Genomic DNA, 51,910 nt, shown 5'->3' with positions numbered 1-51,910 from the left:
GAGCATGCCGGTGCGGGCGTCGGTGGACTCCGAACCGAGGATCACCAGGTCGAAGCCCGGGAGCGAGCTCCCGGGGCCTCACCGCACTTCGAAGATCAGGACGTGCGGCCGTGACGCCGGGACGGACCCGGCGTGGTCGTCAGCGCCTTCACGGCGGCGAGCACGGCTCTCACGTGCCCGAGTGTACTACGCGAGCGGGTGCGCGGCGGTGGCCTTGATCACGCTGCGGACGGGCCGGGGCGGCGCGACGGGGTCTGGAGTTTGTCCATGTCCTCCAGCTCCCTGCCCTTGGTCTCCGGGACGCTGCGCCAGACGAAGACGAACGCGAGCGCGGCGAACAGCGTGTAGAGGCCGTAGGCCAGGCCGAGCGACAGCCCCGACAGCCACGGGAACGTGACGGTGATCAGCCAGTTGGCGAGCCACTGGGCGGCCGCGGCGACCGCGAGCGCCGAGGCCCGGATGAAGTTGGTGAACATCTCCCCGAGCATCACCCAGACGACCGGCCCCCAGGTGGAGGCGAAGCCGAACACGTACAGGTTGGCGGCGACCAGCGCGACGGGCCCGGCGATGTCGCCCAGCCTGGGGTTGCCGTTGACGACCGGCGCGGTGGCGAAGCAGACCGCCATCACGCCCAGGGTGACCGCCATCAGCGCGGCGCCGAACAGCAGCAGCGGGCGGCGGCCGAGCTTGTCCACCAGCGCGATCGCGACCAGCGTGGACCCGACGTTCACCATCGAGTTGATCACCGAGGTGAGCATCGCGTCGTTCTCGCCGAACCCGGCGGCCTGCCACAGCGTGGTGCCGTAGTAGAAGATCACGTTGATGCCGACGAACTGCTGGAACACCGACAGCAGGATCCCGACCCAGACGATCGGCATCAGCCCGAACCGGCCGTCGCGCAGGTCGCGCAGATGGACCGGCCGGTCCGAGGCGATCGACCGGACGATCTCGCCGACCTTGACGTCCACGTCGCCGCGTCCGGTGACCTTCCGCAGCACCTGCTGGGCCCGCGCGAGGTCGTGCTTCTTCACCAGGTAGCGGGGGGACTCGGGGATGACCAGCGAGACCACCCCGTACAGCACGGCGGGCAGCGTCGCGGCGGCGAACATCCAGCGCCAGGCCGAGCCGCCCCAGGGGACACGGCCGGTCGCGCCGCCCTCCGAGACCCGGGCGATGACGTAGTTCACCACCAGCGCGGAGAAGATGCCGAGGACGATCGCCATCTGCTGGAGCGATCCGAGCCGTCCGCGCAGGTTCGCGGGGGCGATCTCGGCGATGTAGGCGGGCGCGATCACCGAGGCGGTGCCGATGGCCAGGCCGCCCATGACCCGCCAGAACGTCAGGTCCTCGGCGTTGAAGGCCAGCGCCGAGCCCACCGCGCTCACCACGAACAGGACCGCGGCGCCGACCATGACCTTGACCCGGCCGATCCGGTCGGCGAGCGGGCCGGCGAACCAGGCGCCGACGGCGCAGCCGAGCAGGGCCGAGGAGACCACGAACCCGATCCAGAACGAGTTCAGGTGGAACTGCTCCTTGAGCGCGGACACCGTCCCGTTGATCACCGAGGAGTCGTAGCCGAACAGGAAGCCGCCCAGCGCGGCGGCCCCGGCGAGCATGACGGCGACGGCGGCCGAGTGCCCCCGCGCGGCGGTGCTGGTCGACGTCACGTCGTCGCTACCGTCCGTGGTCATGTCCGGGACCTTCCCCGGAAACGATCAGTCATTCGCGCCGGTGGGCCAAGGTTCGGCCGGGTCCGACCCGGGGAGGACGGCGTCCGATACCCGAGGTGGCGGCGGTGATCTCACTCTCCGGGGGCAGGCGGGTGTGGGCTCGGGCGGATTAGTCTCCTGGGCAAATGAGCGACCAGCCTTCCTCCCCCGGCCCCGCCTCCGGGCCCTCCGCCGCATCGTCCGGCGCCTCGTCCTCCTCCTCGTTCCCCGCCGCGTCGGGCTCGTCGCCGGGCTCGTCGCCGGGCGCCGACTTCGTGCGGGCGGCGCTGCGCCGCGCGGTGATGCCCGGCGTCGCGACCGGGCCGGACGCGCTGCGTCCCTCGCTGCCCCGCACGACATGGGCGCGCGTGCCGCTGTTCGTGCTCACGACGCTCTTCGCGATCGGGTTCAGCGCCGGGTCCATCGCCATCCCGATGACGACGATGGGACGGTCGGCGGACGAGACCGTGCCGATCGCCCTGCTCCAGGCGGCCCCGCTGGTGGCGGCGCTGTTCCGGCCGCTGCTCTCGTGGCGGATCATGGCGTCCGGGCTGCTGATCGGCGCACTGGTGATCCGGGGGGACGCCAGCTTCTGGCCGTGGACGCCGACCGCGTGGCTGGCGTTCATGATCGTGCTGTTCTGCGTCGGGGCGTCCGGGAACCGGACGGCCACGGCCGGCGTCGCCCTGGTCAGCGTGGTCGGGGTGATCGGCCCGGCCTCGCTGGTGACGATGCCGCTCTGGTTCGGGATGATCCTGTCCGCGCTGGTGCTGCTGGCGCTGGTCTTCGGGGACGCCGTGGGCGGGCGCCGGATCGCCGAGCGGGCCCTGCGCGAGCAGGAGGAACTGCACCGCCGCGACCTGGCCCGGCAGGCGGTGCTGGAGGAGCGCGCCCGGATCGCCCGGGAGCTGCACGACGTGGTCGCGCACCACATGTCGGTGATCGCGATGCAGGCCGAGGCGGCCCCGTTCAAGATCCCGGACCTGCCGGACCAGGCCCGCGCCACCTTCGTGGTGGTGCGCGACGCGGCCCGCGACGCGCTGGCCGAGACCCGGCGGGTCGTCGGGCTGCTGCGCGCCGAGGACGAGGCGGCCGAGCGCGCCCCGCAGCCCGGCCTCGCCCGGCTGGACGAGCTGCTGGAGGCGGCGCGGCGGTCCGGGCTGACGGTGACCAGCTCGGTGACCGGGATGCCGCGTCCGCTCGCGACGGGCGTGGACCTGTCGGCGTTCCGGATCGTCCAGGAGTCGCTGAGCAACGCGTCCCGGTACGCGCCGCGCGGGACGGCGCGGGTGGAGATCGGCTACGGGGACGAGGTGCTCGGCGTGGCCGTCCGCGACGAGGGGCCCGGACCGGGCGCCGAACCCGAGTCGTCCGGCGGCGGGCACGGCCTGGTCGGCATGCGGGAGCGCGTCACGATGCTGGGCGGGTCCCTGACGACCGGCCCCCGCCCGGACGGCCGTCCAGGCTGGGCGGTCACGGCCGAACTCCCCTACGGCGCCCCGGACTGAGCCCGCCCGCGCCCGCCTGGACCGGGCTGCCCGAACCCTGGTGATCACGGTGGCGGGACGCCATAGGGTGATCTCGTGACGATTCGGGTGCTGATCGCCGACGACCAGGTGATGATCCGCGACGGGCTGGCGGCGCTGCTGTCGTCGGATCCGGAGATCGAGGTGGTGGGGCAGGCCGGGAACGGCCGGGAGGCCGTCGACCTGGCCCGGGAGCTCGCCCCCGACGTGGTCGTCATGGACATCCGGATGCCCGAGATGGACGGCCTGGCCGCCACCGCCGAGCTGGCCGGCGACCCGGACGAGGACTCCAAGGCGCCGAAGGTGCTGGTGCTGACCACCTTCGACCTGGACGAGTACGTCTACGAGGCGCTCGGCGCGGGCGCCAGCGGGTTCCTGCTGAAGGACGCCCCGGCCGCCGACCTGGTGCAGGGCGTGCGGGTCGTGGCGTCCGGGGACGCGCTGCTCGCGCCGTCCATCACGCGGCGGCTGATCTCCGACTTCGCGCGCCGCCGCCGGCACGAGCGGCCGAGACCGGCGGCGACGGCCGCGCTCACCCCGCGCGAGCGGGACGTGCTGCGGCTCATCGCGCGCGGCATGTCCAACGCCGAGATCGCCGCCGAGCTGGTGCTGGCCGAGCAGACCGTCAAGACGCACGTCGGGCACGTCCTGACCAAGCTGGGCCTGCGCGACCGCACCCAGGCCGTGGTGTTCGCCTACGAGAACGGCCTCGTCGGGGACTGAGCCCTGCCGCCCGCCTGCCCGCCTGCCCGGCCGCCCGGCCGCCTCGGGACTAGCGGGACGGATCGAGGACGAGTTTGCCGGTCGTCCGGCGGGAGCGCAGGTCCTCGTGTGCCCGCCGGACCTCGGACAGGCCGTACTCGCCGCCCGCGACGACCTTGAGCCGTCCGGCCGCGACGAGCCCGAACAGCTCGTCCAGCGCGGCGGCCATGACGTTGCCGGGCAGCTGGAACACGTGTGCCAGCCACATGCCCGCGACGGTCGTGGAGTGCGACATCAGGGTGGCGGGCTGGACGGGCTTGGGCAGCTCGCGGGACGCCATGCCGTAGAAGGCGAGGCGGCCGAACGGGGCGAGCGCGGTGAGGCTCTGGTCGGTGACGCGCCCGCCGGTCATCTCCAGCACCACGTCCACCCGGCGGCCGTGGTTGGCCTCCATCAGCGCGGCCTTGAGGTCGGGCTCCTTGGGGTCCACGGCGATGTCGGCGCCGAGGTCGAGCGCGAGGGCGCGCTTCTCCGGGGACGAGGCGGTCGCGATGACGCGTCCCGCGCCCCACGCCTTGGCCAGCTGGACGGCGAGGGTGCCGACCCCACCCGCCGCCGCGTGCACGACGACCGACTCGCCCGGTGCGAGGTGGGTGCTGCGGCGCAGCAGCAGCCAGGCGCTGACGCCCTGGACGACCATGCCGAGCGCGGTGACGTCGTCGATGCCGTCCGGGACGTCCCAGGTGGTCGCGGACGGCGCGACGGCCTTCTCGGCGTAGCCGCCGTTGCCGAGCAGGGCGACGACGCGGCGGCCGTCCGGGGTGCGGCCGACGGCCTCGCCGCCGGGCACCAGCGGCAGCGCCTGCTTGGACAGGTAGCTGTTCTCGGTCTGGTGGGTGTCGGCGTAGTTGATGCCGGCCCGGTCGACCTCGATGAGCGTCTGCCCGTCGCCGGGCACCGGGTCGGGCAGCTCGACCGGTGTGAGGACCTCGGGACCGCCGAACTCGGTGATCTGGATGGCGCGCATCTGCTTCTCCTTCTCGGCGGGCTCAGCGGGGCCCGGGGACGCCACGGAACCGGAACGGCTCGGACGGGCGGCCGGGCACCACGTACCAGGCTTCACCGGCGCCGTCCCCGTCCAAGATTGCCATGAACGCCTCGACGACGTCCGCGAGGGGCAGGATGGGGAAGCCCGTGCGCACCAGATCGTCCTTGAACGGGAGGATGATGTCGGTCTCGGCGAACGACGGGCACAGCGCGTTCACCCGGATGCCCTCGGGCAGGTGCGCGGGCCCCAGCGCCCGGACGAGCCCGACCACCGCCGCCTTGTTCGCGCCGTAGACCGGGTCGAACGGCGTCGCCGTGAGCGCGGCCATGCTGGCGGTCGCGACGATGTCGCCGCCGCCCCGGGCGCGCAGGGCGGGCAGCGCCGCGTGGACGCCGTGGACGACCCCGTCCACGTTGATGGACATCGCGCGGCGGTAGCGCTCGGGGTCGAAGTCGTCGCCGAGGCCGAAGCCGCTGGCCACGCCCGCGTTCAGGAACGCCAGGTCCAGGCCGCCGAAGGTGTCGACGGCGGTCTGGACGGCCCGTGCGTTCTCAGCGGGCTCGCGCACGTCGCAGCGGACGAACGCGCCGTCCAGCTCGCCTGCGAGCGTCCGGCCGCCGTCCTCGTCCACGTCGGCCAGGACGACGTGGACGCCCTCGCCGGTCAGCCGCCGGGCGACCGCCGCGCCGATGCCGTTCGCGCCGCCGGTGATGAGCGCGACCTTCCCGGCGCGCCCGCCCGCGCCACGATCCTTCGGTTCCCGAAACGCCGTCATGGCACCCGTCCTCGTAAGTAACTGACCCGTCAGTTACTATAGCTCCATGGACTTCGGTTTGAGCCCCCGCGCCGAGGAGTACCTCGGCCGCCTGCAGGACTTCATGGACTCCCACGTCTACCCCGCCGAGCCGGTGTACGCCGAGCAGCGCCGGGAGCTGATCGCCGCCGGGCGCGCGCACGACCTGCCGCCCGTCGTCGAGGAGCTGAAGGCCGAGGCGCGCAGGCGCGGCCTGTGGAACCTGTTCCTGCCCGACAGCGCCGACCCGGCGCACGGCCTCACCAACACCGACTACGCCAGCCTCGCCGAGGTGACCGGACGGTCCCCGCAGCTCGGGCCCGAGGCGCTCAACTGCGCCGCGCCCGACACCGGCAACATGGAGGTGCTGCACCTGTTCGGCACCCCCGAGCAGAAGGAGCGGTGGCTGAAGCCGCTGCTGAACGGCGAGATCAGGTCCGCGTTCGCGATGACCGAGCCGGACGTGGCCAGCTCCGACGCCACCAACATCTCCACCCGGATCGAGCGCGACGGCGACCACTACGTGATCAACGGCCGCAAGTGGTGGATCACCGGCTCGGCCGACCCGCGCTGCAAGATCATGATCGTGATGGGCAAGACCGACCCGGAGGGCCACCCGTACCTCCAGCAGTCCATGATCCTGGTGCCGACGGACACGCCCGGTGTCGAGATCGTCCGGTCGCTGCCCGTCTTCGGGTACCACGACCAGGAGGGCCACTGCGAGATCCGGTTCACCGACGTGCGCGTCCCGGTGGAGAACCTGATCGGCGAGGAGGGCGGCGGCTTCGCCATCGCGCAGGCGCGGCTCGGGCCCGGCCGCATCCACCACTGCATGCGGGCGCTCGGCCTCGCCGAGCGGGCGCTGGAGCTGATGTGCCGCCGCGCGATCGACCGGGTCGCGTTCGGCAAGCCGCTCGCCGCGCAGGGCGTCGTCCGGCAGCAGATCGCCGAGTCCCGGATGGCGATCGAGCAGGCCCGGCTGCTGACCCTCAAGACCGCGTGGCTGATCGACAGGCACGGCGTGAAGGCAGCGCGCTCCGAGGTCGCCGCGATCAAGGTCATCGCGCCGCGGGTCGCCCTGGAGGTCGTGGACCGCGCCATCCAGGTGCACGGCGGCGCGGGCGTCTCCGACGACACCCCGCTCGCCGCGATGTGGGCCGGGCTGCGCACCCTCCGGCTCGCGGACGGTCCCGACGAGGTGCACGTCCGGTCCGTCGCGCGCGCGGAGTTGGGTAAGTTCACCGCACAATGAACAACACCACGGGGGGAACGGGGACGCGGCGGCGGATGCCGCAGGCGCAGCGGCGGGAGCAGCTGCTCGGGCTGGCGCTGCGCGAGTTCGGGCGGCGCGGGTACCACCTGACCCAGATGGAGCACGTGGCGGCCGCGGCGGACGTCTCCAAGGCGCTGCTGTACCAGCACTTCGCGTCCAAGGAGGAGCTGTTCGCCGAGGTCGTCGGGTCGGTCGTCGCGGAGCTGACCGGACGGCTCGGGGCCGCGGTGCGCGCCGAGGACGACTCGGTCGACCGGATCCGCGCGATGGTGCGGGTGCTGTTCGACTACGCCACCGACGAGCCGGACGCCTGGACGCTGGTCATCCGTCACCTGGACAAGCCGGAGGTCGGGCCGGGCCTGCGCGAGCTGCGCGACCGGCTGGGCGCGTCGTTCGCCGACCTGCTGCTGATCCGCCGGCGTGTCGACCCCGCCCTGTCCCCCGCCGCGCTCGCGGTGAACGAGCACCGCGCGCGGCTGCTCGTCCCGCTGATGTACGGGTCGATGCTGTCGATGGTGTCGTGGTGGCTGGAGCACCCCGACACCCCGCGCGACCGGGCGGAGGCGATGGCGGTCGAGTTCATCTGGCTCGGCCTGGACCGCCTCCGCACCGGTGAGCGCCTGCGTTCGTCCGACGAGGTGTCGGACGAACCGCCGGACGATCAGTAGTCGGCGACCGGACCCTGCCGGACGGTCGGGACGGTCAGGTTCACCTTCGACGCGTCCAGCCACCCCAGCGCCTTCTGCGAGGTGAACAGGGCGGTGCCCGGGGTGATCTGGAGCGCCAGCCGGTGGCCGGGGCCGATCTTCCAGGACACGGCCTCCAGGTCGCGGTCGACGGTGTGGCGGCGGCCGTCCAGCGTGATCGGGACCGGGGTGGCCTGGTTGCCGACGACCAGGCCGGTGTCGACGTCCACGATCTGGGCGTAGACGGCCGTCCTCGGGTGCAGCGCGCGGCCCTGGTAGGTGAGCTTCAGGTGCGGGACGCCGACCGCCTGGCCGTCGGCCTTCGGCGACGGGATCTGGACGGTCAGGGCGTTCTTGGCGGGCTGCGCGACCGTCTGGGTGCCCGAGGTGTCCAGCGGGCTGATGTTCAGGTGGCCCTTGCCGGACGCGCGCAGCGGCGCCTTCGCCGGGGCGGGGTAGGACGAGGCGGTCCGGTAGACGCCGTCCTGGTCGATGTACTCGAAGCCGGCGCCGGTGTTCACCGAGGTGTCCCGCTTGAGGTACCGGGCGAACCAGGCGAGCGTGGCCTTGGCCAGGTGGTCGGCCGTCCCCGGCTTGGTCGAGCAGGTGCCGTGGCCACCGCAGAACCAGATCAGCTTCACCGGCGCGCCGTGCGCCTTGATCGGCCGGTAGAACGACAGGCCCTCGCGCAGCGTGAACAGCGTGTCGACGGTGCCCTGCATGGACAGCGTGGGGATCCTGATGCGGTCGACCAGGCCGCCCGCGCCCGCCTGCATGAACCACTTCTGGACGGACGGCGACAGCGTCCCGTTCAGCATCCCGGACGCGCAGCCCTCCAGGACCTTCCCGGCGACCCGGTTCCCGTTGGCGACGCCGCCGAGGCACAGCAGGGAGCCCCAGCCCGCGCGGAAGATCTCGTCCCGGTAGAGGCTGCGCTCGACGCTCTGGAACGCGATGGTCGGGGTGATCGCGTCCACCCGGCGGTCCATCCCGGCGACGACGAGCTGGATGCCGCCGCCGTAGCTGCCGCCCGCCATGCCGAGCCGCGGGTCGCCGGGCCGGTCGAGCTGGACCTCGGGCTGGTCCGCCGTCCAGTCGATGATCTTCACGACGTCGCGGCCCTCGACGGCCGGGGTGTCCACGTTGGCCTCGCCCTCGGAGCCGAAGCCGCGCGCGTCCCAGGTCACGACGTTGTACCCGGCGCCGGTGAGCAGGGCGAGCTGGCCCTTGGCGGGGTCGGTCTCGGCGCGTCCGCCCCAGCCGTGGCCGAGCAGGACGGTCGGGGCCTTGGCCCCGGCGGCCAGGCCCGTGGCCGGGAAGAAGTTGGTCGTGATGTGGACGCCGTCGAAGGAGGCGAGCTTCACCGTGCGCGGCGCGGGCGCGTCGTCGGCGTGCGCGGGCACGGCCGTCACGAGGGGCAGGGCCGCGGTCAGCGCGGTCGCCGCGACGGCGGCGGACCGGCGGGGTCCACGCGGCAGGGAGGGACGTGGCATGGAGGAACTCCGGTGGTCCATGGGGTAATCGGTCACTGATTCGAGATCTCAGTAGCTACACCACCGCCGACGCGCCCGGCAATACCGGATCCCGCCGCCGGGGAGGCCGCGCGGCGGCTCCGCGGCCCGGTCGCCGATCATGCGCGGGCAAAGAGTCGGTCGCTCCCCCGCGTCCCGGCGCCGCCGGCGCGGCCCGGCGGCTTAGCGTCGCCGCAGGTCGCAGCGGGGTCCGGAGGGTCAGTGGACGACGAGGAGTACGGCGAGGCCGACGGCCCCGCCGAAGCCGGCGCGGCCTCGGCCGGCGACGGCGAGCCGCCCTGGACCGACCCGTCCGAGACCGGCGGGTCCGCCACGACGCGGACCGGGGAGAACCCGCTGGCCGCGATGGAGGCGGCGCTGCGCGGCACGCGTGAGCCGGGCGTCGGGGCGGACGCGTACGCGACGCTCGACCTGGCGCTGCGGGTCGGCGAGCTGATGCTCGCGGGCGGCGACACCGCCGAGTCGGTGGACCTGGCCATGGCCCGCATCGCGCGCGCGTACGGGCTGCCGCACACCGAGAACAACGTGACGCTCGCCGCCGTCGGGATGTCCTATCTGCCGCGCGGGGACCGTCCTCCGGTGACGGCGGAGCGGCGCGTCCGGCGGCGGACGCCGAACTACAACCGGCTCATCGCCATCCACCGGATGGTCCGCGAGGCCGCGACCGGGCTGCTCGGCTTCCAGCAGGCCAAGTTCCGGCTCAGCGACATCATCGGGCAGCCGACCGCCTATCCGCCGTGGGCGCAGACGGTGGCGCTGTCGGTGCTGGGCGCGGCGGGCGCGGTGCTGGTCGGCGGGGGTCCGTACGCGACGCTCGCGGCGTTCGTGGCGACGCTGCTCGGCGACCGGACGGGCGCGTGGCTCGGCCGCCGCGGCATCGCCGACTTCTTCCAGATGGCGCTGGCCGCCGCGATCGGGACGCTGGTCACGGTGCTGCTCGTCGCGTCGGAGGCGCCGGTGCGGTCCGGGACGGTCATCATCGGCGTGGTCATCGCGCTGATCCCGGGACGGGCGCTGGTGGTCTCCATGCAGGACGGCATCGCCGGGGACCTGGTCACCGGCACCACGCGGCTGGTGGAGGTGCTGTTCGTGATCGTCGCGATCCTGAGCGGCATCGGCGCCGTCACCTACCTCGGGGCCCGCAGCGGAGTGCCGATCTCGCTGGAGCACCTGCCGTCCGCGCCGACCCTCATCGCCGCGCCCCAGACGCTCGGCGCGGGCGCGATCGCGGTGTCGTTCGCCGTCTACCACCTGGTGTCGTGGCGGTTCCTGCCACCGGTCGCGGTCGGCGGGATGCTCGCCTGGGCCGTCCTGGTCGAGATGCGCGGGATCCACCTGCCCGCCGCGCCCGCCACCGCGATCGCCGCCACGGTCGTCGGGCTGCTCGGCACCGTGTACGCGCGGCTCACGCGCGTCCCGGCCCTGATCTGCGTGACCCCGTGCATCGCGCCGCTGATGCCCGGGACGCTGATGTACCGGGGGATGCTCGAGCTGACCACCGGACGGACCGGGCCCGCGGCGATCGTGCTCGCCGAGGCGCTCGCGACGGCGCTCGCGATCGGCGCGGGCGTCTACATCGGCGGGGAGCTGCTCCGGGTGGCCCGTCCGGCGCGCCGCGTGCTGCGTCCGCCCCGGCGCGTCCGCTGACGCCAGAGGCACGGGTGCGCTGATGCAAGGGGCACGTGCCCGCTGACGCCACAGGCGCCCCATAGACCGCGTTCTCGCACGTGGCCGGGGCACTTTGTAGCCGTCTGGGCGTAACGATTTCGACTCGGGCGGTTCCCCTCGGCGTCGCGGCGGCGGGACGATGCGTGCGTGGCAGCCAACGGAAGTGGCGCGACGGCGACGGCGGACACCGGCGGCCGTCTGCTGGCCCAGGTGAGGTCCTGGCCCGACGTGGCGGTGGTGCGGGCCGACTGCGGGCTCGGCACGGCGCTGGCGGCGGGCGGACGGCAGGTGCTGCACCTGCACGGCGGGGACGAGGTCGAGTTCCGGCTGACCCGTCCGGTGCTGGACCGGCTGGGCGAGGCGCTCGCCGGGTCCGGCCGGGTGCGGGTGCGGCCGGGCGGCGAGTGGGTCGCCGTCCGCCTCGACACCGACTCCGACTTCGCGCTGGCGTTGTCGCTGACCAGCGTGGCCATCAAGGCGACCGGGACGGTCCGGGACCCCGCTCCGTGCGGCGCGGAGTCCCGGAGCGGCTGAGCCGGACCCGGCTCAGGTGAGCTTCGCCAGCGCCTCGGCGGCGCGGTGGCAGTCGTGGAAGGTGCAGTAGAGCGGGACGGGCGCGAGCCGGACGATGTCGGGCTCGCGGGCGTCGGCGATGACGCCCGCCTCGTCCGCGAGGGCCTTCACCAGGGCGCCCGCGTCCGCGACGCGCAGCGAGAGCTGCGTGCCGCGCCGCTCCGGGTCGTCCGGGGTGATGATCTGGACGCCGCCGACCGGGGCGAGCCGTTCGGCGAGGTAGGCCGTGAGGCGCTCGCTCTTGGCGCGCAGCGCGGGCATGCCGACCCGGTCGAAGATCTCCAGCGAGACCAGCACGGGCGCGAGCGCCATGATCGGCGGGTTGGACAGGGCCCAGGCGTCGGCGGTGGGCGGGTGGTCGACGTCCGGGTCCATGCGGAAGCGGATGTCGGCGCGGGTGCTCCACCAGCCGGAAAGGCGCGGGAGCGAGGTGTCCCGGACGTGCCGTTCGTGGACGAACGCGCCCGCGACCGAGCCCGGACCGCTGTTGAGGTACTTGTAGGTGCACCAGGCGGCGAAGTCGACGTCCCAGTCGTGCAGGCTCAGCGGGACGTTCCCGGCGGCGTGCGCGAGGTCCCAGCCGACGACCGCGCCCGCCTCGTGGCCCGCGCGGGTGAGCGTGGCCATGTCCATGAGCTGGCCGGTCAGGTAGTTCACGCCGCCGAGCATCAGCAGCGCGACGCGGTGGCCCTCGCGGCGCAGGTAGTCGGCGACGTCCTCGGTGCGCAGGGTGTCCTCGCCGGGACGCGGCTTGAGCCGGACGACCGTCTCCGCGGGGTCCAGCCCGTGGTGGACGGCCTGGCTCGCGACCGCGTAGGAGTCGGACGGGAACGCCGAGTCCTCGATGACGATGCGGGTCCGCTCCCCCGCCGGGCGGTAGAAGCTGGCCATCAGCAGGTGCAGGTTGACCGTCAGCGAGTTCATCGCGACGACCTCGTGCGGGAGCGCGCCGACCAGCCGCGCGGCGGGCCCGGTCAGCAGCTCGTGGTACGACACCCACGGACGGCGCGCCTGCGTGTGCCCCTCGACGCCGAGCCGGGACCAGTCGGTCAGCTCCTCGGCGAGCCGCGCGGCGGTCGCCTTCGGCTGGAGGCCGAGCGAGTTGCCCGCGAAGTACGCGGCCTCCCCGTAGGCGCCGCCGGGCGCGGGCGGGATGAGGAACTCGGCGCGCAGCGTCGGCAGCGGGTCGGTTTCGTCCAGGCCGAGGGCGCGCGCTTCTTCGGTCACTTCTTCTTTCCTTCGATCAGGTCGAGGGCGACGTCCACGATCATGTCCTCCTGGCCGCCGACCATGCCGCGGCGGCCCACCTCCACCAGGATCTCCCGGGTGTCGAGGCCGTAGCGGCGGGCGGCGTCCTCGGCGTGGCGGAGGAAGGACGAGTACACGCCCGCGTAGCCGAGCGTCAGCGTCTCCCGGTCCACCTGGACGGGACGGTCCTGCAGGGGCCGGACGATGTCGTCGGCGGCGTCCATCAACTGGAACACGTCGCAGCGGTGCTTCCAGCCCATGAGGTCGGCGACCGCGACGAATGCCTCCAGCGGGCAGTTCCCGGCGCCCGCGCCCATCCCGGCCAGCGACGCGTCCACGCGGCGGACGCCGTTCTCGACGGCGACGACCGAGTTGGCGACGCCGAGGCCGAGGTTGTGGTGGGCGTGGATGCCGATCTCGGTCTCATCGGAAAGGATGTCCCGGTACGCCCGGACGCGGTCGCGGACGCCGTCCATGGTGAGCCGTCCGCCGGAGTCGGTCACGTAGACGCAGTGCGCGCCGTAGGACTCCATGAGCTTCGCCTGACCGGCGAGGGTCTCGGCGTCGGCCATGTGCGACATCATCAGGAACCCGGCGACGTCCATGCCCAGCTCGCGGGCGGTCGCGATGTGCTGGGCGGAGATGTCGGCCTCGGTGCAGTGCGTCGCGACGCGGACGGACCGGACGCCCAGCTCGTGCGCGCGCTTCAGCTCGGCGATCGTGCCGATGCCGGGCAGCAGCAGCGTGGTGAGCTTCGCGTTCGGCATGACCTCGGCGGCCGCCGCGATCCACTCCTCGTCCAGGTGCGCGCCGGGGCCGTAGTTGACGCTCGAGCCCGCGAGGCCGTCGCCGTGCGCGACCTCGATGGCGTCCACGCCCGCCGCGTCCAGCGCGGCGGCGATCTCGCGGACCTGGTCGACGGTGTAGCGGTGCCGGATGGCGTGCATGCCGTCCCGCAGGGTCACGTCCTGGACGTACAGGTCGACGCTCATCGGGCCGCCAGCCTCTCTGCCACGCGCAGCGCGGCGGACGTCATGATGTCGAGGTTCCCCGCGTAGGCGGGCAGGTAGTGCGCGGCGCCCTCGACCTCGAGGAACACCGACACCAGGTTCCCGGGCCCTCCCCCGGCGAGCGCGGCGAGGGGGTCGGCGGCGTCCAGCGGGCGGATCTGCACCTTCTGCTTCAGCCGGTAGCCCGGAACGTACGCGGCGACCTCGTCGATCATCTTCTCGATCGACGCGGTGACCTGCTCGGGGTCGCAGTCGCCGGTCACGCAGTACACCGTGTCCCGCATGATCAGCGGTGGCTCGGCCGGGTTCAGCACGATGATCGCCTTGCCCCTGGCCGCGCCGCCGACCTCCTCCAGCGCCCGCGAGGTGGTCTCGGTGAACTCGTCGATGTTCGCCCGGGTGCCGGGCCCGGCCGACCTCGAGGCGATGGACGCGACGATCTCGGCGTACCGGACGGGCGTCACCCGCGACACGGCCGCGACGATCGGCACGGTCGCCTGGCCGCCGCAGGTGACCATGTTGACGTTGGGGGCGTCGAGGTGCTCGTCCAGGTTGACCGGCGGGACGACGTAGGGGCCGATCGCCGCCGGGGTCAGGTCGACGATCCTCCTCCCGTACGGCGCGAGGACCTCGGCGTTGTGCCGGTGGGCCTTGGCGGACGTGGCGTCCAGCACGACCGTGACGTCGGCGAACTCCGGCATCGCGACCAGGCCCTCGACGCCCTCGTGCGTCGTGGCGACGCCGAGCCGGCGCGCCCGGGCGAGCCCGTCGGAGTCCGGGTCGATGCCCGCGAGCACCGCGACGTCGAGCAGGTCCGACGTCCGGAGCACCTTGATCATCAGATCGGTGCCGATGTTGCCCGATCCGATGATCGCTACGCGCTGCGCGTCCGGCATGGCACGGTCTCCCTTCCGTGGGGGGCGGCATGGCTGAGGTCTGCGTGGCTGAGGTCGGCATGGCCGAAGTCGGCGCGGCCGGGGTCCGCGTGGCAGAAGCGGGCGAAGGCCGCGATGGTCTCCGCGCCGAGGGCGGCGACGTCCGGGCCGGTCCCGGTGAGCGGGGCCAGCCTCCGGTCGCGCAGGGTGCCGAGGTGGAACGGGACGTCCACCAGGTGCGCCGAGCCGAGCCGCACGCCGTTGTGGACGTGCGGCGAGGGGTGCGTGAACGTGGCGCGGTGGACCTCGCCGCCGTGCGCGGCGTGCCAGCGGGCCAGCTCGTCCGCCGGTCGCCGCCACACCAGCTCGGTGCGGGCGTCCGCGGCCGACAGCGTCGACGGGTCGATCGCGGCGAACAGCCGCATCTCCTCGGCGGTGGTCGTGACCAGCAGCGGGACGCCTGGGACCGCACCGGACCGGACGGCGTCCATCGGGTGCCGGGGCAGGAACGAGCCGTCCACCACGGGCGCGACGGGCAGCACGCCCTCGACGGCCGGCAGCGACCGCACCGCCTCCCCCTCGGCCGCCAGGACGGCCCGCAGCGGCGCCGACCTGGGCTGCGCTCGTCCGAGCGCCCGCCGGAACGCGGTCGTGAGCGCGCGGGCGCGCGTCTCGGTGGCGAAGCCGTAGGGCAGGGCGCTCATCACCGCCGCCCGGTGGAACAGGCCCCGCGCGCTGGGCGCGGCCATCAGCGCGAGCACGCTCATCCCGCCCGCCGAATGCCCGGCGAGGGTGATCCGGCCCGGGTCGCCGCCGAACGCCGCGATGTTGGCGCGGACCCATTCCAGCGCGGCGACCTGGTCGCGCAATCCGAGGTTCGCCGGGATCTCGTCGTCGTACCCGAAACCGAGGACGCCGAGCCGGTAGTTGACCGTGACGACGACCAGGCCGTGGTCGCGGGCGAGGACCGTCCCGCGGTACATCGGCTGCGAGCCGGACCCGAACACGAACGCGCCGCCGTGCAGGAACACCAGGACCGGCCGCCCACCGGACGCGGCGGGCCCGGCGGGCGTCCAGACGTTCAGGGTGAGGCGGTTCTCGCGGCCGGTCTCCGGGTCGATCTCCAGGCCCGGCACCCACGCCATCCGGCCGGGACGCTGCGCGGCGGGCGGGCCGAACGTCCGGGCCTCGCGCACGCCGTCCCACGGGACGGGCGGCTCCGGCGGCGCGAACCTGCGGACCGGGGCGGCGTACGGGACGCCCGCGAACAGGGTCGTCCCGTCGTCCGGGCCGCCGCGCACGATCCCGCCGGCGGTCGCGACCGCCGTCACGAGGCGAGTCCCGCCGCGGGCCGGCGGGCGCCCGACCGGGCGAAGAACCGCTCGGCGTTCCCGCCGAGGATCGCGGCGCGGTCGGCGTCGGTCAGGCCCGCGCAGGCGCGGATGGCCCCGCCCGGCTCCTTCTCCCCCAGCGGGAACGGGTAGTCGGTGCCGAGCATGACGCGCTCGACGCCCATGACGTCCACGAGCAGCCGCAGCGCGCGCGGGTCGAACACGGCTGAGTCCACGTGGAACCGGTCGGTGTACTCCGACGGCGGACGCGGCGAGTCGGCGCGGACGATGTCGCGGTTCCGCCAGGCGTTGTCGGCGCGTCCGAGCAGGAACGCGAAGCTGCCGCCGCCGTGGCAGAAGCACATCCGCAGCGTCCCCGGCAGCCGCTCGAACGTGCCGCCGAGCATCATGCCGAGGATGCTGAGCTGCGTCTCGGCGGGCATCCCGACCAGCCACGGCAGCATGTGCCCGCGCATCCGGTCGGTCGCCATCATGTCCCACGGGTGGACGAGCACGGGCAGCCCGAGCCCGGCGCAGTGCGCCAGGAACTCGGCGATCGCGCCGTCGTCCAGGTTCCGTTCGCCCACATGGTTGCCGATGTGGACGCCCCGGTGCCCCGCGGCGGCCGCGCGCGTCGCGACGTCGCAGGCCGTCGGGGTGTGCTGGAGCGGCACCTGGCAGAGCGGCAGCAGCCGCTCGGGGTCGGCGGCGCAATACGCCATGATGCGGTCGTTGACCAGGTCGCACCACGCGGCGGCGCGGGACGGGTCGGCCTCGTACCCGAACATCAGCGGCGTGGACGAGACGGCCTGGACGTCCACCCCCGACGCGTCCATGTCGGCGAGGCGGCGGGCGGGCTCCCACAGGCCCTCCTCGACCGGGCGGTACTCGGCGCCGCCGCACATCATCATGCCGGTGCCGTCGCCGTCGTCGCGCAACCACGGCTCGTCCGCGTCGCTCAGCAGCCGTCCCTCCGCGCGGGTGATGCGCGGGAAGACGTGCGCGTGGACATCGAAGACGCTCACGGGGACCTCCGTTTCCGGGCGTGCTCGCGCCCGCTCCCGGCGGGGCGGGCCGCCGGGAGGGACGCTCTCGTCGGGCTCAGGCGCGGGGCGCCGTCGCGTCGGGTCAGGCGCGGGGCACCGTCGTGGGGACCATCGCCTCGGGCCACTGCTCGCCCGGGTGCGTGGCGCCGCAGTTCGGGCACCCGCGGTCGCCGTCGTAGAAGGACTGGAACACCGGCGGCAGGTCGTCCACGATCGAGCGGACCTGCAGTTCGGCCCGGTGCACCAGGTGGTGGCACTCGGTGCAGTACCACTCGAAGGACTCCAGCTCGCCCTCCGGACGCGGGATCTCCACGACCAGGCCGACCGAACCGGGCTCGGGCCGCTGCGGCGAGTGCCGGACGTGCGGGGACAGCAGGAACACGTCGCCCTCGTTGATCTGCACGTCGACCGGCGGCTTGCCCTCCTCCTCCATCACGCGCAGCACCATGTTGCCCTTGAGCTGGTAGAAGAACTCCTCGCGCGGGTCGTCGTGGAAGTCGGTGCGCTGGTTCGGGCCCCCGACCACCATGACGATCAACCCGGCGTCCTCGAACACCTGCTTGTTGCCGACCGGCGGCTTCAGCAGGTGCTCGTGCTCGGCGATCCACGCCTGGAAGTTGAACGGCTGTCCGTGGACCAGTTTCGGAAGCGTCATGTCCCGGTCTCCTCCTGGGGGATGTGCGCGACGCACGAGATCTCGATCAGCAGATGCGGGTGCGGGAGCTGGTGCACCGCGACCGTGGTGCGGGCGGGCCCGGTCTCGTCGAAGAACTCGCCGTAGACCTCGTTGTAGCCGCCGAAGTCGTTCATGCTCACCAGGTAGGTGGTCACGTTCACGACGTCCGGCAGGTCGCCCCCGGCCGCCTTCAGCAGGTCGCGGATGTTCTCGATGACCGCGCGGGTCTGCTCGCGGATGTCGAGCTCGGTGACGCCCATCGCGTCGGCGCTCGCCCCGGCGAACGTGCCGTCCGGACGCCGCGAGCTCGTCCCCGACACGAACACCAGGTCGCCCGCCCGCCGCAGGTGCGGGAACCTCCCGCGCGGCTTCGCCTTCCCCTCGACCAAGATGGCGTCGCTCATCGTGTGGTCACCTCCACGGAGCCGAGGCCCGCGCCGGTGACGCGGACGTGGGCGTCCTTGGGCAGCGGGACGGCGGCGGTCGCGGCCCCGGCGAGGACGATGTCGCCCGCGCGCAGGACGATCCCGGCCTCGGTCGCGAGCCGCGCGGCCGCGCGCAGCGCCCGGATCGGGTCGCCGAGGATGGCCGCCGACGAACCGGTCTGGACGACGCGTCCGTCGATCTCCAGGACCATGCCGACGTTCGCGACGTCCCGGGGGGCGTGCCAGGCGCCGACGCCGAACCCGGACGCCGAGGCGTTGTCGGCGATCACGTCCGGCAGGGTGAACTTGAAGCCGTCGTAGCGGGAGTCGAGGATCTCGTAGCCGACCGCGATCCCGGCGACGGCGGTGTCCACGTCGGCGGGACGGGTCACGTCCCGGCCGATCAGGAAGACGATCTCCGGCTCGACGCGCGGGTGGATCAGCCCGGACACCTCGGCCGCGGACTCGACCAGCATCCGGTCGGTCAGCTGGCCCCAGATGACGTCGTCCACGCCCATCTGGATCATCTTCGCGCGGCTGGTGAAGCCCATCTTCACGCCCGCGAACCGCTCGCCGCGCCGGCGCCGCAGCTCGATGCCCGCGCGCTGCACGTCGTAGGCGGCCGGCACGTCCAGCCTCGGCTCGGACGCGCTGAGCATCCCGATCGCGCGGCCGTCGCGGCGCGCCTCGTCCAGCCGGGCGGCGAGCGCCCTCACGTCGGTCACGACGCGTCCTCCTCCTTCTGGAAGGCGACGCGCACGTCGCCGAGTCCGTCGATGCGGGCCTCGACGACGTCGCCGGGCGCGACCGCCGCCATCGGCCCGAGCGCGCCGGTGAGGACGGTGTCCCCCGCGCACAGCGGCCGCCCGACCCGGACGAGCATGTCGGCGAGCCACAGCGCCGCGTTCAGCGGGTGCCCGAGGCAGGCCGTCCCGGTGCCGGTCGAGACCTGCTCGCCGCGCCGTTCCAGGACCATCCCGCACAGCCGCAGGTCCACGTCCGCGAGCCGGACGGGACGGCTGCCCAGCGCGTACATGCCGCAGGACGCGTTGTCGGCGACGGTGTCCGCGAGCGTGATGTCCCAGTCGCGGATCCGGCTGCCGACGACCTCGATCGCGGGCAGCGCGAACGCGGTCGCGCGGATCAGGTCGGCGACGGTGTGCCGCTCGTGCGTCAGGTCGTGCTCGAGGACGAGCGCCACCTCGGCCTCGGCCTTCGGCTGCAGGACCGCGCCGGCGGGGATCTCCGCGCCGTCCGGGACGGCCATGTCGGCGAACAGCATCCCGAAGTCCGGGGTGTCCACGCCGAGCTGCGCCTGCACGGCCGCCGAGGTCAGGCCGACCTTGCGGCCGACCAGGCGGCGGCCCTCGGCCAGCCAGTGCGTGGTCAGCCGCTCCTGCACGGCGTACGCCTCGTCCGGCGCGGCGACCAGGTCGCGGACGGGGTCGCACGGCGTCCCGCTCGCGTATGCCGCGAGGATGCGGTCGGCCGCCTGCTCGATGGCGGAAATCGCGGTCTCGGTCACGGTCTCGCTCTCAGATCTGGATGCAGACGTTCACGGGCTCGGAGAAGAAGTCCAGGGAGTACTCGCCGCCCTCGCGGCCGATCCCCGACGCCTTCACCCCGCCGAACGGGGTGCGCAGGTCGCGCAGGTTCCAGCAGTTCACCCACACGATGCCGGTCTCGATGCGGGGCGCGACGCGGTGGGCGCGCGACAGGTCGCGGGTCCAGACGGTCGAGGCGAGTCCGTACCCGCTGTCGTTGGCGAGCCGGACCGCCTCCTCCTCGGTGTCGAACGGCGCGACATGGCAGACCGGCCCGAAGATCTCCTCCCGGACGGTCCGGGCCTGCTCGGGCAGCCCGGTCAGCACGGTCGGCTCGACGTAGAAGCCCTGGTCGCGGTCGTCGTCGAAGACCGGGGCGCCGCCGCCCGCGACGACCGTCGCGCCCTCCTCGACCGCGAGCCGGTAGTACGACAGCACCTTGTCGCGGTGCTCGGCGGAGATCATCGGGCCGTAGCCGTCGAGCTTGCGGGCGCGCTCGCCGAGCCGCGCGACGAACTCGTCGAAGACCGCCCGCTCGACGTAGACGCGTTCGGTGCACAGGCAGATCTGCCCGGAGTGGGTGAAGGTCGACCGGACGGTGCCGTCCACGGCGGCGCCGAGGTCGGCGTCGGCGAACACCAGCGCGGGGTTCTTGCCGCCGAGTTCGAAGGAGACCGGGGTGACGTGGTCGGCGGCGTTCCGCATGATCGCCGCGCCGGTGGCGGACTCGCCGGTGAAGGCGATCGCGTCCACGCCGGGGTGGCCGGTGAGGAACGCCCCGGCGGCGTCCGCGCCGTGCCCGTGCACCAGGTTGAACGCCCCGGCGGGCAGCCCGGCCTCGTGGATCACCTCGGCGAGCAGCGCCGCGGTCGAGGGGGTCTCCTCGGACGGCTTGGCAACCACCGCGTTCCCGGCCGCCAGCGCCGGGGCGACCTTCCAGGTCAGCAGGAGCAGCGGCAGGTTCCAGGGGGAGATGATCGCCACGACGCCGAGCGGGCGCCGGACGGTGTAGTTGAGGGCCTGCCCGGTGCCCCCGCTCCAGCCGGGGACGCGGGTGTTGTAGGCGCGTTCCGGACGCCCGTACAGCAGGTCGGCGTAGGCGCGGAAGTTGCCGGCGGCGCGCGGGATGTCCACGGTCGCGGCCAGCTCGCGGGGCTTGCCGGTGTCGCGGACCTCGGCGTCCACGAACTCCTCGAAGCGGGCGTCGATGCCGTCGGCGATGCGGCGGAGCGCGGCGGACCGCTCCTCGGGGGACGTCGCGCCCCACTCGCCGGACAGGGCGGCGCGGGCGGACCGGACGGCCTCGTCCACGACGACCTTCGGTGCCTCCGGCGCGGTCCCGGCCTCGCCGCCCGTCACCGGGTCGACCAGGGGGAAGGGCGTGCCGTCCGTCCGGAACTCGCCGCCGACGTAGTGCCGCACCCGCATGCCGTTCGCCTCCAGGATCGCCTCGTCACCGGCCGGTTCCGATAGGACGATCATCTCTCCGCCAGCTATGCAGGACCAATACCCAATGACACTCTTGCTATATCAAGAGCGTTATTGGTAAGGAAGACGGCATGCGCGCGATCGACCTGCTGAACGGGCGGCTCAAGCTGCGGCACCTGGTGCTGGTGGTGGCCATCGCCGACCACGGCAGCGTGCTGCGCGCCGCCGAGCACCTGCGCCTGGCGCAGCCCGCGGTGACCCGCAGCCTGCGCGAGGTCGAGCGCATCCTCGGCGTGGAGCTGTTCACCCGGGGGCCGCGCGGGGTGACGCCGACGCTGTTCGGCGAGGCGTTCGTCGAGCACTCCCGCGCCGTCCTGGCCGAGCTGCGCCGGGCCGGGGAGCGGATCACCGGCCTGGCGGACGGCCAGGTCGGCACGGTCACCATCGGCACCCTGCTGGCCGGGTCGAACGTGCTGCTGCCGCGCGCGATCGCCGCGCTGAAGCGCGAGCGGCCGGGCGTCACCGTGATCGTCCAGGAGGCGACCTTCGACGCCCAGGTGCCGCGGCTGCTGGACGGCGAGATCGACATGGTGCTCGGACGGCTCAACCCGATCGGCGACCAGGCCGGGCTGCGCCAGATCGTCCTGTACGGGGAGCCGGTGCGGCTGGTCGCGCGGGCCGGGCACCCGGCCCGCGACCGCGCGGACCTGACGCTCGCCGACCTGCTGGACTACCCGTGGGTGCTGCCGCTCCAGCAGACCGCGCTGCGCAGCGAGCTGGAGCGGGTGTTCCGGGACCGGGGCCTGCCGCTGCCCACCGACCTGGTCGAGTGCACGTCGGTGCTGACCGTCCGGACGCTCGTCCGCGACACCGACATGATCGCGGCGCTGCCGGACCTGGTCGCCCGGACGGACGCGGGCGTCGCGCCGCTGCCGGTGCCGCTGGACCCGGTGCGCCGCCAGGTCGGCGTGACGATCCCGGACCGGCGGCCCCTCACGCCGTCCGCGCGGCTGATGCTCGACCACCTGCGGACGCAGGCGGTCGAGATCACCCGGTCTGATGCGGAATCGGCCACCGAGCCGGCCCCGGAGCCTTAGCCGAGGGCGGCGAACAGGCCGAGCAGGGCCCGGCTGACCTCGGTGTCCGGGTCCTCCAGCTCGAGGACGACGTCGAAGTGGTTCCGCCCGGACGCCACCAGCAGCTCGCCGTCGCCCCAGTGCGGCTGGAAGCGCCGCGACTGCTCGACGAAGCCCGTGCCGTCCTCCGAGCCGACCGCGAACACGGCCGGGAAACGCCGCTCCATGGGCTGGAACGCCGGGCTGAGCCGGACGGCCGTCTCCACGTCGAGCCGCGCGTGCTCGTTGACGTAGGTGCGGATGAGCGGGCGCAGGTCGAACAGGCCACTGAACGGCATCGCCGCCTTGACGACGTCCGCGGGCAGGCCCAGCCCGTCCTGCCAGCCCTCGACCATGGTCATCCCGGTCAGGTGGCCGCCCGCCGAGCTGCCGCCGACGATGATCCGGTCGGGGTCCAGGCCGTGCTCGCGGCCGTGCCGCCACACCCAGGCGACCGCCGCCCGCGCCTGCCGGACGATCTCCTCGACCGTCACCTTCGGGGCGAGGGTGTACTCCGGGACGACCGTCGCGATGCCCTGGGCGTGCAGCATCCGGGACATGAAGGCGGTGTCCTCCTTCGCCCCGGCGAACCAGAAGCCGCCGTGGAGGAACACGAACACCGGCCGGAGCTCGCCGTCCTCGGTCCCCCACACGTCGAGCCGCTCGCCGCTCGTCTCGTCGTAGACGACGCCGGGCGTGCCCGGCAGGCCGTCCACGGCCGCGTCGGAGTCGGACCGGTAGCGCTTCATGAGCGCCCCGAAGTCCTCGCCCGCCTTGCGCCGCACGTTGTAGGCGACGTCGAGCTGCTCGTCGCTGAGGCCCTCGGCCGGATCGTCACGCAGGTCCATGTTGATCAGCCTATGCCGGGAAACCGTCCCCGATCACGCGCCGAGGCGAACGATCACACGTCATGACGGACGATCACAAGCCGACGCGGGCGATCACGCGTTGAGGTAGGCGAGGACGGCCAGGACGCGGCGGTGGCCGCTGTCGGACGGCGGCAGCCCGAGCTTGGCGAAGATCGCGCCGATGTGCTTGCCGACCGACCGCTCGGTGATCACCAGGGTGGTCGCGATCGTGGAGTTGTCCAGGCCCTGCGCCATCAGGCCGAGCACCTCGCGCTCGCGCGGGGTGAGGGTGTTCAGCGGGTCCCGGCGGACGGACATGAGCTGCGCGACGACCTCCGGGTCCAGCGCGGTGCCGCCGGACACCACCCGGTCGAGCGCGTCGAGGAACTCGTCCACCCGGCCGATGCGGTCCTTCAGCAGGTAGCCGACCGCGCCCCCGCCGTCCGACAGCAGCTCGCCCGCGTAGGTCTCCTCGACGTACTGCGACAGCACCAGGATGGGCAGCCCGGGGATCGCCCTGCGCGCCTCGATCGCCGCCCGCAACCCCTCGTCGCGGAAGCCCGGCGGCAGCCGGACGTCCAGGACGGCCGCGTCCGGACGGTGCTCCAGCAGCGCGGGGACGACCTCGGGCCCGGCCCCGACGGACGCCACGACCTCGTGCCCGCCGGACTCCAGGAGCATGATCACGCCCTCCCGGAGCAGCACGTTGTCCTCGGCGATCACGATCCGCACGGCAGGTCCACCTCCAGGGTCGTGCCCCGCCCGTCGGGGCTGTCGATGCGGGTCACGCCGTCCAGGGCGGCGACGCGGCGGCGGATCCCGGCCAGGCCGCTGCCGCCCATCTCGTCCGCGCCGCCCTTGCCGTCGTCGGTGACGCGGACGCGCAGCAGCGGGCCGTCCCGGTGGACCGACACCTCGGCGCCGGCCGCTCCCGCGTGCTTGGCGACGTTCGTCAGGGCTTCGGCGACCACGAAGTACGCGGCGGCCTCGACGGCGGCGGGCGCGCGCAGCCCGTCGGCCGGGACGTCCAGCCGGACGGGGATCGGCTGCGCCCCGGCCAGCGCCCGGACGGCCCCGCCGAGCCCCCGGTCGGACAGGATCGGCGGGTAGATGCCCCGGATCACCGTCCTGAGCTGCGTCAGCGCCTCCTCCACCCCGTCCCGGGCGGCGAGGAACAGCTCCCGGGACGCGCCCGGGTCGGTCTCGAAGCGGCGGTCGGCCAGCCCGAGCCGCAGCGCGACCGCGACGAGCTGCGCCTGGGTGCCGTCGTGCAGGTCGCGCTCGATGCGGCGCAGCTCGGCGCCGTGCGCCTCCAGCGCCTCGGCGCGGGTCTCGGTCAGCTGCTCGACCCGGGCCCGGAGGTTGACCCGCTGGCGCGGCGGCGACAGCAGCAGTTCGGCGAGCCTGGCCTGGCCGCGCGCCATCAGCGGGAGCAGCCACAGGCAGATGCCGATGTACAGGGCGGTCTGGAGGAAGGGCAGCGTCAGCGCCTGGTCCCAGGTGTGGAGCTTGGCGAACGCCGACACCGAGCCGTCGGGGACGGACCACCACCACAGCGGCAGGGACAGCGAGTAGAGCACCGCCGGCCACATGAGGACCCCGAAGACGCCCCCGATCAGGCCGAGGACGCCGTGCAGGAGCAGCCAGGCCAGCGTGCGCCACAGCATCGGGGAACGCAGCAGGCGCACCCCGTCCTCGACCGACGAGCCGGTCGGCCGCGGCGGTTCGGGCGTGGCGATCTCGCGGCCCAGGAACCGGGACGCGCGGCGGCGCTCGAAGTCCGCCAGCGCCAGAACGGGACGCATCAGCGTCGGCATCCACGGCAGCGCCACGAAGACCGCGCCGAGCAGCAGCGTCAACGGCACCAGGTAGAGGCCCAGGAGCCCGGGCGCGGCGGTCGCCAGGCCCACCGCCAGATAGACGGTGGCCTCCCTCGATCGCCCCAGCAGCCGGCCCATGCAGATCACCGTATTCCACCCGGGGAAGCCCTCGGACCAGGCCAGCCCCCCTCCCATGGTGTAGCTGGCTACACCATGGATCCGGGGCCGCGCCCTGATGGCGAACGATCTTCCCGTCCGTAGCGTCGATGACGTGAACAGCGCGATGACCAGCGCACCCGCCGTCCCGGCGGTGCGCCTTGACACGGTGACCAGGGCCTACGGGCAGATGAGGGCGCTCGACGGCGTCTCGTGGGCGTTCCCGCCCGGCGGGTTCACCGCCGTGATGGGACCGTCCGGCTCGGGGAAGAGCACCTTCCTGCAGTGCGCGTCCGGGCTGGACCGGCCGACCTCCGGGACGGTCTGGATCGGCGACACCGACCTCGGACGGCTCCGGGAGGCGGCCCTGACCCGGCTGCGCCGCGAACGGATCGGGTTCGTGTTCCAGGCCTTCAACCTCATCCCGTCCATGGACGTCGAGGAGAACGTCGCGCTGCCGCTGCGGCTCGGCGGCCGCCAGGTGGACCGGGACCGGATCGCCGCGGTGCTGGCCCGGGTGGGCCTGGCCGACCGGATGCGGAGCCGGCCGAGCGAGCTGTCCGGCGGGCAGCAGCAGCGCGTGGCGCTCGCCCGCGCCCTGGTGACCGACCCCGCGGTCGTGTTCGCCGACGAGCCGACCGGGGCGCTCGACCCGCGCACCGCGCGGGAGGTGCTGCGGCTGATGCGCGAGGCGGTGGACCGGGCGGGCCAGACGGTCGTGCTGGTCACGCACGACCCGGTCACCGCGTCCTGGGCCGACTCGGTGCTGTTCCTGGACGGCGGCCGGATCGTGGACGAGCTGCGCTCCCCGACCGTCGCGTCCGTGCTGGCCCGCTGGGACGGGGTGGCGGCGTGAGGCCCCGCCGGTCGGACTTCCAGGGCGCGTCCCTGGGCGTCCTCGTGACCCTCCTGTTCGCGACCGTCCTGGTCGGGGCGTTCGGGGTGCTGCTCGAGTCGGGCCTCCGCGCGCACGCGCCGGTGGAGCGCTACGGGGCCGCGCGGGCGGTCGTCACCACGCCCGGAAGCGTCGGGATCCGGACGAAGTCGGCGGGTTCGAAGCCCAAGACGCAGCACCGGCCGAGGACCGAGCTGCCGCGCATCCCCGTCTCGGCCGCCGACCGCCTCCGGCAGGTGCCGGGCGTCCGCGCGGTCGTGCCGGACGTGTCGTTCCCGCTCGTGACCGCCGGCGGGGCCGCCCTGTCCGGCCACGGCTGGGACTCGGCCGCGCTGGGCCGCGTCACGCTGTCCGCCGGACGGGCCCCGCAGGCCCCCGGCGAGGTCGCGCTGCCCGCGTCCGCCGGGGCGCGGGTCGGCCAGGCGATCAAACTCCAGGCGGACGGCGCGCCCACGCCCTTCCGCGTCACCGGCCTGGTCGGATCGGGCCCCGCGGCGGCGTACTTCGCGTCCGGCACGGCCGCCGAGCTGAGCGGACATCCGGGCTTCGCCAACGCGTTCGGCGTCCTCGCCGACCACGGCACGAAGATCGGCGCGCTGCGCGACGCCGCGCCCGGCCTGACCGTCCTGACCGGCTCGGCGCGCGGCGACGCCGAGGACCCGGCGGTCGCCGCCGCCCGGCCCGACACCGTGGAGCTCGCCTCGGCGGTCGGCTCGACGTCCCTGATGGCCGCGCTGATCGTGGTCGGCGGCCTGCTCGGGCTCCAGGTGCGGCGCCGGTCCCGCGAGTACGCGATGCTGCGCGCGGTCGGCGCGACGCCCGGCCAGGTGCGCGGACGCGTCGTCCGGGAGGCCCTGCGCACCGCGCTGCCCGCCGCGGCCGTCGGCGGGGCGCTGTCGCTCGCCGCCGGAGCCGCCCTGCACTCCGCGATGCGGGACAAGGGCGTGCTGCCGCCCGGGTTCGCGCTCGCGCTGAGCCCGCTGCCCGCGCTCGCCTCCTTCGCGATCACCCTGGTGGCGACCGTGCTGGTCGCGCTGCTGGCGTCGCTGCGCGTGTCGGGGATCCGGCCCGTCCAGGCGCTCGGCGAGACCGCCGCCGACCCGTCCGGGGTCGCGCGCTGGCGGATCGTCGTCGGGGCGCTGCTGCTGGCGGCCGGGCTGAGCACGCTCGCGGTCGCCCTGAAGACCTCCGGCCCGGCCGCGGCGGCCTCGCTCAGCGGCCTGATCATGTCGCTGATGATCGGCGTCGCGATGCTCTCGCCGGTGATCGCCCGGCTCGGCGCGCGGGTCCTGGGCGGGGCCGTGGCCCTGCTCTCGCCCGTCACCGGACGGCTCGCCCGGCAGTCCGCCGAGGCCGCCGCCCCGCGCGCGGGCGCGGTGCTGACGCCGGTCGCGCTCGTCATCGCGTTCGCGCTGGTGCAGCTGTCCGGGGTCGCGACGATCATTGACGCGACGTCCGCGCAGGCGAGCGCCGCCAACCGCGCCGACCGGATGATCGTGTCGTCCGGGCCGGGCGTGCCGTCCGGGGTCGCCGAGGCCGTCCGGGGCGTCCCCGGGGTGGCGGCCGTGACTCCGGTCCACCGCATGTCCGTGGCCATGCCGGTGCGCGAGGTGGGCGACGTCCAGTTCCGCTCGTACGCGGCGCGCGGCCTCGGCGCGGACGCGTCGAAGACCGTCGACGCCAGGATCACCAAGGGCGGCCTGGACGCGCTCACCGGCACGTCCGTCGCCCTCAGCAGGGACGTCGCGGGCGGCGCCAAGATCGGATCGTCCCGGACGATCTTCCTCGGCGACGGCGTCCGGATCGAGGCCCGCGTCGTGGCCGTCTACGAACGCGCCCTCGGCCTCGGCGACGTGCTGCTCCCCCGCGACCTGGTCACCGCGCACTCCGGCTCCCCGCTGGACGACCACGTCCTCGTCCGCTGCTCCGGGCCGTGCTCGCCCGAGACGGTCCGCTCGCTCGACGCGGTGGCCGCCCGCTTCACCGGCGTGCGCGCCGAGGACCGCGCGGCGTTCGGCGAGGCGACCTCGCGCGAACTGCGCACCCAGGAGTTCCTCAGCCAGATCATCGTCGCCGCGATCGGCGGATTCGTCCTGATCGGCGTCGTCACCACGCGCCTCCTCGCGACCGCCTCGCGCCGCCGCGAGCTCACCCTGCTCCACAAGATCGGCGCGACCCGCGGGCAGGTGCGCGCGTCCGTCCGGCTCGAGGGCGTGATCGTGCTCAGCACCGGCGCCCTCGCCGGCCTGGCGGTCGCGGCCGTCACCACCGTCGCCCTCGCGACCGTCGTGACGGGAACCCCCCTTCCCTCCCTGCCGTCCCTCCCCTTCATCCACTGAGAAAGGACCCGATCCCATGAGCGCGAGCGCCCGCTGGACGCTGTTCGTCATGCTCCTGACCGTGAACATCGCCTACCAGGTGATGTTCCCGAACACCTGGCACCAGATGGTCGTCAGCGCCCTCACCGGCCTCGGTCTGGTGGGGCTCCTGATCGAATACCTCACCCGGGGCCGTCGGGAGCGGTGAACCGTGCCCGTGTCCGCTCGGTCGCCGTTACGATCCTGGAGTGCCAAGATCGGTGTTGGCACGAATTGGACCGGAACGGCGTGATATGGACGACCTGGACCTCGACCTCCGAGAGCGGCTGCCGGGAGACCTCCCGAAGCTCTTCCCCGACGGCGGCGCGGAGCGTGCCCTGTCGGTGGCGCTCCCGCCCGGGGACGTCGTCTGGCCCGACCCGGGCTACCCGCAGCGGCAGTTCATCCGCGCGCCCGCGCTCTGGGTGAGCGACGACCCGGTCAGCGGCGAGCTGTGGGGGCGGCTGCGCGCCGAGCACGCCCGGTCGGGGCTCTGGCCGGTGCTGCTGGACGAGTCGGACCAGCCCTGGGCGGCCGGGCAGATCGCCCCCGAGCCGGTCGCCGAGATCGGCAACTACGAGCCCGCCGCGTTCATGTACGAGGTGTGGAGCGACTTCGCCGACCAGGCCGCCCCGGAGGATTTCAAGGACCTGGAGCCCTACGGCCGGCACTGTCCGGGCCCGGCCGCCGCGGGCCCCGTCCTGGACGACCCGGACGCCGCCGCCGACCGGCACGCCCGCGCCCTCGCGGCGCGCGGCCAGTCGCTCGGACTGGTCGCGGTCGACCGGGGCGCGGACGTCCTCGCCGCCATCGGCTGGCAGGGCGCGCTGAACCACAACGAGTGGACCGCCCCCCTCGCCGCCGTCGTGCGCGGCTGGGAGGAACGGTTCGGCGCGCGCGTCGTCGGCCTCGGCTTCAACACCCTCGAGCTGAGCGTCGCCGCGCCCCCGGTCACCACCCGGCACGCCGTCCAGGTCGCCGCCGAGCACTGGGCGTTCTGCCCGGACATCCTCTTCCAGGGCCCCGGCACGCTCGCCGGGTACGCCGAGGAGATCCGCGGCAAGACCTGGTGGTCGTTCTGGTGGGACTGACACTGGATCACACGCCACCCGACTGTCTACGATGCCCGTCTTGACGGTATTCATGAAGAACGGCGGTCAGGGTGCGCTGGACGGGACGCGGGCACGGCCCCAGTCGGAGCCCACAGCGGGGACGCGGACACAGGCGCGGCGGACGAACGCGTGACCGCGCGCTGCCCGTCGTGGTCGGCACGGCCGTCTTCGCCACACTGGCCGCCAACGTCGCGGTGGTGTTCTCCGGCGCCGCCTCTCCCTCGTCCGAGCAGAGCAGATCCGGCCGCCTGGTCGCCGTCGCCGACGGTGCGGCCCCCAAGCCGCCCGCGGTCGCGCCGCTGACCCGCACCTTCGTCCCGCACCTGCTCGTCGCCGGGCCCGGCACGCTGCCGCCCGACGCCGTGGCGAAGGTGCGCCGGCTGAAGGGCGTCGCCGGGGCGACCGTCGTGGACGCCGCACGCGCCCAGGTCGCCGGACGGCAGGTCGGGCTGCTCGGCGTCGACCCGTCCGACTTCCGGGCGTTCGTGCCGAAGCAGAGTGGCGCGTCCGACCAGCTCTGGCAGACGGTCGCGACCGGCGGCCTCGCTGTCTCCTTCACCATGTCCCAGGACGGCTCGGTGCCGCTCGGCCAGGTCGTCCCGGCGGGCAGCGCGTCGCATCCCGGACGGCTCCGCGTCGCCGCGTACGCCTCGCTCGGCATCAGCGACGTGGACGCGGTCGTGTCCCGCGGCCAGGCGCGCTCCCTGGGCATGCCCGACGGGAACGCGCTCCTGCTCAGCGCCCCAAAACTCGACGCGGACAAGCTGCAGAAGCAGCTGAGGGGCATTCTCCCGAAGGGGACCAAGTTCGCGACGCTGAACGCCCCGGCCAAGCCCGCGCCGACCACCACGCCGCGTTCCCAGCCGCAGGTGTCCGGACGTCCCGACGGCGTCTCCACCGCCCGCTCCCCCATCACCGGCAACACCGTGACCCCGACCATGCGGGACGTCGTGCTGGAGATCGACGGCACCTTCGGGCCGTTCCCGACGATCGGCTGCTACCGCTCCGGCGCGGACGCCCAGGACCACGCCGAGGGCCGCGCCTGCGACTTCATGGAGAGCGGTGGCGGCGCCATGCCGAGCGCCGCCGCGCAACGGCACGGCGACCAGGTCGCCGCCTACGCCGTCGCGAACGCGTCCCGGCTCGGCGTCTCCTACGTCATCTGGAAGCAGCACATCTGGAACATCGCCCGCGCGTCCGAAGGCTGGCGCCCGATGGCCGACCGCGGCGGCATCACCGCCAACCACTACGACCACGTCCACATCTCGGTCCTCCGCTAACGCGTCGGACCCGCGCCGGCCGCTAGGGGAGGGACTGCTCGCACCAGACGGCCTTGCCGGTCGCGGTGCGGCGGACGCCCCAGCGGCGCGCCAGGCGTCCGACGACGTGCAGCCCGCGTCCGGTCTCGGCGAGCACCGTGTCGTCCGGCTCGAACGTCCCGTGCACGCGCGGCCGCCCGTCGGACGAGTCCTGGACCTCGCACAGGAGCCCGCCCTCGCGGACGAGGCGGAGCGTGACGCGTCCCCCGGCGTGCCGGATCGCGTTGGTGACCAGCTCGGACGCCAGCAGCGCGGTCGAGTCGGCCATCTCCACCAGGTCCCAGCGCTCCAGCCGGTCGCGGACCAGGCCGCGGGCGCGGCGCACCGCGGCGGGCTCGGCGGGCAGCTCCCAGCTGACGTGGTGGGACGCCGGGATGCGGCGCAGCCGCGCGACGAGCATCGCGATGTCGTCGCGGTGCCGGTCGTCGAAGACGCCGCCGAGGGCCTCGTCGCACAGGTCCGTCAGCGACGCCCCGCCCGCCGGGCCGTGCGCGGGCGCCTCCTCGCGGCGGTCGAAGACGCGGCGCAGCCGGGCGAGGCCGTCGTCGATGTCGCGGCCCCGGTTCTCCACCAGGCCGTCGGTGTAGAGGAACAGCAGCGTGCCGTCCTCGACGGTGAACTCGCGGCTGGCGACCGGGCCGTCGCCGACGCCGAGCGGCGGGGACGGCGGGACGTCCAGGTAGGTCGCGGGCGCGCCGGGCGCGGCGAGCAGCGGCGGCAGGTGCCCGGCGCTGGCGACCTCGCACCGCCCGGTGACCGCGTCGTAGACCACGTAGGCGCAGGTCGCGAAGTGCGGTTCGCGCTCGCCGAGCGTGGACATCAGCAGGTCGAGCCGTTCGAGGGCCTCGGCGGGCGGCAGGTCGAGGCCGGCGAGGGTGTGGATCGCGGTGCGCAGCCGTCCCATCGTCACGGCGGCGCGCACCCCGTGCCCGGCGACGTCGCCGACGACGAGCGCGACGCGTCCGCCGGGCAGCGCGATCGACTCGTACCAGTCGCCGCCGACCTCCACCAGCCGCGAGCCCGGCAGGTAGCGGTGGTGCACGTGGACCGAGGACGGCGCGGACAGCCCGGTCGGCAGCAGGCTCCGCTGCAGCGTGAGCGCGGTGGCGCGTTCCCGGCCGTACCGGCGCGCGCCGTCGACGAACCGGGCGGCGCGGGCCGCGAACTCCATCCCGATCTCGATGTCGTAGGCGTCGAACGGGCGGTGCGCGGTGTCGCGGGTGCAGACGAAGAACCCGGCCGAGCCCGGGCGGTCCGAGTCGTCCAGGCGCACCGGGAGCAGCAGCAGCGACGTGCCCTTCAGCAGGTCGGCGACCGGCGGGCGGCCCCACTTCTCGGCGAGCAGCGTCGCGTCCTCGCCGCCGAACGTGGTCAGGACGGGCTCGCCGGTCAGCAGGCACTGCTCGTGCGGCGTCCCGGCCGGGTAGACCAGCACCTCGCCGGTCGGGAACGCCGCGTCCCAGGCCGAGTCGCGGTCGTCGGAGGCGAGCGCCATCCGGCGCAGCGGCGGGGTTCCGGACGCCGGCGGCTCCTCGGCGTCGACCAGGCTCTCCAGGAGCAGCAGCGCGCCGGAGTTGCAGAAGTGCGGGACGAGGACGTCGATCAGGCCGCGCGCGAGCAGGTCGAGGTCGAGGGTCGCCCCGATGCGGGGCAGCCCGTCCTCCAGGAGCGCGCGCCGGGTGACGGCCGGGTCGACGAACCGGTCGGCGAGCGGCGTCGGCATCCGGATCACGGCGAGCGCGGCGGGGCAGGCGGCGGTGCCGGGCACCACGGGGCTCATGGGGTGGACGGTCACCACGGCCTCGCGCGCGACGCCCGCCTCGAGCTCGGCGGCGGAGCCGACCGGAAGCATGACGGTGCGCTCGCGGCCGGACCGCAGCGCCTCGGCCAGCGGCGCCGCGCCGCCGGGCACGACGTCCTCCAGCAGCGCGCCGCGCAGGCCGCCGGGGCGGCCCGCGAGCAGCGTCTCCGCGTTGCGGTCGGACTGGATCACGCCGCCCGCCGAATCCAGGCCGAGCAGAAGAATCCGGGTGGACGACTCCATCGCTCGATTATGGAACATTGGCGCTTCCCGGCGCGGCGATATGACCTTGGAGTTTCCTGAAAATCACCCGAACGGCCATTCTCCGATAATGGCCACCCGGTCATTTCCGGCAGGCGCCCCGTCCGGAGCGCCCGCCACGGCCCCGACCTGCGCGCGGAGCGATCAGGACCTGCTGAAGACCTGCGGGGGCGGCACCGGCGCGTCGACGTCCTGGCCGTCCCGCAGGATCGGCGCGCCCGCCGCGAACGCGGCCAGGTCGTCGCCCTCGAGCAGCCGCGCGCGGAAGATGCCGCCCGCGGCGCGCCGGGTCAGCTCCGCGACCGGCAGCGGCGTCCGGGACGCGACGAGGATGAGGTTGCCGAACCGGCGTCCGCGCAGCACGCCGGGGTCGCCGAGCAGCAGCGCGTGCGGGAACACCGACCGGACGGTCGAGGCGACGCGGCGCACGAACGGCAGCCGGAACCCGTCCGCGACGTTCATCACGTAGGCGCCGCCGGGCCGCAGCACCCGCGCGACCTCGCTGGTGAACTCCTCGGTCGTCAGCTCGACCGGGATGGACGCCTCGCTGAAGGCGTCCAGCACGACCAGGTCGTCCGCGCCGTCCGGGACCGCGGCGAGCCCGGACCGCCCGTCGACGACCCGGATCTTCAGGCCCGGGACGTTCTTCACCGGGAGCTGCTCCCGGACGAGCTGCACCAGCCGCCCGTCCGGCTCCAGCACCACCTGGCGGGAGCCGGGGCGCGTCGCGGCGACGTAGCGGGGCAGCGTGCAGCCCGCGCCGCCGATGTGCACGGCGTCGAACGCCTCGCCGGGGGCGCCGAGGCAGTCGACCACGTCGCCCATCAGCCGCATGTACTCGAAGTCGAGGTGCGTGGGGTCGGCCAGGTCGACGTACGACTGCGGAACCCCGCCGACCAGCAGCACCCAGCCGCCGTCGCGGTCGGCGTCGCGCAGCAGCTCGGCCTCGCCACCGGTGATCTCGTAGCGGTCCGCGCGGGGACCGTCCCCGCTCCTGCTGCCCTTGCGCGCCATGCCCCTCAGCCTATGCGTCCCCCGGAGCCCCCAGGACGGCCGGAGCGGCGGGGAAATGGCAGGCGGTCGGGTGGTCCGAGCCCTCCCGGACCTCCAGCGCCGGGACCTCCTTCGCGCACACGTCGGCGGCCTTCCAGCACCGGGTGCGGAACCGGCAGCCGGACGGCGGGTCGATCGGCGACGGTGGCTCGCCCTCCAGCTCGATCGCGGCGGGCGGCGCCTCCGGATCGGGCACCGGGACGGCCGACAGCAGCGCCTGCGTGTACGGATGGGTCGGGTTCCGGTAGATCTCGGCCGCGGTCCCGGTCTCGACGATCCTCCCCAGGTACATCACGGCGACCCGGTCCGACACGTACCGGACGGCGGCCAGGTCGTGCGCGATGAACACATACGACAGGCCGAGCTCGCGCTGCAGGTCCGCGAGCAGGTTCATGACCTGCGCGCGCACCGACACGTCCAGCGCCGACACCGGCTCGTCGCACACCACCACGTCCGGGCGCAGCGCGAGCGCGCGGGCGATCCCGACGCGCTGCCGCTGCCCGCCGGAGAACTGGTGCGGGTAGCGGTCCACGTGGCTCGGGTCGAGCCCGACCAGCTCCAGCAGCTCCCGGACGCGCGCCCGCCGCTCGCCCTTCGGCGCCATGTCCGGATGGATCGCGAACGGCTCGGCCACGATGTCGCCGATCGTCATGCGCGGGTTCAGCGAGGAGTACGGGTCCTGCAGCACCATCTGGACGCGGCGGCGCAGCGCGCGCAGCTCGCCGCGCGGCAGGCCGAAGATGTCCCGGCCCTCGAACCGGACCGTCCCGGACGTGGGCTTCTCGTCGGCGAGCAGGAGCTTGGCGAGCGTGGTCTTGCCGCAGCCGGACTCGCCGACGACGCCGAGCGTCTCGCCGCGCCGCAGTTCGAGGTCCACGCCGTCCACGGCCTTGACCGTCCCGACGGCCCGCCTCACCACCACGCCCCGCGTGATCGGGTAGTGCTTGACCAGCCCGTCCACCTGGAGAATCGGCTCATCCGGCATGTTCCACCTCCGTCTCTCCGGCGTACACCTCGGCCGCGAAGTGACAGGCCGCCTCATGACCCGGCGCGACGGTCACGAGCGGCGGCGCCTGCTCCCCGCACACCGCCTCGGCGCGCGGGCAGCGAGGACGGAACGGGCATCCGGGCGGCAGCGCGGCCGGGTCCGGCGGGGTGCCGCGCACCGGCTCGAGGCGTCCGGAGTCCTGGTCGAGCCGCGGCACCGAGGCGAGCAGCCCGACCGTGTACGGGTGCGCGGGACGGGCGTACAGGTCCCGCGCGGACGCGCGTTCGGCGACCGTCCCCGCGTACATGACGACGGTCCGGTCCGCGATGCCCGCGACGACGCCGAGGTCGTGGGTGATGAGGACCAGGCCCATGCCGAGCTCGTCGCGCAGCCGCGCGAGCAGCCGCATGATCTGCGCCTGGACGGTCACGTCCAGCGCGGTCGTCGGCTCGTCGGCGATCAGCACGTCCGGCTCCAGCGCCAGCGCCATCGCGATCATGATGCGCTGCCGCTGCCCGCCGGAGAACTGGTGCGGGTAGTCGCCGAGCCGGGTCGCCGCGGACGGGATCGCGACCCGTTCCATCAGCTCGACGGCCTTCGCGCGGGCCTCCTTGCGGCCGGTGCCGCGGTGCGCCCGGTACATCTCGGCGAGCTGCGCGCCGACCGGGATCACCGGGTTGAGCGCGGTCAGCGCGTCCTGGAACACCATCGCGATCCGGTCGCCCCGGACGCGGCGGCGCTCCTTGTCGGGCAGGCCGAGCAGCTCGGTGCCGTCCAGCTTCACCGAGCCGCCGGTGATCCGGGCGGGCGGGGTGTCGAGGATGCCCATCACGGCCTGCGCCGCGACGCTCTTGCCCGACCCGGACTCGCCGATGACCGCCAGGGTCTCCCCCGCCGCCAGCGTGTAGCTCAGCCCGTTGACCGCGCGCACCTCGCGTCCGCGCACGGTGAACGCGACCCGCAGGTCGTTCACCTCGAGCAGCGGCCTCACGCCACCGTCCGGCGCGGCCGATGTCTTGTCACCTGGTGTCATCTCATCGCAGTTTCGGGTCCAGGGCGTCGCGGACCGCGTCGCCGAGCATCAGGAACGACAGCACCGTGGCGGAAAGGAACAGCGCCGGGAACACCAGCAGGTGCGGGTGGTCCACGACGTAGGACTGGGCCAGGTTCAGCTGGAGTCCCCAGGAGACCTTCGGGTACTGCAGGCCGACGCCGAGGAAGTCGAGCGTGGCCTCGCCCGCGATGACGTTGCCGACGTTCAGCGTCGCCACCACGATCACCGGGGCGATCGCGTTCGGCAGGACGTGCCGGGTCATGATCCGCGCGTCGGACGCGCCGAGCAGCTTGGCCGCGCGGACGTAGTCGGCGTCCCGGACGGAGATCACCTGCCCGCGCATGATCCTGACCATGGTCGTCCAGCCGAGCAGCACCAGCACCAGCGTCATCGCGCCGACCCCGTGGCCGGGGAAGGCGACCAGCACGACGGTCGCGCCGAGTACGAACGGCAGGCCGAAGAACACGTCGGTGATCCGGGCGATCACCGCGTCCACGATGCCGCCGTAGTAGCCCGACAGCACCCCGAACACCAGCGCGATGAGCAGCGCGAACGCCGTCACGACCAGGCCGATCAGCAGGGTCGGCCGGGCGCCGTGGACGACGTGCGCGTAGTAGTCGCAGCCGGCCAGGTCGGTGCCGAACCAGTGCGCCCCGGACGGTCCCTCCTTGGCGATGTTCGGGTCGCAGTTCTGGTTCACGCCGCGGCCCGTGAACAGGCGCGGGACGGCCGCCATCAGGGCGACCAGCACCAGCACCGCCGACGCCGTCCAGAACAGGGGGCGGCGCCGCAGGTCGTACCAGGCGTCCCGCCACAGCGAGGCGGCCGGGCCCTCGATCGGCCCGCCCGCCTCGGCGACGGCCGCGCCGGTCTCCCCGGTCTGCACGTCAGTCAAAGCGGATCCTCGGGTCGAGCAGGCCGTAGAGCAGGTCCACGACGAGGTTCACCAGGATGAAGATGAGCACGAGCAGGGTGACCGCGCCGACGACGACGGGCCCCTCCTTGAGCTGGATGGACTGGAACACCTGCTGGCCGACGCCGGGCAGGTTGAAGATGCCCTCGGTGACGATCGCGCCGCCCATCAGCGACCCGAAGTCGACGCCGAGGTAGGTGACGACGGGGATCAGCGAGTTGCGCAGCCCGTGCCGGACGACCACCCGCGTCCGGCTGAGGCCCTTCGCGCGGGCCGTCCGGACGTAGTCGGCGCGCAGGTTCTCGGCCAGGCTCGTCCGGGTGAGGCGCGCGACGTAGGACAGCCCGAACGAGCCGAGCACCATGCCGGGCAGCAGGTAGCTGTAGGGCCAGCCGTCGTCCACGCCCGCGGACGGGAAGATCGGCCATTTCACCCCGAGCAGGATCTGCGCGCTGTACCCGACGACGAACACCGGGACGGCGATGAGCAGGGTCGTCCCGCCGAGGACGAGCGTGTCGGCGAGCTTCCCCCGCCGCAGGCCCGCCCACACGCCGAGCGCGATGCCGAAGACGAGCTCGAAGGCCCAGGCCGTGACCGCGAGCTCCGCGGTCACCGCCCAGCGGCCGGTCAGCATGTCGCTGACCTTCTGGCCGTCGTAGTTCTCGCCCAGGTCGCCGTGCGCGAGCAGTCCCCACATGTACTTGCCGTACTGCACGAGCAGCGGGTCGTTCAGGTTGTACCGGTCACGCAGGGTGTGCAGGACGGTTTCCGGGACCGGCTTGTCCCCGGCCATCGCCTGGATCGGGTCGCCCGGCAGGGCGAACACCAGCAGGTAGATCAGCAGGGTCGTGCCGAGGAAGACCGGTACCGCCTGGAGCAGCCGCCGCAGCGCGTACCGCCACATCTACTTCTTCACCGTGACTTCGTCCACCAGCAGGCCGAGCGCGTACGGGGTGATGGTCACGTTGTCGACCTTGCTGGACCGGCCGGCCTGGCCCGCCCAGGTCCACAGCGGGATCTGCGGCATCTCCCGGAGCGCGATGTCCTCGGCCTGGTTGTACTCCTTGATGGCCTCGTCCTGGTTGGCCGCGCCGTTGGCCTTGGCGATGAGGCCGTTGAACTCCTTGTTGTCCCAGCCCATCCGGTTGCCCGGGCCGTACATGTTCTCCAGGTAGTTCTGGGGGCTCGGGTAGTCGGCCTCCCAGTTCTGCCGGTACGGGCCCTTCTCCTGCTTCTTGCGCAGCATGCCGAAGTAGTCGGACGCCGGGATCTGCCGGAACTGCACGTCGGTGATGCCGAGGTTCTGCTTCAGGGAGTTCGCGACGATCTGCATCCACTGGTAGTACGTGGGCTGCGCGTTGGAGAAGTACAGCTCCAACGTGCCCTTGAACCCGCCGGCCTCCTGGAACAGCTGCTTGGCCTTGGTCGGGTTGAAGGTGCACGCGTCACCGCACGCGTTGTCGCGGTGTCCCTGGATCGCGGGCGGCAGGATCGAGTCGGCCACGATGTAGTCGCCGTTGTAGACCGCCTTGTTGATGCCCTGCCGGTCGATGGCCATGGAGATGGCCTCCCGGAACTTGGGGTTGGCGTAGCGGGAGTCCCACAGCGGGAAGGCGAGGTAGTCGATCGTGCTCTTCTTGTGCGCGATGAACCGGTCGCCGAGCAGCCGCTTGGCCTCGGGCACCTTCGCCGCCGGGATCGTCTGCAGGACGTCGATGCGTCCGGCGCGCAGGTCGGTGTAGGCGGTGTCGGCGCTGGCGTAGCTCTTCCAGGTGATGCCCTTGTTGTGCGGCTTGCGCGGGCCCTGGTAGTCCGGGAACGCCTTCGCCTTCACCTGGACGTTGTGCTGCCAGTTGCCGTCCATCTCGTACGGGCCGTTGCCGATCGGATGGTCGTCGTAGGCCTTCATGTCCTTGAAGGCGGCCTTCGGCATCGGCGCGTACGCCGGGTAGGTCAGCAGGAACGGGAACTGGCTGAACGGCGCGTCCAGCGTCACCTTGAGCGTCGTGTCGTCCACGGCCTGGACGCCGGACAGCTTGTCGCTCTTCGGCTTGGCCTTGGTGTCGGCCGGGTTGAGGTCGGCGTAGCCCTGGATGTGCTGGAAGTACTCGTTCGCCTGCGTGCCGTTCGGCCCGTAGGCCGCCCAGTTCCACGCGTCGGCGAAGCTCGCGGCGGTCACCGGCTCGCCGTTGTGGAACTTGCGGCCCGCCTGGAGCTTGATCGTCCAGGTCTTCTGGTCGGTGGTGTCCACCGACTGGGCGGCCAGCGGGTACGGCTTGCCGTCCTTGGTGAGCCCCTCGATGTTGTCGAACAGGTTCGTGATGACGTCGAAGGAGTAACTGCTGGTGGTGTTGCCCGGCGTCAGATGGTCGGGTTCGGTGTGCCCCATCGTGAAGGTCCCGTCGCCCGACTTGCCGCCCCCGCCGCAGGCCGTCGCACCCGTCGTCACGGCGAGCAACACCGCCGCGAGCGCCGCCGTTCTACCCAGGCCCGTCATGTGTGCCCTCCTTCGCGCGTCGCGTTGCGGAAGCCTTCTTAGCGTTGAAACGATCTTCGTATCCCCGTCATGCGAGATTCGTCATCTATTCGAGATCACTTCACCGGAAGGAATCCCCCTGTGTCAGGATCCGCAGCCGCTGCGACCGCGTCCCCGGGCTCCGGGAGGGCGGACGCGTCCGCCGAGGTCAGCGACATCTGCTCCGCACTGATCCGGTTCGACACCACCAACCGGGGCGAGGGCGACGCCGAGGGCGAGCGCGCCGCCGCCGAGTACGTCGCCGGGCTCCTGTCGGACGTCGGCGCCGAGCCGGTCGTCGTCGAGTCCGCGCCGGGACGCGCCAGCACGCTCGTCCGCATCGCCGGGACCGACCCGTCCCACGCCCCGTTCCTGATCCACGGCCACCTGGACGTGGTGCCCGCCGAGGCGTCCGACTGGCGCGTCCACCCGTTCTCCGGCGAGGTCGAGGAGGGCTGCGTCTGGGGACGCGGCGCCGTCGACATGAAGGGCTCGCTCGCGCTGACGCTCTCGGTCGTCCGGCAGCGGCTCCGCGAGGGCCGCCGGACGCGCGGCGACCTGGTGCTGGCGTTCCTCGCCGACGAGGAGTGCACCGGCGACTTCGGCTCCCGGCACGTGGTGACCGAGCACGCCGGCTGGTTCGAGGGCGTGACCGAGGCGATCAGCGAGTCCGGCGGGTACAGCGTCACCGCCCCGACGGGCGCGCGCGTCTACCCGGTCGCGGTCGGCGAGCGGTCCACGGCGTGGATGCGGCTCACCGCGCACGGCACCGCCGGGCACGGCTCCAAGCCCGCCCCGGACAACGCGGTCGCCGAGCTGGCCCACGCGATCTCGCGGATCGCCTCCTACGAGTGGCCGATCCGCCTGACCCCGGCCGTCCGGGCGCTGCTCACCGAGCTCGGCGACGTCCTGGGCGAACCCATCGACCAGGACCGGCTGGAGGCGGAGGCCGAACGGCTCGGCCAGATCGGCAAGCTGTTCGCTGGAACGGTCCGCAACTCGGCGAACCCGACCCGGCTGGACGCGGGCTACAAGGTCAACGTCATCCCCGGCTCGGCGTCGGGCCAGGTGGACGGCCGCTACCTGCCGGGCCTGGGCGAGGAGTTCCTCGAGACGATCGACCGGCTGCTCGGCCCCAGGGTGGTCCGCGAGTTCATCAACCACGAGGAGGCGCTGCCCGGCGACCCGTCCGGGGCGACGTTCGGCGCCCTCTCGGACGCGCTGCGCGCCGAGGACGAGGCGGCCCGTCCCGTCCCGTACGTGATGGCGGGCGGGACGGACGGCAAGTCGTTCGCGCGCCTCGGGATCCGCAGCTTCGGCTTCGCGCCGCTGCTGCTGCCGCCCGACCTGGACTACTTCGCCATGTTCCACGGCGTGGACGAGCGCGTCCCGGTCGCCGGCCTGGAGTTCGGCACCCGCGTCCTGGACCGCTTCCTCGACACCCGCTGACCCCGCGGGCCCGCCGATTCCCGGCATCCGGTGACAGCGGGCCCGCGAGACGGGGTATCGAACAGGAGTGGATCTCACCAGCGCCACGCGGCGGCTCTACGGGGTGGCCCCCGAGGAGTTCACCGCCGCGCGCGCCGAACTCGTGGAGCTCGCCCGGAGGGGCGGCGACGCCGCGCTCGCCAAGCGGGTCGGGGCGCTGCGCCGTCCGACCGTGTCGGCGTGGGCGGTGAACCTGCTGTCCCGGGACGCGGCGCCGGAGCTCGGCATGCTCCTGGACACCGGCTCCGACCTGCGCGCGGCGTGGGCGGAGGGCCGTCCGATCGGCGGGCTGGAGCAGCGGCGCGGCGAGCTGGTCGACCTGCTCGTCCGGGCCGCCCGCCGCCTCGCCGGCGAGACCGGGCGGCCCCTGCGCGACACGGCCGTCCGGGAGGTCGAGGACACCCTGCTCGCGGCGACCGTCGACCCCGGCGCGGCGGACGAGGTCGGCGCGGGCGCGCTGACCCGTCCGCTGAGCCACACCGGCTTCGCCCCCGCGGGGTTCGCGCCCACCGCCCCGCCGTCCGCGCCCCCCACCCCGCCCGTCAAGAAGCGTGCGGCGACCCCGAAACCGACGCCGAACCACAATCCGTCCGCTGCGCGACAGAAGACCCAGATCACCGAGAAACGGGCCGAACGGGCCCGTCAGCGCGCCGAGACGGCCAAGCGGGCGGACGAGGCCGAACAGCGCGCGGCGAAGGCGGAGCGGCTCCTGGAAGCGCGCGAAGGGGAGGCCGAGGGCGCCCGCCGCGAGCTGGCCGAGGCGGAGGCCGAAGTCGAAAGGCTGCGCATCGACCTGGACGCCGCCGAACGCCACAGCGGCCGCCTCCAGAGGCGTGCGGAACGCGCGGAACGGCGCCGGGCTCAGGCGGCCGAGGCGGCCGTCCGGGCACGGTCAAAGGCGGACGAACACGGATGACCTCCGCCCCCCGGTGACAGAACGAACCGCCGCCATGCAGTAGGTTCGGGGCCGAACGAGATTCGGGACCGAGGGGGAGAACAGGTGGCGGAACCGCTGACGGAGCAGCCCGCGGACTGGACCGAGCCGGGTGCGCACCCGGTCGCGCCCGGGGTGCACCGCATCCCGCTCCCGCTGCCCGTCGCGTCCCTGCACGCGGTCAACGTGTACGTGATCGAGGACCCGGACGGCCTGGTCGTGGTCGACTCCGGCTGGGCCATGCCGAACAGCCGCGAGGCCCTCTCGGGCGCGCTGCGGCTGCTCGGCCACCGCCTCGAGGACGTCGCGCAGTTCCTCGTCACGCACGCCCACTGGGACCACTACTCCCAGGCCCTCGCGCTCCGCGCCGACTTCGGCGGACGGGTCCGGATCGGCCGCGGCGAGCGGCCCTCGATCGAGGCGTTCGACGTCCGGGAGCGCCTGTACCCGCGCCAGGCCGAGCTGCTGCGCCGCAGCGGCGCGGACGCCCTCGCCGACGAGATCGCCCGGCTCGGCGTGAACGCCGACGATCGCGGCATGATGCCCGACACCCTGCCGGACGCCTGGCTCGACGACGGCGAGCGCGTCGACCTGACCCGCCGCTCGCTCGACGTCTTCGCCACCCCCGGCCACACGCGCGGCCACGTCGTCCTGCGCGACGCCGCCGCCGGGCTGCTGTTCGCCGGCGACCACGTGCTCCCCCACATCAGCCCGTCCATCGGCCTGGAGACCGTGCCGGAGCCCAAGCCGCTGCGCAGCTACCTGGACTCGCTGCGGCTCGTCCGGGACATGCCGGACACCCTGCTCCTCCCCGCGCACGGCCAGGTCACCCCCAGCGTCCACACCCGCGTGGACGAGCTGCTGCACCACCACGAGCAGCGCCTCGACGTCGCCGCCGGGCACGTCCGCGCGGGCCACGGCACGGCCTACGAGGTCGCCGCCGCGATGACCTGGACCCGCCGTCAGCGCAAGCTGGACGACCTGGACGCCTTCAGCCGGATGCTGGCCGTCCTGGAGATCGACGCCCACCTGGACGTCCTCACCGACCAGGGCGTCCTCGTCGCCCACGAGGAGAACGGCGTCCGCACCTACGCGCCCGCCTGACCCGTCACGTCCCGGGGTCACGCCCCAGGTAGGCCACCAGGAGATCACCCGGGTCGGTGGCGTCCGGCACCGGGACGGGCCGCGCGAACAGCGTTCCCCGCATGGCCGCCGAGACCAGGCGGGGCGCGTACCGCAGCAGTCTCAGCGCCAGCCCCGCCGGGACGGGACGCCGCGCGCCCGTCGCCCGCCCGAGGTCCCAGCCGTGGACGGTCAGCTCCATCGCCCCCGCCACGGCCAGGTCGACCTGCCCGAGGACGTGGCCCCTGACGGTCACCACCGCGACGTCGCCCTTCAGCTCCACCAGCCGCGTGATCCCGCCGCGCACCAGCGCCACGGGGTCCGGGGCCGCGTCGCGCCGCGCCTCCCGCGTCCCCGGCGGGCCGACGACCCCGCCGGTCAGCGCCTCGGTGAGCGCCGCCACCGAGTCGTCCAGATGCCACAGCAGCTGGCGCAGATCCCACCCGGCACAGGGCGTCGGGCGATCGAACGTGCCCGGCCCCGCCTCCGCCAGGCCGTGAAGGGCGTACGCGGCGCCCCGCGCCAGCAGCGCCGCCGCGTCCACGCCCTGCCTCCGCGCCGTGTCCGTGAACCGCCCTCGCGCCCTGCCCGACCCACCACTCGCACCCATACGCGCTCCCTTCACCGGATATGACCTGGTGGAGGCGGGGAACTCATCGACGGCCGTTCGCGGGCGGGCGGCAGACGCCGGCCCGACCCCGGCGAATATGTCGCCTGAGGTGCCTGTCTAGGCTGTTCCTCCCCCTTGTGGCCCCGGTGGAAGGAACCCCATGCCCGAGCCGACCGAGATCACGCCGCCGACCGAGATCACGTCGCCGGACGAGCTGCGCGCCCTGCTCGGCGAGGTGATGCCGCGCGCCCGCGACAAGGAGCGTCCGCGCCTGCACGCCCGGGACCGCGAGTGGCTCGCCGCGTCGCCGTTCTGCCTGATCGCGACCAGCGACGCCGACGGCAACTGCGACGTGTCCCCGAAGGGCGACCCCGCCGGACGGCTCGCCCACGTCCTCTCCGACCGGAGGATCGCGATCGCCGAACGCCCCGGCAACCGCCGCGCGGACGGCTATTTCAACGTGCTGTCCAACCCGCACGCGGGTCTGCTCTTCTTCATCCCCGGCCGGAACGAGACGCTGCGCGTCAACGGCCGCGCCCGCCTGCTGCGGGACGCGCCGTACTTCGACACCCTGGTCGTCAAGGGGCACCGGCCGCTGCTGGCGCTCGAGGTCGACATCGAGACGATCTACTTCCACTGCGCCAAGTCGTTCCTGCGCTCGGAGCTGTGGAAGCCCGAGACCTGGAATCCCGACGTGCTGCCCTCGCACGCGCGGATCACCAAGGAGGTCATGAACACGCCCGAGAGCCTGGAGGAGCTGGAGGCGTACTACGGCGAGTCCTACTCCCAGCGGCTCTACAGGTCCTGATCCACGCGGGCCCTGATCCACATCCACGCGGGCCCTGATCCACCGGGACGGGCCGTCCCGGTGGTCATCGGCCCCCGCGCATGCCGCGGGGGCCGCCACCCGGAGCGTCAGCCGCTCTTGCGGCGGAACTGGCGCTGGTGGTCGGCGCGCTCGTGGACGCCCTTCACCTTCCCCGCCCCGTTCCCACTCCGCCCACGGTTCGCGGACGCGGCGCGCTTGCGCTCCAGGGCCTCCCGGAACCTGCGCTTCACCTCGTCCTCGCCGGCTTCGTTCTCGGTCGAGTCGGCCATGTGGACCTCCAACTTTCGTAGGGCGGTACCAAGCCTCGCACGTCCGGGGACCGCGCGTGCTTCCGGGCCGTCCGCTTTCAGCTGAGCGACCCCCTGGTCAACCGCCCCGCGAGAGCGCTAGCCGCGCTCCTCACGGCGCGGATGCGCGTGCGCCTCGGGCCGGCTCCCCCGCCCCCGGCGCCGCCCTCGGCCCGGCTCGTGGCTCTGGGGCTGCCCGTGCTCGGCGGGCGGGCCGCACCACCGCTCCAGCGCCTCGCGGATCTCGGGCGCGCGGCGCTCCGGCGCGGTCTCGTCCGTCGCCCACGCGATGTACCCGTCGGGCCGGACGAGCACGGTCGAGCGAGTCGGGGCGCCCGCCGGGACGCAGCGCACGCGGCCCGCCCAGTGCCGGTCGACCAGGTAGGTGACGGCCGGGTCGTTCGTGGCGACGACCAGCACGAACCGGCCGTCCCGCAGCGCCTCGTAGAGGTGTCCGCCGCCGGCCAGCCGCACGTCCGGGGCGCGCCGCCCCGTCAGCCGGTGCGAGCCGCGCGGGGCGTGGTAGGAGATGCCGATCCCGGACACCAGGCCCGCCATCCGCCGCGCCACCGGCGGTATCCGCGTCACCAGCCCCAGCAGGACGTCCCGGCCGAACCGCGCCGCGCGTCCCTCCAGCAGCAGGCCGCGCAGCAGCGCGCCGCTGCCCAGCAGCACGGCGCGCCCCACCGGGTGCCGCTCCTCGTGGTAGCTGTCGAGCAGCCAGGACGGCGCGTCCCCGTGGACCTGCGCGACGAGCTTCCAGCCGAGGTTGGCCGCGTCCTGGATGCCGGTGTTCATGCCCATGCCGCCGACCGGGGAGTGCACGTGCGCCGCGTCCCCGATGAGGAACACCCGTCCCACCCGGTAGCGCGGGGCCTGCCGCTCGTCGCTGTGGAACCGCGACATCCAGCGGACCTCGCCCATCCCGTGATCGCTGCCCAGGACGTCCCGGAGGATCGTGCGCAGCTCCCTGGAGTCCACCGGGGCCGAGTCGGGCACCTGGTGCTCCCGGCTCCAGCCGATCACCCGGTACCAGCCGTCCCCGAAGGGCGCGATGAACGCGAGGGAGTCGCCGGAGCCGCCGACCGTCAGCAGCTCCTCCGGCGGGTCGGAGAGCCGGACGTCCGCGAGCATCACCGACCGGAGCACCGACTGGCCCGGGAACGGCAGCCCGACCGCGTCGCGGACCGTGCTGCGCACACCGTCCGCGCCGACCACGTACGCGGCCCGGACGGACTCCTCCCGCCCGTCCTTGCGGTAGCGGACCTGGGCGGCGTCGCCGTCCTGCCGAAGCCCGACCACCTCGGCGCCGCGGACGATCCGCGCGCCAGCGTCGAGCGCCCGCCGCTCCAGGACCCGCTCGGTCTCGTACTGCGGCGTGACCAGGACGAACGGGAACCGGCCCGGCAGCGCCGCCAGGTCGAGCCGGGACCCGCCGGGCACCCGCACCGACCCGACCCGCCGCCCGGTCTTCAGCAGCTCGTCCGCGACGCCGCGGATGTGCAGCGTCTCCAGCGTCCGCGCGTGGACGGCGAACGCGCGCGTCAGGTTCGGGACGTCGGCACGGCGCTCCAGCACCGTGCAGTCCATCCCGGCGGAGGCCAGGTCCCCGGCCAGCAGCAGCCCTGCCGGCCCTGCCCCCACGATCACCACGTTGTCGGTGCCCGTCATGGCGGCGCCCCTCTCCAGCGGAGTCCGGTTCCCGGGACCCTTCCCCGGATCGGGCCGCGCTCACCGCCGCCGGGGCATGCCAGACCACCCCTTGACCACACACGGCCGTGAAACAGAGACCCGCCGGAGCCCGACCGGGCTCCGGCGGGCCGGAACACACCTCTGCCACAGGGCCCGAATCAGCCCCAACCAGCACATTTCACGCCCCGCAGGCGTGCCTCACCCCCGCCGGGCAACACCTCAATCCCGGGCGCGGCGCCTCAGGCCCGTGCGCGGCGCCTCACGCCTCGCGGGCGGCGCCTCAAGCCTCGCGGGCGCGCAGGTTCAGGCCGAGGGCGCGGAACTGCTCGACGGGATGGTGGTAGCCCCGCTCGATGTGGTGGACGCCACGCAGCGTGGACGGTCCTTCGGCGACGGCGGCCGCGAGGACGGCCGAGAACCCGGCGCGGATGTCCGGCATCGTCACGTCGCCGCCGCGCAGCTTCGTCACGCCGCGCACGACCGCCGAGTGCAGCGCGGCCGTGTCGTGGTAGCGGCAGGCGGGGCCGCCGAGGCAGGTGTCGTAGACCTCGATCTCCGCGCCCATGCTCTGCAGCGCCGGGACGTAGGCCAGCCGGTTCTCGTACACCGTCTCGTGCAGCACCGACATGCCGTCCGCCTGGGTGAACAGCACCATCAGCGGGGTCTGCCAGTCGGTCGCGAACCCGGGGTGGGTGTCGGTCTGGACGGCCGCCGCGCGCAGCCCCTCCGGAGCCGACGCCATGATCCACTCGTCGGTGATCTCGAACCGCGCGCCCATCCGGTCCAGCGTGGTGATCGCGGTGACCAGGCGGTCCTGCGGGCAGCCGTGCACCCGCACCTCGCCGCCGGTGACCAGGCCCGCGACCAGGTAGGAGAACGCCTCGATCCGGTCTCCGGCCAGCCGGGTACGCGCGCCGCTCAGCCGCGGCACGCCCTCGACCACGATCCGCCGGTCCGGCGCGAACGAGATCCGCGCGCCCATCCGCTGCAGGAACAGCGCCAGCTCGATGATCTCCGGCTCGGTCGCGGCGTTGCGGATCACCGTCTTGCCCTGCGCCCGGACGGCCGCCAGCAGCACCGTCTCGGTCGCGCCGACGCTCGGGTAGGGCAGCTCGATCCGGGTCCCGACCAGGCGGCTCGCGCGGGCGTGGATGCCGTCCTCGGCGATCTCCACCTCGGCGCCGAACGCGCGCAGCGCGTCCACGTGGAAGTCCACCGGGCGGCGGCCGATCGGGTCGCCGCCGACCAGCGGGACGAACGCCTCCCCGGCCAGGTGCAGCAGCGGCCCCAGCATCAGGATCGGGATCCGGTTCAGCCCGGTGAACGCCTTCGGGACGTTCGGCTCGGCGACCGGCCCCGGCACGATCGTGATCTCTCCGTCGGCACGCTCCACGCGCATCCCGAGGTGCTCCAGCATCGCGCCGGTGATCCCGACCTCGCCGACGTCGGGCGTGTTGCTGATGGTGCTGGGCCCCTCTCCCAGCATCGCCGCGACCATGTGCTTACTGACCGCGTTCTTGGCCCCTCGCACGGTGACGTCGCCGCGCAGCGGCCCGGACGGCTCGATCTCCCACACCTTGTCACTCACCCGAGCAGCCTATGACCGGCCCGCGAGGCGACCAACTCGGGCGGCCCGCGCGGGGTCGGCTACCGTCGCCCTCATGGATCTTGAATCCCTCTCCCTCCGCCCCGTCCGGGAGGACGACCTCCCCTTCCTGGAGTCCTTCGTCACCGACCCCCACACCGCGGGCGAGATCGCCTGGCACGGCTACGACGACCCGCGCCGCTGGGCCCGGCGCTGGCACGAGGACGGCCTGCTCACCGACGACAGCAGCATGCTGATGGTGGTGGGCGGCGACGACCGCCTCGGGTTCGTCGGCTGGCGCAAGATCGTCGTGACCCGGATCACGCACCACTACAACTTCGGCATCGGCCTGCACCCCGACCACCGCGGCAAGGGCGTCGGGACCCAGGCCCAGCGGCTCCTCATCCGCTACCTGTTCGCCTACACCCAGGTCCACCGCCTCGAGGCGGACACCGAACTGGAGAACCTCCCCGAACAGCGGACCCTCGAGAAGCTCGGCCTCACCCGCGAAGGCGTCATGCGCGGCTGCTCCTTCCGGAACGGCGCCTGGCGCGACGGCGTGCGCTACTCCATTCTCCGCACCGACCCCCAGCCCTGACCGAACCCGCGCCCCGGTCCAGCCCCCGGAGGCGTGGCTCACGAGCAGCCCTGGAACTCCGGCACGGTGCTCACCAGGTTCGTCAGCCCGGACGCCCCGAACCACTTCCGCAGCAGCCGCGGCGCGGTGCCGTCCTGGTAGAGCCTCGTGATCGCCTTGTTGACCGCCTCGCAGCCGTCCACGTCGCCCTTGCGCAGGCCGACGCCGTACGGCTCCTCGGTGAACGGGCGGTTCAGGATCCGCACCGCGCCGCCCTTCTGCGCGGCGAATCCGGCGAGCACGAGGTCACCGGTGGAGACGGCGTCCAGCGACCCGTCCAGCAGCTTGGTGACGCATGCCGAGTACGACGGCTCCCGCACCAGCAGCGCGTCGATGCCGAGCCCGCGCACCACCCGGGACGTCGAGACCGAGCCGCTCGCCTCGCACATCCTCCGTCCGGCCAGGTCCCGGACGCCCCGGATCCGCCGCTCCCCGCTCCGCACCATGACGTCCTGGTGCGCCACGTAGTACGGCCCGGCGAACGTCACCTTCGTCGAGCGCTCGGCGGTGATCGAGTACGAGGCGAGCACCAGGTCGACCTTGTGCGCGTTCAGCAGCGCCTCCCGGTCGTCGGAGGTGACCGCCGCGAACCGGACGCCGGAGGCCCCGATCCGCTTCGCGATCTCCCCGCCCAGATCCACCTCGAACCCGCTGAACACGCGCCCGTCCGCGTCGGCCAGCCCGAGCCCCGGCTGGTCCGCCTTGACCCCCACGACCAGGGTGCGCTTCCCCGCGACCGAGCCGCCCGTCGCCGCGTCCGCGGCACACCCCGTCAATCCCAACGCGAGCCCCGCCGTGGCGGCGACCCGTAGGACAGCCCTCATCCCCCAATGGATAAGGGCCGGAGGCGTCCACCAGATGAACGCCGGGCGAGATGTACGGGTTGAGGACGGAAACTCCCCATCGCCGGACGGCCCGCGTATACGATCGCCACCACGGACGGGTCCGCGACGGGGAATCGAGGTTCGGCCATATGGCGGCGGAGTGGGCGCCCCAGGGCATCGACACGAGCAGGCCGAGTGTCGCGCGCGTGTACGACGTCGCCCTCGGCGGCAAGGACAACTTCGCGGTCGACCGCGCCGTCGCGCAGCGCCTCCAGGAGGGCCTGCCCGAGATCATGAGCATGGCCCGGGTCAACCGCGCCACGCTCGGACGCGCCGTCCGGCTCATGGCCGAACGCGGCGTCCGGCAGTTCCTCGACCTCGGCGCCGGCCTCCCCTCGTCGGACAACACCCACCAGGTCGCCCAGCGCGTCGCGGCCGACTCCCACGTCGTCTACGTCGACAAGGACCCGATCGTCCTCGCGCACGGACGCGCCCTGCTCGCCGACGACGACCGCACCGCCGTGATCACCGCGGACCTGCGGGACCCCGGGACCGTCCTGAGCCACCCCGAGGTGGCCCGGCTGATCGACTTCTCCGAGCCGGTCGGCGTGCTCTTCGTCGCGATCCTGCACCACCTGCACGACGACGAGGACCCCAAGGGCATCCTCGACGCCTACATGTCCGCCGTGCCGTCCGGGAGCCACCTGTTCGTCTCCCACTTCTGCGACTTCGGCCCGCTCTCGCAGGAGCTCCAGCGCCGCTTCCTGGAACTCCTCGGCACCGGCCGCTTCCGCAGCTCGAAGGAGATCACCACCTTCTTCGACGGCTACGAGCTCCTGCCGCCCGGCGTCGTCCCGAACCCCCACTGGCACCCGGACGAGCCTCCGCCCGCCGACCTGTCGCTCGCCCAGCAGATGCACTACGCGGGCATGGCCCACAAGCCCTGACCGCCGCCGGGGCCCGACTCAGCCACGCGCCGGAGGACGACTCCGCTCCGCGATGGCCCCGAGTTGCTCAGCGGTCAGCGCCGGGGCACCGCTCGGGTTCGCCGCCCCGGGACGCAACCCGTCCAGGAAGAACCCCAGACAGCGCCGCCAGGCCCCTGGCACGACCTCCATGCTCTCCCCGATCACCCGGGACATCCCGAGGACGAGCAGCCCCACGTCCGTCGCCTCGAAGTCGGGACGAAGCGCACCCGCGTCCTTGGCCCGCTCGATGAGCCGCCCCAGATCCCGCTTCCCGCGCCCGCAGGCCTCCTCCATGCCGCTCGCCGTCGTGAACCGCGCTGCCAGCGCCTCGTTCAGCCCTCGGTCCTCCGCCTGAAGCGCGAACAGCCCCTCCATGAACACCACGAACCCGTTCCACGGATCCGGGTCGGCCAGGGCCTCGGCCGCCACATCGTCCAGCGAGGTGAGCCGCTCCTGGAAGACCGCGTCGACCAGCTCGTCCCGCGTCGGGAAGTGGTTGTACAGCGTCCCGATGCTGACCCCCGCCTGACGGGCGACGTCCTCCAGGGGCGCGGCAAGCCCGCGCCGGGCGAACACCTTGCCGGCGGCCGCCACCAGTTTGTCGCGGTTACGTCTGGCGTCCGCGCGCAGCGGCCGGGATCCGATGGCGGTCATGCCCACTATTGTACGAACCTGAGGACATCCTCAACTTTGTGCTAGCGTGCCACCCAACTTGAGGAGTGCCTCAAGTTCTGCCGCCGTGAGGGGTCCCCCATGTCCGAACGCCTTGCCGGAACAGCCGTGATCCTCGGAGTCGGGCCAGGCCTCGGCATGTCGATGGCCCACCGCCTCGGACGCGAGGGTCATCCCATCGCCCTCGTGTCCCGCACCGGAAGCCGCCACGCCGCCTACCTGGCCGCACTCGCCGACGCGGGCGTCAAAGCGGCGTCCTTCCCCACGGACATCCGCGACGCCGGCCGCCTCCGGAACACGCTCACGGCCATCGCCGCCTGGCAGGGCCCGGTGGACGTCCTGTACTACGGCCCCGGGGCGGTCGACGATCCCAACGCGATGCCCCGGCCCATCACCGAGACGTCCGGTGCGGACGTCAGCGAGGCCATGCGGCTCGTGTATCCGGCCGTGGAAGCCGTCCAGGCGGTACTCCCCGGCATGCGGGAACGCCGATCGGGAACGCTGCTGTTCGCCGGCGGCCTGAGTTCCGTCGTCCCGCTCCCGCCGCTGGGCGCCCATGCCCTCTCGTCCGCGGCACTCCGGAACTACGCCATCACGCTCAACACGGCCCTCGCACCGGACGGCGTCTACGCGGGCACCCTCACCATCGGCGGCGTGGTCGCACGCGGCGACATCCACCGCCACATCACCGCCCACCCCGACCGCTACGGCGACCTGGCCGCCCAGACCCTGAACCCGGACGACATCGCGAACGAGGCCTGGTCCATGACCCTCAAACGCGACCGCGCCGAAACCGTCTTCAATCTCCGGACCCCTTGAAAGGGCCAAAGCAAAAAGGGCCCCGCCATGAATATGGCGGGGCCCTTGAAAAGTGGTGAGGCCCGCCACTCACGTGGCGGGCCTCACTCAATATAAGTCCGGCGGCGTCCTACTCTCCCACACAGTCTCCCATGCAGTACCAT

The 51,910-nt window shown here is 73.5% G+C and carries 49 protein-coding genes; 19 read left to right on the top strand and 30 right to left on the bottom strand.

Going from position 1 to position 51,910, the window contains the following annotated elements; genetic code table 11:
- Positions 1 to 218 precede the first annotated feature (218 nt).
- On the bottom strand, positions 219 to 1,691 hold the full coding sequence (locus AB0L06_RS37995; RefSeq protein ID WP_500236060.1) for a sugar porter family MFS transporter: 1,473 nt from the start codon (positions 1,689 to 1,691) through the stop codon (positions 219 to 221).
- A gap of 164 nt (positions 1,692 to 1,855) precedes the next feature.
- Here AB0L06_RS37995 and AB0L06_RS37990 point away from each other — a divergent pair, with 164 nt between their 5' ends.
- Positions 1,856 to 3,217 (top strand): sensor histidine kinase, encoded by a 1,362-nt coding sequence (locus tag AB0L06_RS37990; protein WP_500236059.1) that lies wholly within the window; start codon positions 1,856 to 1,858, stop codon positions 3,215 to 3,217.
- A gap of 75 nt (positions 3,218 to 3,292) precedes the next feature.
- Positions 3,293 to 3,958 carry a response regulator gene (locus AB0L06_RS37985; RefSeq protein WP_500236058.1) on the top strand — a complete coding sequence of 222 codons (666 nt, stop codon included), beginning with the start codon at positions 3,293 to 3,295 and terminating at the stop codon, positions 3,956 to 3,958.
- Between the two features lie 49 nt (positions 3,959 to 4,007).
- Here the strand turns inward: AB0L06_RS37985 and AB0L06_RS37980 are convergent, their stop codons facing one another.
- Together AB0L06_RS37980 and AB0L06_RS37975 are read right to left on the bottom strand one after the other, a co-directional pair.
- On the bottom strand, positions 4,008 to 4,964 hold the full coding sequence (locus AB0L06_RS37980; RefSeq protein WP_500236057.1) for a quinone oxidoreductase family protein: 957 nt from the start codon (positions 4,962 to 4,964) through the stop codon (positions 4,008 to 4,010).
- Between the two features lie 22 nt (positions 4,965 to 4,986).
- A complete protein-coding gene (locus AB0L06_RS37975; protein ID WP_500236056.1) occupies positions 4,987 to 5,760 on the bottom strand; it encodes an SDR family oxidoreductase in 774 nt (257 codons plus the stop codon).
- Positions 5,761 to 5,806: 46 nt separating this feature from the next.
- Between AB0L06_RS37975 and AB0L06_RS37970 the strand changes: the two genes are divergently transcribed.
- Both AB0L06_RS37970 and AB0L06_RS37965 read left to right on the top strand, forming a co-directional pair.
- A complete protein-coding gene (locus AB0L06_RS37970) occupies positions 5,807 to 7,030 on the top strand; it encodes an acyl-CoA dehydrogenase family protein (protein ID WP_500236055.1) in 1,224 nt (407 codons plus the stop codon).
- Positions 7,027 to 7,719: a TetR/AcrR family transcriptional regulator gene (locus tag AB0L06_RS37965; protein ID WP_500236054.1), complete on the top strand. Its 693-nt coding sequence runs from the start codon at positions 7,027 to 7,029 to the stop codon at positions 7,717 to 7,719. The genes AB0L06_RS37970 and AB0L06_RS37965 overlap by 4 nt, the downstream gene beginning before the upstream one ends.
- On the opposite strand, the gene AB0L06_RS37960 is transcribed toward AB0L06_RS37965, so the two are convergent.
- Positions 7,713 to 9,230, bottom strand: coding sequence for a CocE/NonD family hydrolase (locus AB0L06_RS37960; RefSeq protein ID WP_500236053.1), 1,518 nt, complete (start codon positions 9,228 to 9,230; stop codon positions 7,713 to 7,715). The two genes, AB0L06_RS37965 and AB0L06_RS37960, sit on opposite strands and share 7 nt — an antisense overlap.
- A gap of 240 nt (positions 9,231 to 9,470) precedes the next feature.
- On the opposite strand from AB0L06_RS37960, the gene AB0L06_RS37955 reads away from it, so the two are divergent.
- Entirely contained in the window at positions 9,471 to 10,916 is a 1,446-nt protein-coding gene (locus AB0L06_RS37955; protein ID WP_500236052.1) for a threonine/serine exporter family protein, read from the top strand.
- 168 nt (positions 10,917 to 11,084) lie between these two features.
- Positions 11,085 to 11,471 (top strand): luciferase domain-containing protein, encoded by a 387-nt coding sequence (locus AB0L06_RS37950; RefSeq protein ID WP_500236051.1) that lies wholly within the window; start codon positions 11,085 to 11,087, stop codon positions 11,469 to 11,471.
- Between the two features lie 12 nt (positions 11,472 to 11,483).
- Here AB0L06_RS37950 and kynU read toward each other — a convergent pair whose 3' ends face one another.
- From kynU to AB0L06_RS37900, 10 genes are all read right to left on the bottom strand, one after another.
- Entirely contained in the window at positions 11,484 to 12,737 is a 1,254-nt protein-coding gene (gene kynU, locus AB0L06_RS37945; RefSeq protein ID WP_500236050.1) for a kynureninase, read from the bottom strand.
- The gene (gene dmpG, locus AB0L06_RS37940; RefSeq protein WP_500236049.1) at positions 12,734 to 13,750 is read right to left on the bottom strand and encodes a 4-hydroxy-2-oxovalerate aldolase; all 1,017 of its coding nucleotides are present in this window, start codon (positions 13,748 to 13,750) and stop codon (positions 12,734 to 12,736) included. The genes kynU and dmpG overlap by 4 nt, the downstream gene beginning before the upstream one ends.
- Positions 13,747 to 14,664, bottom strand: a complete 918-nt coding sequence (locus AB0L06_RS37935) for an acetaldehyde dehydrogenase (acetylating) (RefSeq protein WP_500236048.1) — start codon at positions 14,662 to 14,664, stop codon at positions 13,747 to 13,749. Before AB0L06_RS37935 ends, dmpG begins: the two co-directional genes overlap by 4 nt.
- Entirely contained in the window at positions 14,643 to 15,974 is a 1,332-nt protein-coding gene (locus AB0L06_RS37930) for a carboxylesterase/lipase family protein (protein ID WP_500236047.1), read from the bottom strand. The genes AB0L06_RS37935 and AB0L06_RS37930 overlap by 22 nt, the downstream gene beginning before the upstream one ends.
- Positions 15,971 to 16,999 carry an amidohydrolase family protein gene (locus AB0L06_RS37925; protein WP_500236046.1) on the bottom strand — a complete coding sequence of 343 codons (1,029 nt, stop codon included), beginning with the start codon at positions 16,997 to 16,999 and terminating at the stop codon, positions 15,971 to 15,973. Before AB0L06_RS37925 ends, AB0L06_RS37930 begins: the two co-directional genes overlap by 4 nt.
- 103 nt (positions 17,000 to 17,102) lie before the next feature.
- The gene (locus AB0L06_RS37920; protein ID WP_500236045.1) at positions 17,103 to 17,675 is read right to left on the bottom strand and encodes a 3-hydroxyanthranilate 3,4-dioxygenase; all 573 of its coding nucleotides are present in this window, start codon (positions 17,673 to 17,675) and stop codon (positions 17,103 to 17,105) included.
- Positions 17,672 to 18,100: a RidA family protein gene (locus AB0L06_RS37915; RefSeq protein ID WP_500236044.1), complete on the bottom strand. Its 429-nt coding sequence runs from the start codon at positions 18,098 to 18,100 to the stop codon at positions 17,672 to 17,674. The genes AB0L06_RS37920 and AB0L06_RS37915 overlap by 4 nt, the downstream gene beginning before the upstream one ends.
- Positions 18,097 to 18,846, bottom strand: a complete 750-nt coding sequence (locus tag AB0L06_RS37910; protein WP_500236043.1) for a 2-keto-4-pentenoate hydratase — start codon at positions 18,844 to 18,846, stop codon at positions 18,097 to 18,099. The genes AB0L06_RS37915 and AB0L06_RS37910 overlap by 4 nt, the downstream gene beginning before the upstream one ends.
- Positions 18,843 to 19,646, bottom strand: coding sequence for a 2-keto-4-pentenoate hydratase (locus AB0L06_RS37905; protein ID WP_500236042.1), 804 nt, complete (start codon positions 19,644 to 19,646; stop codon positions 18,843 to 18,845). The genes AB0L06_RS37910 and AB0L06_RS37905 overlap by 4 nt, the downstream gene beginning before the upstream one ends.
- Before the next feature lie 10 nt (positions 19,647 to 19,656).
- Positions 19,657 to 21,147 (bottom strand): 2-hydroxymuconic semialdehyde dehydrogenase, encoded by a 1,491-nt coding sequence (locus AB0L06_RS37900; protein ID WP_500236041.1) that lies wholly within the window; start codon positions 21,145 to 21,147, stop codon positions 19,657 to 19,659.
- Between the two features lie 77 nt (positions 21,148 to 21,224).
- Here AB0L06_RS37900 and AB0L06_RS37895 point away from each other — a divergent pair, with 77 nt between their 5' ends.
- Complete coding sequence (locus AB0L06_RS37895) at positions 21,225 to 22,190, top strand: LysR substrate-binding domain-containing protein (protein WP_500236040.1); 966 nt, start codon at positions 21,225 to 21,227, stop codon at positions 22,188 to 22,190.
- Here the strand turns inward: AB0L06_RS37895 and AB0L06_RS37890 are convergent.
- From AB0L06_RS37890 to AB0L06_RS37880, 3 genes are all read right to left on the bottom strand, one after another.
- Positions 22,187 to 23,056: an alpha/beta hydrolase gene (locus AB0L06_RS37890; protein ID WP_500236039.1), complete on the bottom strand. Its 870-nt coding sequence runs from the start codon at positions 23,054 to 23,056 to the stop codon at positions 22,187 to 22,189. The genes AB0L06_RS37895 and AB0L06_RS37890 overlap by 4 nt on opposite strands.
- Before the next feature lie 93 nt (positions 23,057 to 23,149).
- Complete coding sequence (locus tag AB0L06_RS37885) at positions 23,150 to 23,788, bottom strand: LuxR C-terminal-related transcriptional regulator (RefSeq protein ID WP_500236038.1); 639 nt, start codon at positions 23,786 to 23,788, stop codon at positions 23,150 to 23,152.
- On the bottom strand, positions 23,776 to 25,014 hold the full coding sequence (locus tag AB0L06_RS37880) for a sensor histidine kinase (protein ID WP_500236037.1): 1,239 nt from the start codon (positions 25,012 to 25,014) through the stop codon (positions 23,776 to 23,778). Before AB0L06_RS37880 ends, AB0L06_RS37885 begins: the two co-directional genes overlap by 13 nt.
- 133 nt (positions 25,015 to 25,147) lie before the next feature.
- On the opposite strand from AB0L06_RS37880, the gene AB0L06_RS37875 reads away from it, so the two are divergent.
- The 5 genes from AB0L06_RS37875 to AB0L06_RS37855 all read left to right on the top strand — a co-directional run bounded on the left by AB0L06_RS37875 (position 25,148) and on the right by AB0L06_RS37855 (position 30,676).
- Complete coding sequence (locus tag AB0L06_RS37875) at positions 25,148 to 25,888, top strand: ABC transporter ATP-binding protein (RefSeq protein ID WP_500236036.1); 741 nt, start codon at positions 25,148 to 25,150, stop codon at positions 25,886 to 25,888.
- Positions 25,885 to 28,266, top strand: coding sequence for an FtsX-like permease family protein (locus AB0L06_RS37870; RefSeq protein ID WP_500236035.1), 2,382 nt, complete (start codon positions 25,885 to 25,887; stop codon positions 28,264 to 28,266). The genes AB0L06_RS37875 and AB0L06_RS37870 overlap by 4 nt, the downstream gene beginning before the upstream one ends.
- A 16-nt stretch (positions 28,267 to 28,282) precedes the next feature.
- Entirely contained in the window at positions 28,283 to 28,453 is a 171-nt protein-coding gene (locus tag AB0L06_RS37865; protein WP_500236034.1) for a hypothetical protein, read from the top strand.
- Positions 28,454 to 28,538: 85 nt separating this feature from the next.
- Positions 28,539 to 29,375: a DUF4253 domain-containing protein gene (locus AB0L06_RS37860; protein WP_500236033.1), complete on the top strand. Its 837-nt coding sequence runs from the start codon at positions 28,539 to 28,541 to the stop codon at positions 29,373 to 29,375.
- Positions 29,376 to 29,545: 170 nt separating this feature from the next.
- Positions 29,546 to 30,676: a VldE C-terminal domain-containing protein gene (locus tag AB0L06_RS37855; RefSeq protein WP_500236032.1), complete on the top strand. Its 1,131-nt coding sequence runs from the start codon at positions 29,546 to 29,548 to the stop codon at positions 30,674 to 30,676.
- A gap of 22 nt (positions 30,677 to 30,698) precedes the next feature.
- Here the strand turns inward: AB0L06_RS37855 and AB0L06_RS37850 are convergent, their stop codons facing one another.
- The 7 genes from AB0L06_RS37850 to AB0L06_RS37820 all read right to left on the bottom strand — a co-directional run bounded on the left by AB0L06_RS37850 (position 30,699) and on the right by AB0L06_RS37820 (position 39,282).
- Complete coding sequence (locus AB0L06_RS37850; protein ID WP_500236031.1) at positions 30,699 to 32,759, bottom strand: ATP-binding SpoIIE family protein phosphatase; 2,061 nt, start codon at positions 32,757 to 32,759, stop codon at positions 30,699 to 30,701.
- Positions 32,760 to 32,921: 162 nt separating this feature from the next.
- Positions 32,922 to 33,791, bottom strand: a complete 870-nt coding sequence (locus AB0L06_RS37845) for a spermidine synthase (RefSeq protein WP_500236030.1) — start codon at positions 33,789 to 33,791, stop codon at positions 32,922 to 32,924.
- Positions 33,792 to 33,801: 10 nt separating this feature from the next.
- The gene (locus tag AB0L06_RS37840) at positions 33,802 to 34,815 is read right to left on the bottom strand and encodes an ABC transporter ATP-binding protein (protein WP_500236029.1); all 1,014 of its coding nucleotides are present in this window, start codon (positions 34,813 to 34,815) and stop codon (positions 33,802 to 33,804) included.
- Complete coding sequence (locus AB0L06_RS37835) at positions 34,805 to 35,809, bottom strand: ABC transporter ATP-binding protein (protein WP_500236028.1); 1,005 nt, start codon at positions 35,807 to 35,809, stop codon at positions 34,805 to 34,807. Before AB0L06_RS37835 ends, AB0L06_RS37840 begins: the two co-directional genes overlap by 11 nt.
- Positions 35,810 to 35,852: 43 nt before the next feature.
- The gene (locus AB0L06_RS37830) at positions 35,853 to 36,758 is read right to left on the bottom strand and encodes an ABC transporter permease (protein ID WP_500236124.1); all 906 of its coding nucleotides are present in this window, start codon (positions 36,756 to 36,758) and stop codon (positions 35,853 to 35,855) included.
- A 1-nt stretch (position 36,759) separates the two neighbouring features.
- Positions 36,760 to 37,689, bottom strand: coding sequence for an ABC transporter permease (locus AB0L06_RS37825; protein WP_500236027.1), 930 nt, complete (start codon positions 37,687 to 37,689; stop codon positions 36,760 to 36,762).
- Positions 37,690 to 39,282: a peptide ABC transporter substrate-binding protein gene (locus tag AB0L06_RS37820; RefSeq protein WP_500236026.1), complete on the bottom strand. Its 1,593-nt coding sequence runs from the start codon at positions 39,280 to 39,282 to the stop codon at positions 37,690 to 37,692.
- 120 nt (positions 39,283 to 39,402) lie between these two features.
- Between AB0L06_RS37820 and AB0L06_RS37815 the strand changes: the two genes are divergently transcribed.
- The 3 genes from AB0L06_RS37815 (at position 39,403) to AB0L06_RS37805 (ending at position 42,826) form a co-directional block, all read left to right on the top strand.
- A complete protein-coding gene (locus AB0L06_RS37815; protein WP_500236025.1) occupies positions 39,403 to 40,749 on the top strand; it encodes a M20/M25/M40 family metallo-hydrolase in 1,347 nt (448 codons plus the stop codon).
- 67 nt (positions 40,750 to 40,816) lie between these two features.
- On the top strand, positions 40,817 to 41,704 hold the full coding sequence (locus AB0L06_RS37810; RefSeq protein WP_500236023.1) for a hypothetical protein: 888 nt from the start codon (positions 40,817 to 40,819) through the stop codon (positions 41,702 to 41,704).
- 84 nt (positions 41,705 to 41,788) lie between these two features.
- Positions 41,789 to 42,826, top strand: a complete 1,038-nt coding sequence (locus AB0L06_RS37805) for an MBL fold metallo-hydrolase (RefSeq protein ID WP_500236022.1) — start codon at positions 41,789 to 41,791, stop codon at positions 42,824 to 42,826.
- Positions 42,827 to 42,830: 4 nt separating this feature from the next.
- Here the strand turns inward: AB0L06_RS37805 and AB0L06_RS37800 are convergent, their stop codons facing one another.
- On the bottom strand, positions 42,831 to 43,388 hold the full coding sequence (locus tag AB0L06_RS37800) for a maleylpyruvate isomerase family mycothiol-dependent enzyme (RefSeq protein ID WP_500236021.1): 558 nt from the start codon (positions 43,386 to 43,388) through the stop codon (positions 42,831 to 42,833).
- Between the two features lie 226 nt (positions 43,389 to 43,614).
- On the opposite strand from AB0L06_RS37800, the gene AB0L06_RS37795 reads away from it, so the two are divergent.
- On the top strand, positions 43,615 to 44,262 hold the full coding sequence (locus tag AB0L06_RS37795) for a pyridoxamine 5'-phosphate oxidase family protein (RefSeq protein ID WP_500236020.1): 648 nt from the start codon (positions 43,615 to 43,617) through the stop codon (positions 44,260 to 44,262).
- A gap of 107 nt (positions 44,263 to 44,369) precedes the next feature.
- Here the strand turns inward: AB0L06_RS37795 and AB0L06_RS37790 are convergent, their stop codons facing one another.
- The 3 genes from AB0L06_RS37790 to murA form a co-directional block, all read right to left on the bottom strand.
- Positions 44,370 to 44,552, bottom strand: coding sequence for a DUF5302 domain-containing protein (locus AB0L06_RS37790; RefSeq protein WP_026415086.1), 183 nt, complete (start codon positions 44,550 to 44,552; stop codon positions 44,370 to 44,372).
- 117 nt (positions 44,553 to 44,669) lie between these two features.
- On the bottom strand, positions 44,670 to 46,241 hold the full coding sequence (locus tag AB0L06_RS37785; protein WP_500236019.1) for an FAD-dependent monooxygenase: 1,572 nt from the start codon (positions 46,239 to 46,241) through the stop codon (positions 44,670 to 44,672).
- Between the two features lie 301 nt (positions 46,242 to 46,542).
- Complete coding sequence (gene murA / locus AB0L06_RS37780; RefSeq protein WP_500236018.1) at positions 46,543 to 47,850, bottom strand: UDP-N-acetylglucosamine 1-carboxyvinyltransferase; 1,308 nt, start codon at positions 47,848 to 47,850, stop codon at positions 46,543 to 46,545.
- A 73-nt stretch (positions 47,851 to 47,923) separates the two neighbouring features.
- Here murA and AB0L06_RS37775 point away from each other — a divergent pair, with 73 nt between their 5' ends.
- A complete protein-coding gene (locus AB0L06_RS37775) occupies positions 47,924 to 48,445 on the top strand; it encodes a GNAT family N-acetyltransferase (protein WP_500236017.1) in 522 nt (173 codons plus the stop codon).
- A 38-nt stretch (positions 48,446 to 48,483) separates the two neighbouring features.
- Here the strand turns inward: AB0L06_RS37775 and AB0L06_RS37770 are convergent, their stop codons facing one another.
- Positions 48,484 to 49,308 carry a glutamate ABC transporter substrate-binding protein gene (locus AB0L06_RS37770; RefSeq protein WP_500236016.1) on the bottom strand — a complete coding sequence of 275 codons (825 nt, stop codon included), beginning with the start codon at positions 49,306 to 49,308 and terminating at the stop codon, positions 48,484 to 48,486.
- 149 nt (positions 49,309 to 49,457) lie between these two features.
- Here AB0L06_RS37770 and AB0L06_RS37765 point away from each other — a divergent pair, with 149 nt between their 5' ends.
- Entirely contained in the window at positions 49,458 to 50,255 is a 798-nt protein-coding gene (locus tag AB0L06_RS37765) for an SAM-dependent methyltransferase (RefSeq protein ID WP_500236015.1), read from the top strand.
- Between the two features lie 18 nt (positions 50,256 to 50,273).
- On the opposite strand, the gene AB0L06_RS37760 is transcribed toward AB0L06_RS37765, so the two are convergent.
- On the bottom strand, positions 50,274 to 50,930 hold the full coding sequence (locus AB0L06_RS37760) for a TetR/AcrR family transcriptional regulator (RefSeq protein WP_500236014.1): 657 nt from the start codon (positions 50,928 to 50,930) through the stop codon (positions 50,274 to 50,276).
- A gap of 99 nt (positions 50,931 to 51,029) precedes the next feature.
- Here AB0L06_RS37760 and AB0L06_RS37755 point away from each other — a divergent pair, with 99 nt between their 5' ends.
- A complete protein-coding gene (locus AB0L06_RS37755) occupies positions 51,030 to 51,767 on the top strand; it encodes an SDR family NAD(P)-dependent oxidoreductase (RefSeq protein ID WP_500236013.1) in 738 nt (245 codons plus the stop codon).
- Positions 51,768 to 51,910: the final 143 nt, after the last annotated feature.

Source organism: Spirillospora sp. NPDC052269, from assembly GCF_040679435.1.
In the GTDB taxonomy this organism is placed as follows: domain Bacteria; phylum Actinomycetota; class Actinomycetes; order Streptosporangiales; family Streptosporangiaceae; genus Spirillospora.
The sequence above is the reverse complement of the archived record's forward strand: the minus strand, read 5'-3'. Positions and strand labels throughout refer to the sequence as shown.

Bases quoted from the DNA above. Each gene is read 5' to 3' on its own strand.
- AB0L06_RS37995 (WP_500236060.1), bottom strand. From the start codon at position 1,691: ATGACCACGGACGGTAGCGACGACGTGACGTCGACCAGCACCGCCGCG.
- AB0L06_RS37990 (WP_500236059.1), top strand. From the start codon at position 1,856: ATGAGCGACCAGCCTTCCTCCCCCGGCCCCGCCTCCGGGCCCTCCGCC.
- AB0L06_RS37980 (WP_500236057.1), bottom strand. From the start codon at position 4,964: ATGCGCGCCATCCAGATCACCGAGTTCGGCGGTCCCGAGGTCCTCACA.
- AB0L06_RS37975 (WP_500236056.1), bottom strand. From the start codon at position 5,760: ATGACGGCGTTTCGGGAACCGAAGGATCGTGGCGCGGGCGGGCGCGCC.
- AB0L06_RS37970 (WP_500236055.1), top strand. From the start codon at position 5,807: ATGGACTTCGGTTTGAGCCCCCGCGCCGAGGAGTACCTCGGCCGCCTG.
- AB0L06_RS37965 (WP_500236054.1), top strand. From the start codon at position 7,027: ATGAACAACACCACGGGGGGAACGGGGACGCGGCGGCGGATGCCGCAG.
- AB0L06_RS37960 (WP_500236053.1), bottom strand. From the start codon at position 9,230: ATGCCACGTCCCTCCCTGCCGCGTGGACCCCGCCGGTCCGCCGCCGTC.
- dmpG (WP_500236049.1), bottom strand. From the start codon at position 13,750: ATGAGCGTCGACCTGTACGTCCAGGACGTGACCCTGCGGGACGGCATG.
- AB0L06_RS37935 (WP_500236048.1), bottom strand. From the start codon at position 14,664: ATGCCGGACGCGCAGCGCGTAGCGATCATCGGATCGGGCAACATCGGC.
- AB0L06_RS37920 (WP_500236045.1), bottom strand. From the start codon at position 17,675: ATGACGCTTCCGAAACTGGTCCACGGACAGCCGTTCAACTTCCAGGCG.
- AB0L06_RS37915 (WP_500236044.1), bottom strand. From the start codon at position 18,100: ATGAGCGACGCCATCTTGGTCGAGGGGAAGGCGAAGCCGCGCGGGAGG.
- AB0L06_RS37900 (WP_500236041.1), bottom strand. From the start codon at position 21,147: ATGATCGTCCTATCGGAACCGGCCGGTGACGAGGCGATCCTGGAGGCG.
- AB0L06_RS37895 (WP_500236040.1), top strand. From the start codon at position 21,225: ATGCGCGCGATCGACCTGCTGAACGGGCGGCTCAAGCTGCGGCACCTG.
- AB0L06_RS37890 (WP_500236039.1), bottom strand. From the start codon at position 23,056: ATGGACCTGCGTGACGATCCGGCCGAGGGCCTCAGCGACGAGCAGCTC.
- AB0L06_RS37880 (WP_500236037.1), bottom strand. From the start codon at position 25,014: ATGGGCCGGCTGCTGGGGCGATCGAGGGAGGCCACCGTCTATCTGGCG.
- AB0L06_RS37865 (WP_500236034.1), top strand. From the start codon at position 28,283: ATGAGCGCGAGCGCCCGCTGGACGCTGTTCGTCATGCTCCTGACCGTG.
- AB0L06_RS37860 (WP_500236033.1), top strand. From the start codon at position 28,539: ATGGACGACCTGGACCTCGACCTCCGAGAGCGGCTGCCGGGAGACCTC.
- AB0L06_RS37850 (WP_500236031.1), bottom strand. From the start codon at position 32,759: ATGGAGTCGTCCACCCGGATTCTTCTGCTCGGCCTGGATTCGGCGGGC.
- AB0L06_RS37845 (WP_500236030.1), bottom strand. From the start codon at position 33,791: ATGGCGCGCAAGGGCAGCAGGAGCGGGGACGGTCCCCGCGCGGACCGC.
- AB0L06_RS37840 (WP_500236029.1), bottom strand. From the start codon at position 34,815: ATGCCGGATGAGCCGATTCTCCAGGTGGACGGGCTGGTCAAGCACTAC.
- AB0L06_RS37825 (WP_500236027.1), bottom strand. From the start codon at position 37,689: ATGTGGCGGTACGCGCTGCGGCGGCTGCTCCAGGCGGTACCGGTCTTC.
- AB0L06_RS37820 (WP_500236026.1), bottom strand. From the start codon at position 39,282: ATGACGGGCCTGGGTAGAACGGCGGCGCTCGCGGCGGTGTTGCTCGCC.
- AB0L06_RS37795 (WP_500236020.1), top strand. From the start codon at position 43,615: ATGCCCGAGCCGACCGAGATCACGCCGCCGACCGAGATCACGTCGCCG.
- AB0L06_RS37790 (WP_026415086.1), bottom strand. From the start codon at position 44,552: ATGGCCGACTCGACCGAGAACGAAGCCGGCGAGGACGAGGTGAAGCGC.
- AB0L06_RS37785 (WP_500236019.1), bottom strand. From the start codon at position 46,241: ATGACGGGCACCGACAACGTGGTGATCGTGGGGGCAGGGCCGGCAGGG.
- AB0L06_RS37775 (WP_500236017.1), top strand. From the start codon at position 47,924: ATGGATCTTGAATCCCTCTCCCTCCGCCCCGTCCGGGAGGACGACCTC.
- AB0L06_RS37770 (WP_500236016.1), bottom strand. From the start codon at position 49,308: ATGAGGGCTGTCCTACGGGTCGCCGCCACGGCGGGGCTCGCGTTGGGA.
- AB0L06_RS37765 (WP_500236015.1), top strand. From the start codon at position 49,458: ATGGCGGCGGAGTGGGCGCCCCAGGGCATCGACACGAGCAGGCCGAGT.
- AB0L06_RS37760 (WP_500236014.1), bottom strand. From the start codon at position 50,930: ATGACCGCCATCGGATCCCGGCCGCTGCGCGCGGACGCCAGACGTAAC.
- AB0L06_RS37755 (WP_500236013.1), top strand. From the start codon at position 51,030: ATGTCCGAACGCCTTGCCGGAACAGCCGTGATCCTCGGAGTCGGGCCA.